Origin of the sequence: Zoogloea sp. LCSB751 (assembly GCF_002028455.1) — a bacterium.
In the GTDB taxonomy this organism is placed as follows: domain Bacteria; phylum Pseudomonadota; class Gammaproteobacteria; order Burkholderiales; family Rhodocyclaceae; genus Zoogloea.
Window position 1 is genome coordinate 1 of record NZ_MWUM01000013.1, and the last position, 57,671, is coordinate 57,671.

A 57,671-nucleotide genomic window follows, 5' to 3' on the forward strand; every position below is an offset into this window, starting at 1 on the left:
TGAAGACCGCCGCGCCTGCTCAACCATGGCTGAGCAGGTGCATGAAGCGCCTCAAACACAAAATTCCTGACACTCCCGCGCACGACAGGCGCAACCGCAAGCCCTGCTTGCCATGACTCACGGCAACGCCGGCAAAGGGTCCCTGGCGCATGGATGCCGAATACCAGGAGAACTACCTATGGGCCTGCGGAATGATCGCGGATGAAGCCAGGAAGTTGCTGGGGATCATTCAGAGGAAAAGCCGTTCACAACAGCGGTGATGGCAGCATTCGTCGACAATCGGCGAATCATCAGATGGGTGGCGGCCGTAAAGCCTTCCACAGCCCTTTACGGGACGACAAAGACAGGATGCCGCGCATTCATCAGTGATGGCGCAGAGATAAAAACAAAACCCCCAACTCCTCGTGAGAGTCGGGGGTTTCAAAGGCTTTCACCTCAAGCACCTACCCGGGGGCGGGTGCTTGTCTCCGGGGGAGATTAGGCGAAGGTGAACACGTCGCCGTTAGTCAGGTGGTTAGCAGCGGCAACACCCGAAGTAGACAGATCGCTCACACCAGCCAGCTTGACGATGACATCAGTGGTAGCCACGGTTGCACCAGCAGTACGGTCTTCAACGAGGTAGACATCGTTGCCCCAGGTGAACCACTTGGTCAGCGCAGCGGTAGCAGTACCTGCACCTGCAGCAGCCAGGTCCAATGCAGCGCCCAAGTTTTGAGCAGCGGACACATCAACCTTAGTCGTGCTGAAAGTGTTGGTGCCACCAAGGCCCGTACCCAGCAGGGAGATGGTGTCGCCCTTGGTCAGGTCAGAGATAGTGGTGATGTGAATGGAACCATCCAACACTGCAGCTTGGGTAGCGCCAGCACCAGCGGTGACGTTGGAAGTCGTAACACGTACGTCAAAGATGTCGTTGCCGCCGTTACCAGTCAGGGTCGACGAGAATGCACCGGTCGTCAGGGTATCAACAGCGGAACCACCCTTCACGGTGATGCCAGCAGCAGCGGCATTAACGTTGGCCAGGTTGATGGACAACTTGCCAGTAGCAGCGGAACCATCAATAGTGGTCACACCCGTCGTTGCGCCAGCAGTACCAAAGCCGGTAACGAAGGTCACGCCCAGAGCCTGGGCCCCATCGATGGTCAGGGTCTTGGCAGCAGCATCCGTCAATGCGATGGAGTTGTTGACAACACCAGCAGCAGCGCCGGAGTGAATGGTTACGTTCTCGATACCAGCCAGCGACAGCGTGCCTGCGCCGATTGCGGTCGGAGACGCAGCAGTACCCGTCGTATTCGCACCGAAAGTGATGGAGTACGCATCAGCGGTACCCGTCACACCGGAAAACGCCAGGGTGGTAGTACCAGCAGTGTTGGTATTGACAGCCAGCGACTGAGCTTGGGTGACGTTGTTAAACGTACCGCCACCAGCGACCAGCTCCAGACCCGTGATGGTGGAGGCAGTGATCAGGGAGGCGTCGAGAACGTTGTTACCCAGGCCAAGAATTTCAAAGTTCTTGAACTGTGCAGCGTTACCAGCGTTGAGCAGGGTCGAAGCAACCGTATCAACACCGTCACCACCGTCGATGACGGTCACATCAGTCGCAGTGGACTGAGCCGTAACGGTCGTACCGAGCAGGGAGTCGTTACCAGCCCCCAGATTCACGGTGGAGCCCGCAACCAAACCGCCAGCCAAAGTCACCTTATCGTTGCCAGCACCAGCATCGATCGTGGCCTTGGAAGTGCCGACCACAGTCGCGGAGAAGGTATCGTTGCCCGAACCGGTCTTGATGGTCGTTGCAGCAGCAGTGTTGCTCAGGGTCAAGTCACCCGTTGCAGCGGAGCCGTCGATGGTCGCCAGCTTGGTGTTGTTGGTGCTGTCCAGATTCAGAGCCAGAGCAGCAGAGCCAGTGATGGTAGCGCTGGTCAGGGTGGTGTTGCCCGCACCGGTGCTAACCGTCAGAGCACTCTTGGAGCCAGTCGCATTAACCGTCACGCTCTTCGCGGCCGCATCGCTAACGGTGGTGTTGGCAATGCCGCCAGTACCCGCAGCTTGAGCGGCGCCAGCAGAGGTATAGCCCGTACCATCGACGTTCAAGGTCAGAGCGTGACCAACCTTAGCGTTGGTGATATTCACAGCTGCTGCAGTCGCAGTAGCGCCCTTAATAGTCACGGTGGTTAGCCCTTGACCCTTGATAGCGGTGTCAGAATTCACCGTATCCAAAGTCACGGTCGTAAGAGTCGTACCCTTAGCAGTGGTCGAACCGTTAGCAACCGTGTCAATGTTGTCGATGGTCTGACCACCGGTTTGGGTCAGAGTCACGGAAGTCAGCGCCGCACCAGTAATGGTGCTAGTAGCAGCACCACCGGTCACGCTAACAACCTTGCCGCCGTTAATGGTATTCACTTGAGCGGCGGACGAAACCAGGGTCAGATCGGTCGTGTCGGCGACCTTGACAGAGGTGTCCGTAGTGCCATTACCAGCGGAGGTAATTTCAACAGAGGTGAGGCCAGCAATACCGGACAGATCAGCTTGAGCAGCCGTATCACCAAAGGAACCGTTGGTCGTTACCTTCAGAACCTCAACGTTCTTGACGGTGAAGCCAGCCGGGAAACTAAACGCAGCACCAGCAGCAGTCGCCGTATCAGCAATAGCCAGAGTATCGGTACCAGCGCCACCATCAACAGAGTCCAGACCACCCAGAACCGGCTTGGCCGTCGTGTTGGTAGCGGAAATGGTGTCGTTACCCGAGGTGCCAACGATGGTATCCACACCGTCAGTGAGCGTGAGAGTCTGACCATTGGAATTGCCGGAGTTGGCAATAGCAGCCTCAATCGCAGCGTTGCTGGAGACATCGGTGGTGTTGGTCACACCGGCGATCACGGACTGCAGGCTGGCGATGGAGGTCGCGGAACCCAGCTGATTGATGGTGTAGTACTTGGCAACGGTGACCTGGTTGTCGAAGGCCTTGGAGGCCGCACCCCAGGTAGCGTCGGTGGCAGGAACATTGTCCAGCGCGTTGATCAGGGCCAGGACCACGTTGGCGCGGGAAGCACCGCCGTTCAGCAGCGCAGCGGCGTAGGTAGCCACGTTGCCCTTGTCGGTAGCGTTGACGGTAGAGCCAACCAGCGCGTCCAGGAACTTGGTGGCGAACTGTTCGTTGCTGTAGAAGTCAGGGTAGATGGCCTTGAAACCATCGGTGTTCACCAGGGCGTTGACCAGGGCGGTCTGGTTGCTGCCGAACGGGGCCAGCAGGTTCAGGTAGGTGGCGCCGGGGGCAGCGTCGAACACGCCGACGACGGTCTTGACGATCAGGTCTTGCTGAGCGGTGTTGAGAGCCATATTAAAACTTCTCCTAGCTAGGATGAGAAACGACTTCCGGATATTCCGGGTCTATGACATGCGGCGCCCAGTTTAGCCAAGCGCGCATTTTCCGATGTGACCGCAGTCACAAAAGACGGATCCGGTACAAAAAAACCACTAGTAGCGATATCGCGCGCCGAAGTATAGCCCAAGGTTGTTGAGCTCAAACAAGCCGATATTGGACTGCTGGCGGAAGTGTTCGAGGCTCGCAACCCCCTCCCAGTGGGCGTCCACCGGGCGCACGATTTCGAGCCTCAACGCACTGCGGCGAATATGACGTTCCGCGTTGTACTGGAGCAACGGGCTATAGCCATCAGTGTCACGGACGCTGCCAAGGCTGGCCTCCAGCTTGACAACGTGCTGCGCACCGCGCCAGCTGCCATTGATTTGTAGTTCGTTCCAGCGCTGGGCGCCACCCGGACGATCGGAACTCTGGGGATGATCCCTGGCCAGGCGCAGATCGCTGTCGAGGCTCCAGCTGCCGCTGCTGCAGTTCAGCCCCAGGCGCAGGCCGAGTTGGTGGCCGTCGAGTTCGCCGAGGGTCGGATATTCCCGTTGCACGGCGTCCATGCCGAGGCGCGGACGGCAGCCCTGGGCCTTCCACAGGTACTGGGCCACCAGCCGGTTTTCGGCGAGCAGGTGAACGCCGCCGAACTGCTGGTCGACGCGGGCGATCTGCAGGGCCAGATCGCCGCCGGGCAGCCGCTTCATCACGCTGGCATCGAACTGGCCGAGGGCGTAGTCGCTCTCCCCCGCCGGGGAATCGCGCAGGCGCCCGCGGGCATGGAGCATGAGGAACCAATCGGACGTGAGCGGCCGCAAGGCCTGGCCCTGGGTATCGAAAACAGCAGCGGCGCCCTGGCGGGGGCGCGTGGCGAGGGCCAGGCGCACGGGGCCTTCCGGCAGGGTCAGCAGGGTGGTGTCGGCCGCCGGGGCACCATTGAGATTGCTTTCCCAGCCCACATGCATGCCCACTTCCAGGCCGAGCTGCCAGACCGGCGGTTTTTCGTCGGGCAGGCTTTCCCAGCTGTGCAGCCGGGCCTGGAGGTGCTGCCGCGCCGGCGGCGGCAGGGACGACAGGGCCAGCAGTCCACGGGCCAGTTCCTTGGCGGCGGGATAGTCGCCGAGGCCGGCCAGCGCGTCGGCATAGTCGATGCGCGCACCGGCATGGTCCGGCGCCAGCAGGATGGCCCGCTCCAGGCTCTCGGCCGCTTCCGCCAGCCGGCCGCTGGCGAGCAGCAACGCGCCCCGCTGGGCGAACCAGCCTGCATCGCCGGCACACAGCTCGGCGGATTCGTCCAGTTGGCGCAGCGCCACGTCGCGGGCGCCGGGCTCGTCGGGCAGACTCGTGGACACGGGCGGACAAGCCGCCACAGCAGGCAGCGCAAGGCATGCAGCCAGGCCGAACAGGCGCCTGAGGATAGGGACGAGTGCGATGATGAAACGAATGAAGGCGGGGCTCGCTTTATAGCATGGGGCCGCAGCGCGAACCAACCGCACCGCGGCCCCGGCCGTCAGGCGCTGGCCACCAGGCGGATGTGGGGATGTTGTTCGTCGCCCGCCGGGGCCAGGGCCGGCAGGAACAGGTTGCGGGGGCGTTGCAGGCCTTCGAGCAGGAAGCTGCCCACGCCGATCAGGCCGGCCTCCGGCAACTGGGCTGCCGCCCCCGGGCCGACGACGATGGGGGAGGCCAGCTCCACGCTCATGCCTTGCAGGCGCACCGCGACGGTGACCGTTTCGCCCAGCGCAGTATGGGTGCGGCGTTCGGCGGTGCCGAAGGAGCCGACCAACGCCTTGCCGGTTTCCAGGCCGACGCCCAGGGCCAGCGGCTCCAGGCCGGGAGGCGCTTCGGCGGGCAACAGGGCCGTGACTTCGCGCACAAGTTCCTGGGCGGCCTGCAGGGCCCGCTCGGGATGCTGGCTACAGGACTCGGGGGCGTTCCAGATCGCCATGATGGCGTCGCCGACGAATTCTTCGATAATGCCGCCATGGGCACGCACCACACGCTGCGCCGTGGAAAAGAAGGCGTGCAGCAGCGCGGCCGCCTCTTCGGGCGGACGGGCCTCACAGTAGGCGGAGAAGTTGCGCAGATCGGCAAACAGCACGCTGATTTCGCGGCGCTCGGCCTCGATGGTGCCGACGGGCTCGCGCAGCGCGATCTGGGCGGCGACCTGCTCAGGCAGGTAGCTAGACAGATTGCGGTACAGGCGCTCGCGTTCGAGCCGGGCCAGGACGAACTCCACGCTGGCCAGGGCGATGCCGGCCAGCGCAGCGAAGAGCGCCGGGAACAGCCAGCCGACCCACAGACCGGAAGTCAGCAGCAGCGCGGCGTGCAGCCCATAAGCCGAGGCGGCGATGCCGATGCCGAACAGCGGCAGCATGTAGCGGCGCTTTTGCCCGCCATGCGCCACCAGCAGCATCAGCGCGCCGCCCGCCAGCACGGCGAAGGCCAGCTGCAGGGCCCAGGCGGCACGCGGGGTATAGGGCAGGCGACCGTCGAGCAGGCCGGCGATGAACTGGGCATGCACCTCGACGCCGGCGGCATTGGCCGCCAGCGGCGTGGTGACCGTGTCGCCAAGGCCGAAGGCCGTTGCGCCGACCAGCGCGATGGCGCCGCCGAGGAGATCGGGCGGCACCCGGCCGTCGAGCACGTCCGCGGCCGAAACGGCAGTCAGTGCCGCGCGCGGCAGGGTGTAGCCGAGACGGGTGGTGCCATCGGCATCCAGCGGTACGCTCAATCCAAGCTCGGGCATGCGTAGCCAGCCGTGGGGGCCGAGCCAGCCCTGCCCGCCTTCGTAGCGCAGCGCGGGCGCGTCCTGGTTACCGAGCCCCAGCAGGGCCAGCGCCGGGTAGGCGCGGGATTGATGGCAGATCACCGGGGCGATGCGCCGCACGCCACCGTCGGCATCCAGAGTCGGCGTGATGTGGCCGGCGCCCGTGGCCAGCTGGGCAGTGTTGGCGACGTAACCGCCGGCCACCGGGAACGGGGAAGCCCCCGTACAGGAGAGCCCCGACAGCGCGCCCGACAGTTGTCCGACGCGGCTGGCGTCGGGATTCAGTGCAAAAATCTGCCCCACATGCAGCGGGTTGCCCGCCTGGGCCTGGGCCAGCGCCTTGTCTCCGTCACGAGCTTCGGGAAAGGCGATGTCCATCAGCTGCACCCGGGCGCCCTGTTGCGCGAGGGCGGCGGACAGTTCGGCAACGCGCTCCCGCGGCCAGGGCCAGGCGCCAACACGGGCCAGGCTGCTTTCGTCGATATCGACGAGCACGACACGACGCTCCGCGGCGCCGGGATGCCCCGCGGCCATCTGCCACAGGGGGTCGCCGCTGCGCTCTTCCGCGCTCTTGAGCAGATCGGGCGCCGTGAAGCCCAGCGATACGGCCACCACGGCGGCCACCCCGAGCGCGAGGCTCCGCAGCGAGGCGGGCTGCATCAGCCGCTGGGCGATGCGCCCCGACATCAGCGCTTCCACAATGTCACACCGGACAGGGTGCCCTGGGGCACGACCTTATTGAACAGGTAGCCGGCCTGGCTGCCATCCATCGTTACCGCGCCGGCCACTTGGGTGCCGCCTTCGGTGACGGCGAAGATGCCGTCGTCCCGCACCTTGCCCACCGACTGCAGCAGCACCGAACCGGTCTGTGCATGGGACAGGTTGAGGCCCGTCGCGAAATTGCGCTGCACGAAATCGATCTTCAGCCAGCCGCCTTCGATGCGTCCGGCACTGATGCCGCCATCGTTCTGCAACAGGCTCACCTGGCCGCTGCTCAGTGCGAAGCTGCCCTGCCCCAGCTGCGTGGACAGCACCGGGATGTCGCTCGGGGCACGGAACAGTGCGAAATAGGCGTCGCCGACGGTGACCTTGCGCCCGTCACTGGCCACGGCATAAGACCCGGTCATCGTGTCGCCGGCACGGATTGTGTTGCCCCAATGGCCCCACTGCAAGACAGCGGTGGCCGGGGAGTCCTGCGGCGTCGTCGGGATGGTCGGCACCGGGGGCGGCGGCGTGACGACCACCGGATCCTGCGGCGTGACCGGTGGCACCGGATTGCGCGACTGGTTGGTGGTGGTGTCGGCACCGGTTTTTTCCACCGCGGCCATCAGGGCCTGGCGGGAGGCGGACTCCTGGGGCACCGGCGGCGTGGAGATGTCGGGGCCTTTGCCGTTGAGCGGCACGATGCGCGCCGGCTGCACGCCGTTGAGTTCCAGCAGGACGCGGCCCATGGTGTCGGACAGCTCGCGGGAGCCCGCGGTGGCACAGGGCCCGAAGGACTGGGCGATACAGCCGCCGCCGAAAGGTGCGACGACGATGGCACCCTGGTTGACCACCGCACGCAGGTTGTCGGCGGCAGCCTGGACGACGAAATCCGTCCCGCGCACACCGATTGCCGCCAGCGGCGTATTGAGACGGAAACGGTCTTTGTGGGCCTTGGCGGCATCGCCGGTGATCGAACGCACCACGCCTTCGTCCAGGCGGAAGCGGATCGCCGTATTGGCAGCGGTCGTGTCGTATTGCTCCACGGTCAGCCGGGAGCCCGGACGCACGCTGAGGAAACCGCCATCGACAAAACGCAGGTGCACATGGCCGTTGGCAGTGGTTTCGACGCGGTCACCCGCCGCGATACGCTCCCCCGCAACGGCCGGGCGGGCAGCGCCCGCCGCATCGACGACGCGAGCCTGGCCGATGACGAAGCGGATCTCCCCCGCATCTGCGGCCAGGGCCGACACGGACGCCGTCAGCACCTGCACGGAAAGCAGGGCCTTGCAGAGCAGATTGAGGGCGCGCGCAGAAGAAACGGTCCGCATCATGGCTGGATTTACGGGGTTGATGGTTCTAATGAATAATAGGCGCCCATTGGATGCACGTATGTGCGCACAATCACATGAGGCCCGGGAGAAACCCGGTGCCGATTTCGCCCGTATCTTTTCAGCCCCCGATTTCCCGTTTCCAGCCAATGTCGATCGACCCTGCCGTTCTGCAGCAGATTCCGCTATTGCGCGACTTTCCGGAATCGGCACTGGACGGGCTGGCGGCACATGCCATCGGACGCAAGCTGGCACGCCGGGAAGTGGTGCTGAACAAGGGCGATATTCCGCAATTCCTCCCGATCCTGCTCGACGGACGATTGCAGGGCATCGACTTTACGCTGGACGGCCGCGAGGTCGGCCTGTATTTCGTCGGCCCGGGGGATTTCTTCGGCGAGCTCGCGGTGATCGACCGCCAGCCGATGTCCGAAACCATCATTGCGCTGACGCCGTCGCAGATCATGCTGCTCCCCAAGGAGCAGACCCGTTCGCTGATGTTCTCGACCCCCGGCGTGGCGGAGCAGGTCACGCTGCGCCTGGCGGCGCGGCTGCGGGCGATCGGCGGGCAGCGGCTCCTGCTCGCCATTCCCAATCCGCTGCAGCGGCTGTGTGCCCAGCTGCTGCAAATGGCCCGCGATGCCGGCAATGCGCCGGATACCGACACGCAGACGATTCCGGCGATTCCGACCCACCAGGAAATCGCCATCATGATCAACGTCAGCCGCGAAACGGTGACGCGCGCCTTTCAGCAATTGCAGAATCAGGAAATCCTGCGCCGCGACGGTTCGCAGTTGCTGATCCTCAAGGCGAACACCCTCGAAGAAATGGCGGCCGGCGATTAGGACCTGTCAGGCGCGCCTGAAAATCCAGTAGCGGCCGAGCAGAAAACCGATCACCGAAATGACCGGCAGGGAAACGATCTTGCCGGCCAGTACGTTTCCCAGCCAATGATGGGAGGCCGTCACGAAGGCCATCGTGATGCCGTAATTGACCGACACCACGATGCCGTATTTGACGGCACTCGAAACCGAGCTCGATGTGCCGAAGGTCACCTTGGCGTGGCAGAGATAATTGAACACCAGCCCGGCGACGAAACCGGCCGACACCGCCGTGCCGTAGAACACCCCGCTGCGGATCAGCCCTTCCATCACGGCGATGTCGAGCAGGGCGCTGAGGACGCCGATGCTCAGATAGATGAGGAACTGGCGCTGGATCATTGCCCGGCCGGCTTGCGCGCCTTGACGCTGCCCCGCCGGTGCAGCACGCGGCGCGGCACGGAGGCCATGTCGCCGGCGACGAAGGCCAGGATGAACTGCAACCCCATCAGCAACGGGATGGCCGCCAGCATGACGGTGCCGGCCGGCGTGGTCAGGCCGCGGCTCGCCGATTGAATCCAGTGGTAGGCGCCGAAGATCCCACCCGCCAGCATCATCAGTACCCCGAGCGGCAGCTCGATCGACCCCACCGACATGTCGCGGAGATAGTAGTTGTAGAAGATGCGCTTGCCGAAATTGCGGATGTTCTTCAGCAGGAACTCGCCGGCGACCTTGGAAATCTTCAGGTTGCTGACTTCGTCGCCGTAGTGGGCATCCATCGGCACATCGACGACCACCGCCCTCAGGGTGTTGAGCCGGAACAGGAGGTCGGTCTCGAAGAAGTAGCGACGGCTGATCTTGCCGAAAGGCAGGTGGCGGGCCACGTCCCGGTGGATCGCCGTATAGCCGTTGGTAGGGTCGAACAGGTCCCAGTAGCCCGACGACAGCTTGGTGATGAAGGACAGGGCCGCGTTGCCAAACAGGCGCACCTTCGGCATCGCATGGATTTCTTCCAGATCGAAGAAGCGGTTGCCCTTCGTGTAGTCGGCTTCGCCGGCGACGATGGGCTCGATGAAATCGGGGATCAGTGCCGGATCCATCTGACCGTCGCCGTCGATCTTGACGAAGATGTCCATGCCGTCGCGGATCGCCACCTGGTAGCCGTGCATGACGGCGCCGCCGACGCCCTGGTTGACCTCGTTCTGCAACACGACGACGCGCGGATCGCCGCAATTCTGCCGCACGAATTCGCCGCTCCCGTCCGGACAGCAGTCATCCACGACGTAGATGCGGCTGCATTCCGGGCCGATGCGCCCGATCACGTCGAGAATGTGCCGCTTCACCTTGTAGCTGGGTATGACTACCGCAACGCGTACGTGATCACTCACGAGCATCCTTTCAATTCGTTTCGATCTCGAGATGCGAGACCTGGGCCTTGATGTCGCCATTCATGCCCAGATAGACCTCGCCGGTCGACGCCCCCACCGGGACCGGCACGGCCTCGACGAAATCGACCGGATCGGACGAGCACACGACCTGCCGGTAATAGGGTGCGCCCACATCCCAGTTGATTTGCGCAATGAAACTGCCGGCCCCTGCGTCGCAGCGGAAGCGGACGCGGTAACGGGCCACACTGGCGCCCTCCAGCCGGAAACCGGAAATCACCCGGGACTGGGGTGCCGCCAGCAGCGGTTCGCCCGCCGAGGCGAGCTGCAGCACGCTACGGTAGAGGGTCTCACGCTCCGCCAGACGATACAGGATCGTGGAGCCAACCCGCCGCTCGGGCACGCCGAAACGGGCCAGATGGTCGCGCAGCAGGCGGCGCGCGCCGACCGCCTGGGCCGGTGCGGCCAGATCCCAGACGACGAAGCGGATCTTCTCCGTGCGCATGAATTCGCCCACGTCGGCGATGCCTTGCCAGCCGTTGAAGCGGTCCGCCCGGCCCGGCGCATACCAGGTCACATAGTAAGGTGTGCCGTGCAGGGCCGCCCCATAGGGCACATCGACGTCGTACAACACCCGCTCGCCCGGGAAATCCCGGCTCACGTATTCGGTGAGCAGCTTCGCCGGAGCCAGGCGTTCGGTGAGCACCTGGCGACCGGCCGCGGTGAAGGCCTGCTGGGGCGCTTCGTCGAAGAACCACGACACGCCGGGCAGAAAATACAGGTTGATCGCCACAAAGGCACACAACACGGATTTCACCAGCCACTGCCGCCCCTCCTCCGCGCCGACCGTGGCCAGGCTGCCGAGCACGACCGCCGCCAGCGGGAGCACCGGAAACAGGTAACGCCAGTACTGGGTGGCGGCAAACATCGCCAGGCCAAAGCCGGCCAGCGGCAGCAACACGCCCCAGGCGACCCGGCGCGACACTGTCAGGCACAGGCTGACGATGGCTAGCGGAAGGGGCAGCAGGTACTGGAAGCCGGCAACGAAATCCTTCGACTCGAAGAACTCTCCGGTGCGGAAGAAGATCCGCCAGTAGTTCTCCAGGTTCATGCCCTTGATGTAGCGGGCGTCCGAGAAATTGACCGGCGGAAAATAGGGCGACTTGAAGATGCCGTTGTACAGCGGGAACAGAGGATTGCCGGTCAGCCGCCAGGCCGCCAGATAGGAATGCAGCGCGACGCCTGCCAGCAGCAGGACCAGCACCGCCAGCCAGCCGATGCGCAGATCGCTGAACGGTGCCCGGCGCAGGCCGTTGAAGCCATAGGCCGCCAGCAGGCTCACCCCCAGCACGGCCCCCGGCAGCTTGGTCGCGCAGCACATCGCCGCAATGGCCAGCACGGCCAGCAACTGCGCCCCCGGCGGCACATCGTCCCGGCCGAGCAGCACCCGGACTCCGGCCGCCGCCAGCAGGCCCAGGAACAGTTCGGTCTGCAAGGTAGTGAGCAGGTTGGCGACGATCGGCGTACTGGCAAACAGGACCAGCCCGAGCAGACGAGCCCCTTCTCCGTTGCCGCCATTCAGCAGCCCGCCCAGCACCCACAACTGGCGCAGCAACAGGAGCAGCAACGCGATATTCAGGGCGCTGCGCGCATCCTCGGCGGCCACCAGCGACACGATGCCGTGCAGGAGATCCACCGCGAACGGGGCAATGGCCCAGATCTGCCCGGTCACGTCGAAGCTGTAGCGATGCTGGTGACTCAGTTCGGCCCACATCCGCAGATGGAGGGCGTTGTCGTCGAAGCCGACGGAAGGGAACAGGGCGAAACGCGCCACATACCCCATAACCAGGACCGCGGCGACCGCCGGCCGGAAAGGCAACTGCGCCAGCCCCTCGCGCGCGTCGCGCCAGGCCTCCGCCCACAGGACGCCGTAGCGCGCCCTGAAAGCCGGCCGCAGGGCCGCCAGCAACGGCAAGGCAAGAACGCCGCAATACAGCGGACGGTCATTGACCGGAAAATGGATCAGCCCGCCGAAGAACGCCAGATTGAGCCCCAGCCCGACGAACAACGCCGCATCCGGCAACAGCCCGGCCGACGCTTGCCGACTGGCCCGCTCCAGCACGATGCGGCCCAGCACCCAGGACGCGACCAGAAACAGGCCGACCGCCAGGCTCTGTGCCAGCCCGGCCCCCAGCACCAGATAAAGCAGCACGCAGCCCACCAGGCCGGGCAGCGCGAAGCGGCCAGCCAGCCGGCGCAACAGGGCCGCCAGCACGACGCCACCGAGCGACCACAGGGCGAAATCGACCAGCACCCGCGGCCGCCAGTAAAAAGGCAGCGCCGACGAATAGTGCACCACGCCGGCCAGCGTCAGGCACAGGGAGAGCAGCAGCAGCCCGGGCAGCAGCCGGCCCCAGGCCGCGCCGGGCGCCCCCGGCGCACGGATCCCCATCACACCATCCAGACGGCCGTCAGTCGTCATGTGCTTTTCTTCCGCCTTGCCCGATACGCATCGATCGCCAGCCCGTCAAACACTGGACGTCGTCTCGGGCTGCTCGGAAAGCAGCGCCTTGACGCGATCCCGCGGCATGCCGAACAGGCCGTTCTCGCGCCAGATGTACTCGTCCTGGATGATCAGGCCGTTTTCCCGGTAGAAGGAGGCCACGCTGATCAGCATTTTCTTCGGATCGTAGCGGCTCTGCAGATAGCGCTCCTTCATGTCCACGTCTTTGCGGAAGATGTAATGCTCGTGCCAGACCCATGAGCCCGGGCTGTTGAGCAGACACTTGCCCTGGCGGCGCAGGGCCATCGAGACCCCGGCATCTTCGAACACGTTGGGATAGCCGGCGTGGAGCAGCGGCGCGGGGTTGTCGAGGAACAGCGTCGCGCCGATCGGCGACCAGTCGAGATCGCGGAATTCGGCGGTGGCCAGATCGTCGATGCTGGCCTCCTGATCGTACAGCTTGAGGTCGATGAGTTCGTCGTCGAGGTGGGCGATGTAGCCGCCGGAGAACTGCAGCTTGCGGTTCGGGAACACCACCCGGCAGCACACCGCCCCCACGTTTTCATGGGCACGGGCGCGCACCAGCAGTTCCTCCAGCCAGCCCGGCTCGGCGATCTCGTCGTTGTCGAAGACGATGAACCAGTCACCCTTGGCCAGCTTCAGCGCCTCCCGTCGCCCGGCCGCCGGGCCGAGGTTGCTGTCGTTGTAGAAGACCTTCAGGGTCGGGAACCTGCCTTCGATCTCGGTCTTGATGAAGTCCACCGTCGCCGCGTCGGAGCCGTTGTCGAAGAGGATGATCTCGTGCGGTACGCGCACGGTCTCACGCAGGCTTTCAAGGGCTTCCAGCGTCTGGCGCTGCTTGCCGAAGGACAGCATGATGATCGACAGGAAACGGTCGAATTCACCGTTGCGGATGCCCTGGCGGGTACGCGCCTCGTTCTGGATGGTGGTGGTCGACCATTGCTGGTGGGAGTTCATCCGTTCCGTCGCCTGGCGTGCATGCAGGCGGTGGTGATAGACGAACTCGGGCAGATGCAGGAAAGCACCGCTCGGGTAATGGAAGGCGATGCGCATCAGCATGTCGTAATCCTGCGCCGAGTCGAAGCGCGGATCGAACAGGCCGACTTTCGTAAAGGCATCCCGCCGGATGACCTTGAAATGGGTCGCAAACATCCGCTCGAGGTTCTCCGCGAAGTAATCCTGGCGCGGCAGGTGCTCAAAGGAGATGCGGTTTACTTCCTTGTCGTTCTCGTCGATGTTGATGCGGCCGGTATGCAGATAAACGATGCCCGGATGCCAGGCGGCCACGCAGCGTTCGACGGCGTCCGGCGTCAGGTAGTCGTCGCAATCGAGGAAGCCGATCAGCAAGCCGGAGGACGCCACCAGTGCGCGGTTCTGCGCCCGGGATATGCCCCCGTTGGATTCGTTGTAGATCACCTTCAGGCGCGGATGCCCCTCCAGGCGCTGGAGGATCTCGCGCACGCGGCCATCCGGCGAAGCGTCATCGACGACAATGACCTCGACGTGGGGATAGGTCTGATCGAGGGCGCTGGCGATGCAGCGCTCGATGTAATCGGCGTGGTTGTACACCGGGATGACGATGCTGACCACCAGCTCACCCGACGGCGGCGTGGCCGGCAGCGCGGCCCGTGGTGCTTCATGGCGCAGGAAGCCGCGCATGCGCTGCTTGAGGCCAAAGGGAATGCGTGCGATCACCGGCTTCAACGCGTTCTGGCGATACACCCACAGGGCGGAATGCCACAGTGTTTCCTTGACCTGGCCACGCAGCCGGCCGAGCCGCTCGTTGCCACGCCGCAACGGAGCGGTCAGGCGCCAGGACAGGGAAGCCTCCATCCAGTCGTGGCGGCGGTGCCATTCGGCCGCATCGCGCTGGGCGTCGCCGAGCTGGCTCTCCAGCTCCGCCGACTTGCGCTGCAGGCGACCGAGTTGCTCCTGAAAGGCCGTCTGCATCGCCGATTGCTTGAGGAGGGCCGCTTCCAGTTCCTTCTGCAGTTCCAGGTCGTGGGCCTGGGCCTCCGTCAACAGGTGTGCGAGATGACGGTCGCGGGCCACCAGGCTCTGCAATTGCGCCGGCGTCCAGCGCGGCCCCCACTTGGCCAGCAGGCGCTTCAGCGCCGCAACGGCATCGCCCTCGTCGGCAACGACGCCCAGCCCTGCATTGCCATGAATACGGTAACTCGCTCCGATGGCGTCCACGTGCGCGAAGGGGCCGAACGCCGCCAGCTGCAGCCAGAAATCCCAGTCCTCGAAGAGGTCGAAGCTCTCGTCGAAACGACACCCCTCCGCCACCAGGCGACCGCGGAACAGCAGCGCATGGATGGGAATCGTGTTCTCGACCATCAGGCGGGCCGGATCGTAGGCCTCGTTGTAGACGCGGATGGTTTCCCACCCGCCATCTTCGCCGGCCCGCACGCAGCGCACGCCCGCATAGGCCGCCGCCACATCCGGCTGCGCTTCGAGTTGCGCGACCAAGCGCTCCACATGCTCGGGCTCCAGCCAGTCGTCGTCGTCGAGCAGCAGCAGGTACTCGCCCTGCGCCCGCTCCAGCCCCAGGTTGGCGGCGGCACTGCGCACCAGCCTTGCGCCCGTTCCCTCGACCCGCAGCGGAAAGCGGCCGCAGTGCTCAGCCAGCGCGCGATGCCCTTCCCCCCGGGCATTGACGACCAGCACCTCGATGTGAGGCCAGGTTTGCGCGGCGACCGACCTGAGGGCATCGTCCAGCTCGGGCCGGTCGGTACTGCGGATGATGATGGAAACAAGCTTCGAGCTTAAGGACAAAGTCATGGGAACGATCACAAGTCGGCGCACCAGCCCGCGGATCTGGAGTCGGGGGCCTGGGGATGCACGCCTCGGTTTTCATCAAAAGCGCCATCGAAAGCGCAGTGGATATAATTATACCAACATCCATGCAGCCTGATGTCGGGCGCCGTGCGGGCACCGAAACGTCCGCAGCGCCCACTCCGGGCGCCTGATACTTTGCAGCGACCATTTGGTCAAAATAAAAAAGCAAATAAGAACACGATCAAGATCCACCCTCATGAATAACAGCCTGAAAAGACTAACCACCATAACAATCCAGCCCTGGACCGCGGCATTTGTTGCAGCAATCCTGCTCATCGGACTTCTTTTTCAGGCGCTCATTCCACCATTTCAATCCCCCGACGAGTTTTCGCATGTCAAGCGCGCCTACATGCTTTCCAAAGGCCGGATATTCCTGAGCCACCCTCCCGGCCAGCAATATGCGGGAAGCGATATCGACAATGGACTCCTCGCGTATTTCGAGGTTTACAAGACTCTTCCTTATACAGCGGCCAACAAATTCTCCCAGGAAGAAAAACGGGCCGGCGAACAGATCAAATGGGCCCACGCCGGCACCTTCAGCCCGGCCCCGGGAACCGGCTATTACTTTCCGGCGGCCTACCTGCCCCAGGCGATGGGGCTCAGCATCGGAGAACAGCTGGATCTGAGCATCCACGACACCTACAAGCTGACGCGGGTCATCACTTTCGCCAGCACCCTGGCCGTACTGGTGCTGGCTTTCGCGGTATTTCCGGCCAGCCCCCTGCTACCCGCCCTGCTGGTGCTGCCGATGAATCTGCTGCAATTGCTGTCGGCAAGCCTGGACGGTTTCACGACAGCGCTGACGATACTTGCCCTCAGCCTGTTCGTGCGGCTGAGCTCCCGGGACAAGACCGACTCGCCGGCCGCATTCCTGCATGGGATGTGCGCCTGCCTGTTCATTGTCGCGACAAGCCGCATCCACATGCTGCCCTTGATCGCCCTTCCGCTCTTCATCTATTTTTCCAGCAGGAACCGCAGCGCCCTTATTTATTTCTTCGCACTTACGGCCAGCACCATTGCATGGACGGCCCTCTCGATAAAGGCCAGTTATATTGCCCTTGCCAACCCCGGGGCCAGCACCGGCAGCATCATCCACTTTTATGCCGAGCGCCCCGGGTCGGTTATCCAGCTCATTCTCACGACAATTCAGGATGAGAAACTGGCCGAGTTTTACACCCAGTCATTCATCGGCGTACTCGGCTGGCTCGACACCTATTTCACCCTGGATTTTTATGCCACCATCGTGCTTTTCATCCAGGTCATTGCCCTGCTTTCCCTATCGCTGGACAAGACGCGGCAAGGCATCGCCCGCCAGGTCTTTCTGTTATTCATTGCGGCAACATCGGCGATATTTGTATTCCTTGCGCTGCTGCTGACCTGGAACCCGTTGATGCCGAACGTGATTGCCGGAATCCAGGGCAGGTATTTCGTCGCCCCGGCCATTGTCTTCATATATGCCCTGAGTGGCAGCGCCCGTTTTTGCAGCAGCCGGGCACGAAAAATTGCCGCCATAGCGCTGGCATGCATGACGGCTTATTCGCTCGAAGCAACGGCCACCCTGATGGTTGAGCGCTATTTCCTGGTCGAGAAAAAGGATCCCGGCAGCATCATCACGCTGAAGATTCCATGAGGCGACACCCCGGCCCGGGCACCCGCTGGCCCGCTGCTCACATGCCGAACATATCAGCGAGCCCCGCTTCGAGCCCGACCTGCGCCCGCCAGCCCAGCTCATGCTCGATACGTCGCGGCGAATAGCAGGCGGAGCCCAGGAGACGGTCGACGATTTCGCTGTCGAGGGGCATGCGCCGACCGACGAGCGCACCCGCCCTGTCGCCCAGCCAGGCGGCCAGTTCCAGCATCGAGCGGGGCACCGCCCAGCCGCGCGGCGGGTAGCCCAGCGCAGCGCGCATCGCGTCGTAAAGTTGGCGCCCCGACGGCGCCTGGGCGTGGGCGACGATGTAGGTTCGGCCCCCCGCCCGCGCATCTTCCGTCACCCGACGCATGGCGTCGACCAGGTCGCTTACATGCACCAGGGAACGCCGGTTGCCAGTCTCCGGCAGGGGCGGAAACAGACCCCGCCGCACCAGCGCCCCCATCCGCTCCATGTTGCCGCGCCCACCGGCGCCATAGACCAGCGCCGGACGCAGGACGGTGACGTGCATGCTGGCCGCACCGCCGATGTCGAGCAGAGCCTCTTCGGCGGCCCGCTTGGCCTGCCCGTAGGGCGTGGTCGGCGGCAGCGGACAATCCTCATCGATGCAGGCCTCCCCGCCGTCTCCGCTGGCCTTCACGCTGGACAGGAAAACCAGCCGGCGGACGCCAGCCGCTGCGGCCACCTCGGCCAGACGCCGGCTGCCCTCGTAATTGACCTCCCGGTGCAACCGGGATTCGTCGGCGCCGCTCGCCGAAAATGCATGGGCATGGCCGGCGCAGTGGAAGACCGTGTCCACGCCCTCGCAGGCCCGCGCCAGCGCCAGCGGATCGGCCAGCGTTCCCGCCACCTCGCCAACGTCCGGGCGCGGCGTTGCACGGGTGAGCACCCGCACGGATGCGCCGTCACGCCGGAGCGCGTCGACCAGATGGCGACCGATGAAACCCCGGCCACCGGTCACCAGCACGGACGCCGGCGTCAAAACGTCTCCCGCCGCCGCAGATACGTGGCGAAACGCGGCACGCCGGCCGCCGTCAGATCCCGGTAACGATAAGTGATGACGCTGCCAACCGGTGGCGGATTGCGGCGCTCCTCGTCGGTGAAACCGCTACCGACACGGAAGCGCACACCGGTCGGCGTTTCAAGCTCCAGCGCACCCAGCAGTCCGGTCAGGCGGCCGCGTCCGGGCAGATGGGCGATGACCCGCGCCTCGGCGTCGAGCTGCGGCTTGAGCTTGAGGAGCACGTCGCTGCGCCCGGTCAGGTAGGGCGCATCGGCCCGGTGCAGCATCAGGCCCTCGCCGCCTTCCCGGACGACTGCGGCAAGCCGGGCGTCCAGTTCGGCCCGGTCGGCCACCCGGAACTGTTCCACCGCCGCCAGCCACGGGACCGCCGCACGGGCCACGATGCCGCGCAGACGCTCCAGGCGCTGCGTGAAGTCGCCGTCGCCGCCCGGCAGTTCGAAGACCATGTAGCGCACCCGTCGCCATTCCTCATCCACCGGCTGCAGGCGGCGCACGGTACCCGACAGTTGCTCGAAGCGGCCGCGGGCGATCCACAGCTCGCCGTCGAGCGGTTCGGGCGGCAGGCCGGCCAGGAACCAGGCCGGTGCGGCCACCTCCCGCCCGCTGCGGAAACGGAGCTGCCGGCCGTCCCACAGGGCGCGTGCGCCATCCAGTTTCTCGCTGACCCAGTAGCGCTCGAGGGGCACCTCGCCGCGCAGGACTTCGGCCAGCAACAGGGGCGGTGCGGGCGGCCCGTCGGCCGAGACGAGGGAATGGGCCAGCAGCGCTGCCGTGCCCACCAGGAAATTGCGGCGCGGCCGCGAAACCGCGGTCAAATCCAGCGCCAGCCGTGAAGTTGGAAGAATCGCCATGCCGAACGTACGAAGAGTTGGATGTGATGCCTCCCTTTGCGGGCGGCATGGCCACCATGATGCACGATCCGCACCGCCGGCACATATGCAATTTTCATCAACCGGGCCAGCCGCAGGCTCAGGTCGAAATCTTCGAAGTACAGGAAGTAGCGCGGGTCGAAGCCACCGATCCGGCGCAGCGCCTCGCCGCGCACGAACATGCAGCAGCCGCTGGCGATCGGCGGGTCCCACACCACCCGTTCGCCGATCACGTCGCGCATCTCGTAGCGCGCCAGGCGGCTGTCGCAGGCGCGCTTCAGCCAGCCCGGCGCAAAACCGCGCAGGAAAAGGTCCCACACTGCCGGCGGCCGTTTGCACAGATACTGGACACGGCCATCGTCCCAGCGCGCCGCTGGCGCCAGCAGGCCACACTCGGGATGGGCGTCGAGGAAGGCCAGCGCTTCGGCCAGGGCGTCCGCCGCCAGTTCCACATCCGGGTTGAGGATCAGGTGGACGTCGCCGGCCTCGTCCAGGCACAGGTTGTGGCCGGCCCCGAAGCCGGGGTTGCCATGGCCGCGATAGACCCGGCACGGCCATTCCGGCGGGATGTCCAGCGCCGCCAGCGCGGCTTCGCTGCCGCCGTTGTCGATGAGGAACAGGCTCGGCACCACCACCGCCCGGCGGGCGGCCTCAGCCAGGGAATCGACTGTCGACCGCAGCAGCTCGGCTTGCGGGTGATACAGCACGATGGCGACCGACAGGCGCCCGCCCGCGGCGCCATCGACCGGCGCCGTTGCGCCGCAGCTCAAATCAGACCTTGTAATAGGAGCGATACCACTCGATGAAGCGACCGACACCCACCGGCACCGGCGTGGCCGGAACGAAACCGGTCCAGGCGTTGAGTTCGTCGGTGTTGGCGTAGGTCGCCGGCACGTCGCCGTCCTGCAGCGGCAGGAAGTTCTTCTCGGCCTTCTTGCCCAGGGCGTCCTCGATGGCCTCGACGAAGGCCATCAGCTCTACCGGGTTGTTGTTGCCGATGTTGAAGACCCGGTAGGGCACGTTGCTGCGGCCCGGGTTCGGCTGATCGGCGTTGTAGGCCGGGTCGGCCTCGGCGGTGTGGTCAAGGGTCTTGATCACGCCCTGCACGATGTCGTCGATATAGGTGAAGTCGCGCTTCATCTTGCCGTGGTTGAACACGTCGATCGAACGCCCTTCGAGGATCGCTTTGGTGAACAGGAACAGGGCCATGTCGGGCCGGCCCCACGGGCCATACACCGTGAAGAAGCGCAGCCCGGTGGTGGGCAGGCCGTAGAGGTGGCTGTAGGTGTGGGCCATCAGCTCGTTGGCCTTCTTGGTGGCGGCGTAGATGCTGACCGGGTGATCGACGCTGTCGTGCTCGGAGAACGGCATCTTGGTGTTGCCACCGTACACGCTGGAGCTGCTGGCATACACCAGGTGCTGCACCTTGTTGTGGCGACAGCCTTCCAGAATGTTCATGAAGCCGACCAGGTTGCTCTCCACGTAGGCGTGGGGATTGACCAGCGAGTAGCGCACGCCGGCCTGGGCCGCCAGATGGATGACGCGGTCGAACTTCTCTTCGGCGAACAGCTTTGCCATGCCTTCCCGGTCGGCCACATCCAGCTTCACGAAGCGGAAGTTCTCGTGGGACGTGAGGCGGGCCAGGCGGTCGTGCTTGAGCTGGACGTCGTAGTAGTCGTTGAGGTTGTCGATGCCGACGACCTGATCGCCGCGGCCCAGCAGGACCTGGCTGGTGTGCATGCCGATGAAACCTGCGGCACCGGTGAGGAGGATTTTCATGGTTGCGGGAACGCCTGGGTAGTTGAAAGCGGGGCCGGCCTGCGCCGCCGGAAAAAGGACGCACGAATAAATCAGCCAATAGTCCGGCATTTTCGCACGCCCACATGGCAGGGTAAATCGGCGCTCTGCCCTATCCGTGCGTTCTGCTACGACTTTATACTGCCGCCTCTGCCCGACCCTTGCGTCCCTTGATTCCTCGCCTCCTCTACACCGCCGTCTGGTACCTGGCCGCACCATTGATCGTGCTGCGCCTTGCCTGGCGCGCGCGCCGCCAGCCCGAATACCTGCGTCACCTGGGCGAACGCATCGGCCGCTACCGCACGCGCACCGCCGGACCGCTGATCTGGCTGCACGCGGTATCGGTCGGCGAAACCCGCGCCTGCGCACCGCTGCTGCGCGCGCTGCTCGAGGCCTACCCAGAACACGGCGTGCTGCTGACCCACATGACGCCCACCGGCCGCGCCACCGCCGCCGAACTGTTCGGCGAACTGGCGCCGCGGGTGCAGAGCGTCTATCTGCCCTACGACTTCCCGTGGGCGGTGCGGCGCTTCCTGCGCCGCTACCACCCGGACATCGGCATCCTGATGGAAACCGAACTGTGGCCTAACCTGGTGGAAGCCTGCCGGCGCAGCGGCACGCCGCTGGCGATGGTCAATGCTCGCCTGTCGGAGCGCTCGGCCCGTGGCTACCGGCGCATCGGCCGGCTGGCCCGCGACGCCTTCGCCCACCTCACCAGGGTGGGCGCCCAGAGCGAGGGCGACCGCCATCGGCTGGCCGAACTGGGCGCCGCCAGCGCGACGGTCACCGGCAGCATCAAGTTCGACATCGAGGCTCCGGCGGCCATGCTGGAACTGGGCGCCCGCTTCCGCGCCTGCTTCGGCCAACGCCGCGTGCTGCTGGCCGCCAGCACCCGCGAGGGCGAGGAAGGGCTGCAACTCGAGGCCTTCGCCCGCCTGGCGCCGCCGGATGTGCTGCTGGTGATCGTGCCGCGCCATCCGCAACGCTTCGACGACGTCGCCCGCCTGGTCAAACGCAGCGGCCTCGCCATGCAGCGCCGCTCGGACGAAACGCCGCTGGCCACCGACACCCGCGTATGGCTCGGCGATTCGATGGGCGAGATGTATGCGTACTACGCTGCCGCCGACGTGGCGCTGATCGGCGGCTCGTGGGAAAAGCTCGGCGGGCAGAACCCCATCGAGGCCAGCGCGGTCGGCTGCCCGGTGATCGTCGGCCCGCACACCTTCAACTTCACGGCGGTCTGCGAGCAGGCCATCGAGGCAGGTGCCGCGCTGCGCGCCAGCGACATCGAAGCCGGCCTGCACAGCGCACTTGCACTGCTCGATGACCCGGTTCGCCGCCAGGCCATCGGCGAAGCCGGGCACCGCTTTGCCCGCGCTCACCGGGGCGCCACCGCACGCACCGTGGAACTGCTGGCGCCCCTCATCGCGGCACGCCAGCGCCGCTGAGTTTTACTGAACGGACGCCAACAGGTAGTCCAGCACCCAACCGGCGAAAATCGCCCCACCGACCCAGTTGTTGTGCAGGAAGGCCTTGAAGCACTTGGGCCGGTCGCGCTCGCGGATCAGCGTGTAGTGATAGACCATGATGCCCGCGGCCACCGCCAGCCCGGCCAGGAACAGCGCACCGCGGCCGGTGTGCAGGCCGGACCAGCCGATCAGCGCCAGCGTCACCGCGTAGCAGGTCATCACGGCAGCCACATCGTAGCGACCGAAAGTAATCGCCGAGGTCTTGATGCCGATCTTGAGGTCGTCCGGACGATCGACCATCGCATACTCGGTGTCGTAGGCCACCGCCCAGAACACGTTGGCGACCAGCATCACCCACGCCACCGCCGGCACCTCGCCCTGCAACGCGGCAAAGCTCATCGGAATGCCGAAGCCGAAGGCGATGCCCAGGTAGGCCTGAGGGATCGCCAGGAAACGCTTGGTGTAGGGATAGCTGCCGGCCAGGAACACCGCCGGCACGCTGAGGGCGATGGTCAGCCCATTGAGCGGCAGGATCAGCAGAAGAGACACCAGCGACAGGCCAGCAGCCAGCAACAGCGCCTCTTTGGGGGCGACCCGCCGGGCAGCCAATGGCCGGTTGCGGGTGCGCTCCACGTGGCCATCGAAGTCCTTGTCGGCGTAGTCGTTGATCACGCAGCCCGCCGAGCGCATCAGCAAGGTTCCAATTGCAAAGATCGCCACCACCAGCGGCGACGGCCGCCCTTCTCCAGCCACCCACAGTGCCCACAACGTTGGCCACAGCAGCAGCAAAGTGCCAATGGGCTTGTCGAGCCGCATCAGCTTGCCGTATTCGGAGACTCGTTCGGAAAAGGTCAGACTCATCATGGCGCCAGGTTCCCGATTGCGGGTAGAAAGACTTCCGTGATCAACAGCGGCGAGCCGCTACGGTGAAAGACCGAACGGCGCGCCCACAGCGGCGGCAATGCCGGCCGGCCAGTGGCATGCCGCGCGTCGTGCCAGCGCGGATCGCGGGCATCCAGGCGGGCCGCCTCCAGCGGCGAACGGCGCACCCGAGGGTCGTCGAACAACACCGCCGCCAGCGGCCGCCCGCCCAGCTGGCGCAGCAGATGCCAGGCGGCGGGGATCGCCGTACCGGCCACCAGCGAACGGGCGAACACCACCGGTTCACCGTCGGCCAGCAACAAGACCTCCCGCTGCCACAGGTTGCCGTGGCGATGCACGCCCAGCGCCGCCATCTCGTCGGGCAGCACGACGCCCTTGCCCTGGCTCACCACCTTGAGGGAAAACCGCCCGCAGCGGGCACGGATGCGGGCCGTCAGCGAACTGTCGTCGGTCAGCCAGCCGCGCATGCCGCGCGGTGCGCGCCAGGCAGCCATACGAAAGGGGTCACGGCCCGGGAAATGGGCGAGGGTCATCGGAAAGCAGCAATACGATTGAAAGCGGGCCGTATTGTAGTGGGCGAGCCGCGCGGGGGCTATTGCCATTCACCCCAACGGCCTGGCGCTGGGGCAACCTGTGGGGGCGAATTCATTCGCCCGCGGTGGTCAATCCACCAGCAGAGGGCGAATGAATTCGCCCCCACAAAGATCCCACAAAGATCCCACAAAGATCCCACAAAGATCCCTTAGAGGCATCCCACAGAGGCCCCAACGGATCGGGCCTGGATTGGGACTCACGCCTTCAACAGCGCCGCCCGGCCGCCGAACCAGCGGGCGGTGACGGCATCGGCGACGCGCGGGGCGTCGCGCAGGATCTCCTCGGCCAGCTCACGGGCGATGTCCACCAGCACCGCGTCCTCTTCCAGGTCGGCATAGCGCAGCAGCGGCACGCCGCTCTGGCGGGCGCCGATGAACTCGCCGGGGCCGCGGATGCGCAGATCCTCGCGGGCGATCACGAAGCCGTCGGTGTTCTCGTAGATCGCCTTCAGGCGCTCGCGGCCGGTCTGCGACAGGGGCTGGGCGAACAGCAGGATGCACACCGACTCATGCACGCCGCGGCCGACCCGCCCGCGCAGCTGGTGCAGCTGGGCGAGGCCGAAGCGCTCGGCATGCTCGATGACCATCAAACTGGCGTTGGGCACATCGACGCCGACCTCGATGACCGTCGTCGCCACCAGCACCTTGATGTCGCCGGCCACGAAGGCGGCCATCGTCGCCGACTTCTCGTCGTTCTTCAGGCGTCCATGGACCAGGCCCACCGGCAGATCGGGCAAAGCTTCCGACAGCATCTCGTAGGTTTCCTGGGCGGTCTTCAGCTGCAGCGCCTCGGACTCCTCGATCAGCGGGCACACCCAGTAGGCCTGGCGCCCGGCCACACAGGCGTGGCGGACCCGCGCGATCACCTCGTCGCGGCGCTCGTCCTTGATCAGCTTGGTGATGATCGGCGTACGGCCGGGCGGCAATTCGTCCAGCACCGAAACGTCGAGGTCGGCGTAGTAGCTCATCGCCAGCGTGCGCGGGATCGGCGTGGCCGACATCATCAGCATGTGCGGCGATTCGCCGGCCTGCCCCTTCTCACGCAGGGCCAGACGCTGGCGCACGCCGAAGCGGTGCTGCTCGTCCACCACCGCCAGCGCGAGCAGCGGCAGCGCCACCGGGTCTTCGATCAGCGCATGGGTGCCGACGGCGAGCAGGATCTCGCCGCTGGCGAGGCGGGCCATCGTCGCCTCGCGCTCTTTTTTCTTGCGGCTGCCGGACAGCCACGCCACCTCGATGCCCAGCGGCGCCAACCAGGCGGCGAGCTTGCGGAAATGCTGCTCGGCGAGAATCTCGGTCGGCGCCATCAGCACCGCCTGCCGGCCGCTCTCGGCGGCCTGCAGCATGGCCAGCGCAGCCACGCAGGTCTTGCCGGAGCCCACGTCGCCCTGCAACAGGCGCTGCATCGGATGGTCGGAAGCCAGGTCACGGGCGATCTCGGCAAAGGCACGGGCCTGGGCGCCGGTCAGCGCGAAGGGCAGCTGCCCCAGCAGATCGCGGGTCAGGGTGTCGAGCAGCGGCAGGCTGGGCGCGTTCTTGGCGCGCCGGGCGGCATAGGCGCGGCGCAGGGAGATCTGCTGGGCCAGCAGCTCGTCCAGCTTGACCCGTTGCCAGGCCGGGTGGCCGCGGTCCTCGATGTCGAGGATCGACACCGACGGCGGCGGCGCGTGCAGCAGGCTCAGCGCGTCGGGCAGGGACGGCAGATTGAGGCGGCGACGCAGTTCGTCCGGCAGCTCGTCGCGGATCCCGTTGTGGCGCAGCGCCCCGGCCACCAGCTTGCGCAGCGCCGACTGGGCCAGCCCGGCGGTGGTCGGGTAGACCGGCGTCAGGCTTTCCGGCAGCGGCTCGCCGGCGGCCACCGGCTTGATGCGCGGGTGAATCATCTCGGCGCCGAAGAAGCCGTCGCGCAGTTCGCCGAAGACGCGCAGGCGGGCGCCGACCGCCAGCTGCTTCTGCTGGCTCGGATAGAAATGCACGAAGCGCAGCATCACCTCGCCGCTGGCGTCGGTCGCGTGCGCCACCAACTGGCGGCGCGGCGGCGGCGTGACCTCGCAGGAGCGCACCTCCACCTCGCACTGCACCGGCACGCCGGGGCGCGCATCGGCCAGCAGGGTCAGGCGGGTTTCGTCCTCGTAGCGCAGCGGCAGGTGGAAGATCAGGTCGGCCGGCGAAAAGATGTCGATCTTCGCCAGCCTTTCGGCCAGTTGCGGGCCAACGCCCGGCCAGCCGCGCACCGCCGGCTTCTTCGCCGGAGCGGCAGAAGATGGTGGCGTGGCGGCGGCGGACTCCACGGGCAAGCTCGAACTCAGCCGAGCACCAGCACCGCATCGGCCTCGACGACCGCGCCGCGGGGCAGTTCCTTCACGCCGACGGCTGCGCGAGCCGGGTAGGGCTCGGCAAAGTAACGGGACATGACTTCGTTCACTTTGGCGAAATTGGCCAGGTCGGTCAGGTAGATGTTCAGCTTGACCGCGTCGGCCAGGGAACCGCCGGCCGCCTCGGCCACCGCCTTGAGGTTCTCGAAGACGCGTACGGTCTGGGCTTCGAAGCCGTCCACCAGTTGCATGGAAACCGGGTCGAGGCCGATCTGGCCGGACAGGTAAACCGTGTTGCCGGCCTTCACGGCCTGGGAATACGTGCCGATGGCGGCGGGGGCGTTGGAGGTGGCGATGATCTGCTTGGACATGGGCGTGCTCCGAAAAAGTGCCGGCAAGCCGGCGAAAAGTCGCGTGGCGCAGAGTTTACCCTGCCGCGGCGCCGCACATGCCTCCACGCGATGCGGAACACCAGGCCCCCACGACACGAGCTATAACAAATCAAGATTCGCCAAAAGGTAAAAATTTGAGCCAGGTCTATAACTTTTGTCATAGCCAGCCGTAAAGTCGGCCTCCCACTGCACATCGCCGGCACTCCACGCCGGCCTACTTCATGCACGCTTCGTCCCTCCGCGCCGACGACATCGCCACTCTCTCGGGCATCGCCCTGTCCGTCGCCAGCATGGTTTCCGTCGCCCTCGGCGGCCCGTCGGAGCTCAACTACGCGCTGGGTTGCGGCACCGTGGCCGTGCTGGTGGTCGCCATCGCGATCAGCCATCGGGCGAGAGGCCACGCCCGCGCCAACAAACTGGCCCAGACCCGGCGCATCGACGACAGCGTGCGTGAATACGACGCCCTCTGCGCCAACATCGCCGGCAGCAGCGAAGCCCAGTACCAGCGCCTGCGGGAATCCCTGGCGCAGATGCAGGACGTTTTCAGCAGCGCGGTCGGCGACCTCCATCGCAGCCTGACCGGCGACGGCGGCAAACACCAGGACTCCCTGCGCAACCTGGCCGATGAACTGGTGGCCCTCGCCGCCACCCAGGATGAAGCCACCCACAACGGCGGCATCGAACGCTTCACCGCCGAAACCCACACCGCGATCAGCGACTTCGTCGCCACCGTCCAGCAGCTCCAGGCCAGCGGCACCGACATCGCCCGCCGCTTTACCGACATGCGCGCCAAGGTGGATGCGGTGACCCGCCTGATGACCGAAGTGAACCAGATCAACAGCCAGACCGAGCTGCTGGCCCTCAACGCCGCCATCGAGGCGGCCCGCGCCGGCGAGGCCGGGCGCGGCTTCGCGGTGGTCGCCGACGAAGTGCGCAAGCTGGCCCAACGTACCGAGAACTTCAGCGACCAGATCGACGGCTTGCTGCGGGAGATCCACGCCGCCATCGACGACGTGGGCGCTGCGGTGGACGTCACCACATCCACCGACATCAGCCAGGCGGAATCGTCCCAGGCCAACGTGGAAGCACTGGGCCAGGAGATGCGCGAACTCACCGCCCGCGCCGCCGAACAGTCACGCCGCATCAACGAGGTGTCCGAGGCAATCCACCGGCTGGTCATGCAGGGCGTGCTGTCGATGCAGTTCGAGGACATCGTCAGCCAGGTGCTCGACAAGCTGCGCCAACACACCGACTTCATGAGCCGCTACGCCCATGGCTTCTTCGACGCCCACCGGGACGTGGAGGAGCGGGACGGCGTGGCGCGCATCCAGCGCCGCAACGCGACCCTCAACCTGCTGCTGGAGGACTCGACCCGCTCCGCCCAGGAGATCCGCTTCGAGGCGGTGAGCCAGACCGCCGTCAGCGCCGGCGCAGTGGATCTGTTCTGAGCTTGCGCCGGATGTCACGCCGGAACCCCTCGCCGCGCGGATAATCCAACCGTCAAGTCGCGCCCATCAGCGCGCCCCGACTTGCCTGCAGCACCTCGGCGGCACGGCCCACAAGGCCCGCGCCGCGAGCGGATCAAGAACACGATTTTTGCGAGGAAACCACCATGGCCGAGCAAGATCCCGTCCGCGTGCTATCCACCTCCGGCGCCTCCGCGGCGCAGCTGGACGACAAATACACCGCCACCTCCGGGCGGGTCTATCTCAGCGGCTACCAGGCGCTGGTGCGCCTGCTGCTGATCCAGCGTGACCGCGACCGGGCGGCCGGGCTCAAGACCGCCGGCTTCGTATCCGGCTACCGGGGCTCGCCGCTGGGCGGCCTCGACCTGACCCTGTGGAAGGCCAAGGACCACCTGGCCAGCCACGACATCGTCTTCCAGCCCGGCGTCAATGAAGACCTGGCCGCCACCGCACTGTGGGGCACCCAGCAGGTAGCCCTGTCGCCGAAGGCCCGCGTGCAGGGCGTGTTCGGCATGTGGTACGGCAAGGGACCGGGGGTGGACCGCTGCGGCGACGTGTTCCGCCACGCCAACGCAGCCGGCAGCTCGAAGTACGGCGGCGTGCTGGTGATCGCCGGCGACGACCACGCCGCCAAGTCGTCCACGCTACCGCACCAGACCGACCACTTCTTCAAGTCGATGATGATGCCGGTGCTGGCCCCGGCCGGCGTGCAGGAATATCTCGACTTCGGCGTGCACGGCTGGGCCATGTCGCGCTACTCGGGCTGCTGGGTGGCCTTCAAGGCGCTGGCCGACACGGTGGAGACCTCCGCCTCGGTGGACGTGGATCCGCTACGCGTCGTCACGCGGGAGCCGTCCGACTTCGCGCTGCCACCGGACGGCCTCAACATCCGCTGGCCGGACCCGCCGCTGGTGCAGGAGAAGCGCCTGCTCCACGCCAAGCTGTACGCCGCGCTGGCCTATTGCCGCGCCAACGGACTCAACCGGGTGGTCATCGACTCGCCGCAGCCGCGGCTCGGCATCATCACCGCCGGCAAGAGCTACCTCGACGTGCGCCAGGCCTTCGACGACCTGGGCATCGACGAGGCCCTCGCCGCCCAGATCGGCATCCGCCTCTACAAGGTCGGCATGGTGTGGCCGCTGGAAGCCGAGGGCGTGCGCCACTTCGCCGAGGGACTGGAAGAGATCCTGGTCGTCGAGGAGAAGCGCCAGCTGATCGAATACCAGCTCAAGGAAGAGCTCTACAACTGGCGCGAGGACGTGCGCCCGCGGGTCATCGGCAAGTTCGACGAGAAGGGCGAATGGGCGATCCTCACCACCCTCGGCGCGGACGGCCGGGCCACCGTGGACCACGGCGAATGGCTGCTGCCGGCAGCCGGCGAACTGACGCCGGCGATGATCGCCCAAGTGATCGCCAGCCGTATCGAACGCTTCTTCACGTCCGAACGCATCCGCGCCCGCCTGGCCTTCCTGCACGCCAAGGAGGCGACGCTGTCCCAGCGGGTCTTCGCCATCGACCGGGTACCGACCTTCTGCCCCGGCTGTCCGCACAATACCTCCACCGTGCTGCCCGAAGGCAGCCGCGCGCTGGCCGGCATCGGCTGCCACTACATGGCCACCTTCATGCCGGACCGCAAGACCGGAGCCTTCACCCACATGGGCGGCGAAGGCGTGCCGTGGGTCGGCCAGGCGCCCTTCACCGACGAGCCGCACATCTTCGCCAACCTCGGTGACGGCACCTACTTCCACTCCGGCCTGCTGGCGATCCGCCAGGCGGTGGCGGCCTTCAACAAGCCTGGAGTGACCAGCGGCATCACCTACAAGATCCTTTATAACGACGCGGTGGCGATGACCGGCGGCCAACCCGTGGACGGCGAACTCACCGTACCCAAGCTGATCCGCCAGCTGCAGGCCGAAGGGGTGAGCACCATCGTCCTCGTCACCGACGGCACCGACCGGCCCTGGCACGTGGCCGACATCCCCCACGGCGTGCCGATCCGCCACCGGGACGAACTGGACGTGATTCAGCGCGAGCTGCGCACGCTGGCCGGCGTGTCGGCCCTGGTCTTCGACCAGACCTGTGCCGCCGAGAAGCGCCGGCGCAGGAAGCGCGGCCGCTACCCCGACCCGCAGACCCGCGTGTTCATCAACGAAGCGGTGTGCGAAGGTTGCGGCGACTGCGGGCGCGAATCCAACTGCATGGCCATCCTGCCGGTGGAGACCGACTTCGGCCGCAAGCGCCAGATCGACCAGTCGGCCTGCAACAAGGACTACTCGTGCATGAACGGCTTCTGCCCGAGCTTCGTCACCATCGAGGGCGGGCAGCTGCGCAAGGGCAAGGCCATGCAGACCGACGACAGCCGCTTCGGCCCGCTGCCGGCCCCGACGCTGCCGGCCCCGACGCTGCCGGCCACCCGCGAGCCGTGGGGCATCCTGGTCACCGGCGTCGGCGGCACCGGCGTCATCACCATCGGCGCCCTGATCGGCATGGCCGCCCACCTGGACGGCAAAGGCGTCACCGTGCTCGACATGACCGGCCTGGCCCAGAAGGGCGGCTCGGTGTTCAGCCACGTACGCATCGCCGACCGGCCGGACGACCTGCACGCGGTGCGCATCGCCGCCGGCGAGGCCAACGCGGTGATCGGCGGCGACCTGGTAGTCACCGCCAGCGTGGATGCGCTGTCCAAGATGGCGGTCGGGCGCACCCGCGGCGTGGTGAACTGCACCGAGACGCCGACTTCCGAATTCACCCGCAACCCCAACTGGCAATTCCCCCTCGACAAGATGGAAGCCGCCATCGCCGAGGCCGTCGGGCGCGACGGCTGCGACTTCCTCGACGCCCAGCAACTGGCCATCCGCCTGCTCGGCGACGCCATCGCCACCAACCTGTTCCTGCTCGGTTACGCCTGGCAGAAGGGCTGGGTGCCGGTCAGCGAGGCCAGCCTCGACAAGGCCATCGAACTCAACGGCGCCGCGGTGGCGATGAACCGCCGGGCCTTGCTGTGGGGTCGCCGCGCCGCGGTGGACCTGGCTGCCGTGCAGCGCGAGGTGATCCCGGCGCCGGTCATCCCGATCCGCCCGGAAACCCTCGACGAACGCATCGCCCGCCGGGCGGCGATCCTCACCGACTACCAGGACGCCGCCTACGCGCGCCGCTACACCGAGCTGCTGGCCCGCGTACGCGCCGCCGAAGGTCTGCTGGGTGGCGAACGGCTCGCCCGCGCCGTGACCGACAACTACTTCAAGCTGCTGGCCTACAAGGACGAGTACGAAGTGGCCCGCCTGTATGGCGATCCGGCCTTCTGGGATGCCATCGGCGCCGCCTTCGACGGCGACTTCGCGGTGCGCTTCCACCTCGCCCCGACCTTCCTGGCCCACCCCGACCCGGCTTCCGGGCGCATCGCCAAGCGGGTCTTCGGGCCGTGGATGCGCAGCGGCTTCAAGTGGCTGGCCAAGCTGCGCCGCCTGCGCGGCACGCCCTTCGACGTCTTCGGCTACCACCCGGACCGCAAGGCCGAGCGGGCGCTGATCGTGGAGTACGAACAGGACGTGGCGCGCCTGCTGGGCGGCCTGTCCACCGACAGGCTGACGCTGGCCGCGCAGATCGCCGCATGGCCCGACCACGTGCGCGGCTATGGCCACATCAAGGCGGCCTCGCTGGGCTGGGCGGAGAAGCAGCGCAGCAGTCTGTGGGCTCAGTGGGAGGGCAAGGCCGGCAGCGGGTCGCGGGCAGCCTGAGCGGCAACCCGAAATCCCCGCCGGAAGCCATGCCGGACGGAGAGGCGCCGCCGCTGTTATGCTTTCGGCGTGTTCCTCTCCGCAAACCCTGTCGATGCTGACCCTGCGCCCCCTGCTTCCCGCCGATGCCGATGCGCTGTCGGCCGCCGCCCTCGAATCCCTCGCCACCGTCGGGCGCTGGATGCCCTGGTGCACGGCGGACTACTCCCCGGCCCGCGCGGCGGAATGGATAGACCAGTGCACGCGGGCGCGTGCCGACCGCAGCGCCTACGAATTCGGGATTTTCAGTGCCGACGGCATCGACCTGCTCGGGGTTGCCGGCCTCAACCAGTTCAACCGCCTGTACAACTTCTGCAACCTGGGCTATTGGGTGCGGGAGTCCCGCCAGCGCCAGGGCGTTGCAGTGACGACGGTGCAGCGCCTGGCCGAATTCGGCTTCGAGGAACTGGGGCTGACCCGCATCGAGATCGTCATCGCGGAAGGCAACGACCGCAGCAAGGCAGTGGCCCGCAAGGCCGGCGCCCATTTCGAGGGGGTCGCCCGCAACCGCCTGGCGCTTGCCGACGGCCCGCTGGCCGCCTCCATCTACTCGCTGATCCCGTAAGCCGATGATCGACTACCGCCTGCACACGCCGCTCCCCGCCGCGGACATCGCCCGCCTCTTCGACGCCTCCGGCATCAAGCGGCCGACCGGCGACCTGTCGCGCATCGCCCGCATGTTCGCCAACGCCAATCTGGTCGTCTCGGCCTGGTCCGGCGAGCAGCTGGTCGGCGTATGCCGGGCACTGACCGACTTCAGCTACTGCTGCTACCTGTCCGACCTGGCCGTGGACCGGGCTTTCCAGCACCGGGGCATCGGCCGCGAGCTGGTGGCCCGCGTGCAGGCCGCCGTCGGCGACGAGGTCTCCATCGTGCTGCTGTCCGCCCCTGGCGCAATGGACTACTACCCCAGGCTCGGCTTCGAGAAGCTGGACAACGGCTTCGTCCTCCGCCGCCAACGCTGACAGCGGCCTGTGGGGGCGACTTCATTCGCCCGCGGAAGATCCTGGACCTGCGGAGAGCGAATGAATTCGCCCCCACGGATTCGTCCGCAGCCACTTCCTACCATCACGTGCGACACCCGCCACGAGCTGGTGGGCCTTCCGTCGGCTAAACTCCGGCCTGTTGCGCCCGCCGCCCCCGCGCCTGCCATGCCTCCGTTCCTGAAAGCCCTCCTCGCCCAACTCGCCGGAACCGCCATCGCCTACGGCAGCGCCCAGGCGGGCCTCTTGCCGACCGGCCTGGCGCCGGTGCTGGCGGTGCAGGCCGTGGCTGCCGCCGGTACGGCGAGCCTGCTGCGCAGCGCCCCGTGGTGGCGCTGGATCCACCTGGGCTTCGCGCCGCTGGTAGTAGGCGCCCTCAGCCTGGGCATCGCCCCGGCGTGGTATCTGGCGGCCTTCGTCTTCTGCGCGCTGGTCTATTGGAGCAGCTTCCGCACCCAGGTGCCGCTCTACCTGTCCAACCGCCACACTGCCGAGGCGGTGGCCGCACTGCTGCCCCAAGGCCGCCCGGCCATGCTGCTCGACCTGGGCAGCGGCACCGGCGCGCTGCTGCGCCCGCTGGCCCGCCTGCGCCCCGATTGTCGTTTCGAAGGGCTCGAGTCGGCCCCTGCCACCTATGCCCTGTCGCGCCTGCTGTCCCGCCGCCAACCCAACGTGAGCCTGGCCCGCGGCGACTTCTGGAAAATCCCGTGGGCGGACTACGATGTGGTGTACGCTTTCCTGTCTCCCGTACCGATGGCCGCCGTCTGGAAGAAGGCCTGCGCGGAAATGCGCCCCGGCAGCCTGCTGATCAGCAACAGCTTCCCGGTACCCGGCGTCGAACCCGAAACGGTCGTCGAAGTGGACGACCGCCGGCGCACGCGGCTGTACTGCTACCTGCCGGCCGGCCCCGGTCTTGGCGGAAAAATGCGAAATACCGGCCGATGAGCCCTCAATTCCGGCCGCATCTTTCCCGTTAATGCGCGAATAATGGCGCCATTGCGCCTTGCACCATTGCGAGAGGTTTCAACCATGTCCCCGATCATCTGCATCATTGGCAACAAGGGCGGTACTGGCAAGACCACCTTGTCCCATCTTCTGTGCCAGGGCTTCGGCCTGCTCGGCCAGCGTTCCGCCTGCGTGCTGACCGACACGTCGCGCGAGCCGCTGGCGCCGGAAGGACGTCGCTACGCGATTGCCGATGCGCGCACCCCCGAGGCCCTCAACCGGGTGGTCGGCAAGCTGCGGGCGATGGAGCACTGGGTCGGCGTGGTCGATGGCGGCGGCAACCGGGCCGACGTGGACCGCATGCTCGACAGCCTCGCCGACATCGTGCTGCTGCCCTTCCGCGACTCCCACGAAGACCTGCGCACCGTGCTGCGCGACCTGGAGACTTTCCCGCGCGCCTACGCGCTGCCGTCCCAGTGGCCCACCAACGCCTGGCAGCGCGACGCCGCCGACCGCAACGTGGCGCAGATCCTCGGCGCCCACAAGCACCGCATCCTCAACCCGGTGATCAGCCTGTCGGCGTCCAAGCTGCTGCTGCAGAAGAACGTCCCGGACGGCCTGCCGACCAACCTGGGCAACGCCTGCCGCGCGCTGGCCCGCCAGGTGAGCGAGATCCTCGAGATCGGCGAGGCCGACGGTACGCCCCCCACCGAACCTGCAGCCACCGGGGAAACGGCGGCGGCATCGTCCACGCTGGTGCCAGAGGGCTACGCCAGCACCGCCCGCCACTGATTCGGTCGCCGCAGCCTGTGCGGCGCCAGCACTTCTGCTTGATGTAACCGGTTTACCCACTTCGGGGGGTCGGGCAGAATGCGCCGACTCGATTTCCCGGTTTCGCCCTTCCGATGCTTCAAGCCCACGGCCTCGCCTGTGTCCGCGGTGACCGCCGCCTGTTTTCCGGTGTGGATCTCGCCGTCGCGCCCGGCCAATGGCTGCAGGTGGAGGGCGCCAACGGGGCCGGCAAGACCAGCCTGCTGCGCATCCTCGCCGGCCTGTCGCCGGCCGCCGAAGGGCACATCGAATGGGAAGGCCGGCCCGTTGCCGAGGTGCGCGACGACTTCCATGCCCGCCTGCTCTACCTGGGCCATGCGCCGGCCATCAAGGACGACCTGTCGGCCCTCGAAAACCTGCAGACCGCCGCAGCCGTGGGCGGCCGCCCCCTTGACGAGGCAACAGCCCTGGCCGCGTTGCGCCGCATCGGCCTGAAGGGCCGCGAGGACCTGCCCAGCCGCGTACTGTCCCAGGGCCAGAAGCGCCGCGTGGCGCTGGCCCGCCTGCTGTGCGGCCAGGCCCGCCTGTGGATCCTCGACGAGCCCTTCGTGGCCCTCGACGTCGGCGCCGTGGACATGCTGTGCGGCATTCTCGACGAACACATCGGCCGCGGCGGCATGCTGATCTTCACCAGCCACCAGGCGGTGCAACTGCAGGGCAACGGCGCCCGCCTGGAGCTCACCCGATGAAATCCGTCACCGTTGGGGCGAACGTGCTCGCTCAAGGCCAGTTGATCGACTTCTGTGGGCGAATGAATTCGCCCCTACAGGGAGAGGCGCGATGAATGCCTTCGTCGCCATCCTGCGCCGCGACCTGCTGCTGGCCATGCGGCGCAAGAGCGAGATGCTCACCGCGCTGTTCTTCTTCATGATCGTGGTCAGCCTGTTCCCCCTCGGCATCGGGCCGGAAACCGCACTGCTCAGACGCATCGCCCCCGGCGTGCTGTGGGTGGCGGCCCTGCTCGCCGCGATGCTGTCCCTCAACCGCCTGTTCGCCGCCGACCACCAGGACGGCACCCTCGAACAGATGGCCCTGTCGCCCACGCCACTGACCCTGCTGGTCGGTGGCAAGGTACTGGCCCACTGGCTGACCGCCGGCCTGCCGCTGGTGCTGCTGGCGCCGGTGCTGGGCCTGCAGTTCGATCTGTCGTCACGGGCGCTGGGTATCCTGATGCTGTCGCTGCTGCTCGGTACCCCGCTGCTGTCGCTGATCGGCGCCATCGGCGCGGCGCTGACCCTCGGCGTGCGCGGCGGCGGCGTGCTGCTGTCGCTGCTGGTGCTGCCCCTGTATATTCCGGCGCTGATTTTCGGTGCCGGCGCCGTCGAGGCCGACATGGCCGGCCTGGGTGCCGGCGGCCACCTGTCCCTGCTCGGCGCCCTCCTCGCCCTGGCTGCGTTCTTCGCCCCGTGGGCAGCCACCGCGGCGCTGCGCATCACCCTCGAATAACACCCCGCAACCTTCCTCTACCGGATCCGTCCCATGAGTCAGCCCCTGATCAACTGGTTCAAGTTCGCCTCGCCGGCCAGCTTCTACCCCCTCGCCGGCAAGCTGTGGCCATGGTTCGCCGCACTGGCCGCCGCGCTGACGGCCGCTGGCCTGTGGATCAGCTTCTTCGTCGCCCCCACCGACTTCCAGCAGGGCGAGGGCTACCGGATCATCTTCATCCACGTGCCAGCCTCGTGGATGTCCATGTTCATCTACTGCGTGATGGCCTTCTGGTCGGCCATCGGTATCGGCTTCAACACCCGCCTGTCGGGCATGATGAGCGCCGCACTGGCCCCCACCGGCGCGCTGTTCGCCTTCCTGTCCCTGTGGACCGGCGCCCTGTGGGGCAAGCCCATGTGGGGTGCCTGGTGGGTGTGGGACGCACGCCTGACCTCCGAGCTGATCCTGCTGTTCCTCTACCTCGGCTACATCGCCCTCACCGCCGCCATCGACGACCCGCGCCGGGCCGACAAGGCCGGGGCCATCGTGTCGCTGGTCGGCGTGGTCAACGTGCCGATCATCTATTTCTCGGTGAAGTGGTGGAACACCCTGCACCAGGGCGCCTCGGTCTCGATGACCAAGGCCCCGACGATGGCCGCCACCATGTTGTGGGGCATGCTGCTGATGGCGCTGGCCTTCTGGATGTACAGCATCGCCGTCGCCCTGTACCGGGTACGGTCCATCATCCTCGAACGGGAACGCCACGCCACCTGGGTGGCCGAACTGCCGGAGATGCAACGATGAACTGGGGCAGCGCGAGCGAATTCTTCGCGATGGGAGGCTACGGCCTCTACGTATGGGGCAGCTTCGGCGTCACCGCCGCAGCCCTGCTGATCGAAACCCTGCTGGTCAGGAAGCGCTTCGGCGACACCCGCCGGCTACTGCGCCGGGAACTGGCGGCCGACAGAGAGAGTCAGGACTAACCATGAAAGCACGACACAAACGTTTCGCCATCATCCTTGGTGGCCTGGCCGCCCTCGGCATCGCCGCGGCGCTGATCCTCAATGCCTTCCAGAGCAACCTGGTGTTCTTCTTCACCCCGACCCAGGTGGCCAACGGCGAGGCACCCAAGGACCGGGCCTTCCGCATCGGCGGCCTGGTGAAGGAAGGCAGCCTGCAGCGCACCGACATCACCGCCCGCTTCGTCGTCACCGACACGGCCAAGGAGATCCCGGTGGCCTACACCGGCATCCTTCCGGACCTGTTCAGCGAGGGCAAGGGCGTCGTTGCCCAGGGTGCCCTCGGCGCAGACGGCAAGTTCACCGCCACCGAAGTGCTCGCCAAGCACGACGAGAACTACATGCCGCCGGAAGCCAAGCACGCCGTCGATCAGGCCCACGAGGCCTCCAAGACCCTCAAGCAGTAAGCTCAACCGGGCACCCCAGCCATGATCCCTGAAATCGGTACATTCGCCCTCATCCTCGCCCTGCTGGTCGCCCTGGTACAGGGCAGCCTGCCACTGATCGGCGCCCAGCGCGGCATCCCGGCCTGGGTCGGGCTGGCGCGGCCGGCCTCGGCAACCCTGTTCCTGCTGATCGCGGTGGCCTTCGGCTGCCTCACGGCGAGCTTCATCAACAACGACTTCTCGGTGCTCTACGTCGTCCAGCACTCCAACTCCAAGCTGCCGCTGCAGTACCGGGTGGCCGGCGTGTGGGGCGGCCATGAAGGCTCCCTGTTGCTGTGGGTGCAGATGCTGTCCCTGTGGGCGCTGGCGGTGGCGGCCTTCTCCCGCAGCCTGCCGGACGACATGGTGGCGCGGGTGCAGGGCGTGCTGGGGCTGGTCGCCGCCGGCTTCATCCTGTTCATCCTGGCCACCTCCAATCCCTTCGAACGCCTGCTTCCGGGCGCCGACGACGGCCGCGACCTCAATCCGCTGCTGCAGGACCCGGGCCTGATCTTCCACCCGCCAATGCTCTACATGGGCTACGTGGGCTTCTCGGTGGCCTTCGCCTTCGCCATCGCCGCGCTGCTGTCGGGCCGCCTCGATGCCGCCTGGGCACGCTGGTCGCGGCCCTGGACCACCGCCGCGTGGATCTTCCTGACCCTCGGCATCGGCCTCGGCTCGATCTGGGCCTACTACGAGCTGGGCTGGGGCGGCTGGTGGTTCTGGGACCCGGTGGAAAACGCCTCCTTCATGCCCTGGCTGGTCGGCACCGCGCTGATCCACTCGCTGGCGGTCACCGAGAAGCGCGGCAGCTTCAAGAACTGGACCGTGCTGCTGGCCATCGGCGCCTTCTCCCTGTCGCTGCTCGGCACCTTCCTGGTCCGCTCCGGCGTACTGAGTTCGGTGCATGCCTTCGCGTCCGATCCGAAGCGCGGCATCTTCATTCTGCTGTTCCTGGCGGTGGTGATCGGCGCGTCCCTGACCCTGTTCGCCTGGCGTGCGCCGAAGGTCAGCCTGGGCGGAGCCTTCGCGCTGGTGTCGCGGGAGACCCTGCTGCTGGTCAACAACGTGCTGCTGCTGTCCGCCGCCGGCGCGGTGCTGCTCGGCACCCTCTATCCGCTGGTGATCGACGCCCTCAACCTGGGCAAGCTGTCGGTCGGCCCCCCGTACTTCAACGCGGTGTTCGCGCCGCTGATGGTGCCGGTGCTGTTCCTGATGGCCGTCGGCCCGGTGGCCCGCTGGAAGCAGGCTGAACTGGCCGACATCGCCCGCCCGCTGCGCGGCGCCTTCGCGGTTGCCGTGCTCATCGGGGTCGGCGCACCCTTCCTGGCCGGCGCCTGGTCGGCCGGCGTGGCCCTCGGCATCGGGCTGGCGATCTGGATCATCGGCTCTTCGGTGGTACAGATCCTCGCCCGTCGCAAGTCCGGTACGCCGCCGCGAGCCTTCTGGGGCATGCACCTGGCTCACATGGGGATCGCCGTGACGGTGATCGGCATCGTGATGGTCAAGCACTACGAGACCGAGCGCGATGTGCGCATGGCGCCCGGCGACACGGTGAAGATCGGCGGCTACGAGATCCGCTTCCAGGGCGTCAGCAACGTGCCCGGCCCCAACTACGTGGCCGCCCGCGGCGACCTGGAGCTGCTGAAGGACGGCCAGGTGGTGATGCCGCTGCACCCGGAGAAGCGCAAATACCTTTCTTCCGCGATGCCGATGACCGAAGCCTTCATCGACCCCGGCCTGACCCGCGACATCTACGTATCCCTCGGCGACCCGCTGGAAGGCGGCGACGGAGCCTGGAGCGTCCGCGTGTATTACAAGCCCTTCGTCGACTGGATCTGGGCCGGCGCCGTGTTCATGGCCCTCGGCGGCCTGCTCGCCGCCAGCGACCGTCGTTACCGCATCACATCCAAGGCGGCCAAGGCCGCGCGCCTGGCCAGCGAAGGAGCCGCATCTTGAAACGTTTCCTGATTCCCCTCGGACTGTTCCTGGTCCTCGTCGTCTTCCTGGCCATCGGCCTCAACCGGGATCCGCACGAAGTCCCTTCGCCGCTGGTCGGCAAGCCGGCCCCCGACTTCAAGCTGCAGCAACTCGCCGAGCCCGACAAGAGCTTCTCGCCGGCCGACATGCGCGGCCAGGTCTGGCTGCTCAACGTGTGGGCCTCCTGGTGCGTCTCCTGCCGCGCCGAGCACCCGCTGCTGGTGGCCTTCGCCCGCCAGGGCGGCCTGCCCATCGTCGGCCTCAACTACAAGGAAGTACGCGGCGACGGCGAGACCGATGTGAAGAAGCTGGCAGCCGACGAAGAGACCACGCTGACCCGCCAGCGCGCCGCTGCCTGGCTGTCCCAGCACGGCAACCCCTACCTGCTGTCGGCCCTCGACATGGACGGCCGGGTCGGCATCGACTACGGCGTGTACGGCGTGCCGGAAACCTACCTGATCGACAAGAAAGGCGTGATCCGCTACAAGCAGATCGGCCCGATCACCCCCGAGGCGCTGGAGAAGAAGATCCTGCCGCTGGCCAAGCAACTGGCCGGGGAGTCCTGAGATGCTGCGTCTTTCCCGCTCATTGCATGCGCTCCCCGCCAGGGTTGATACGAGCGTGAACAAAACGCTCGCCACCCTCGCCACCGCCGCGTTGCTCGGCATGACACCCGTCGCCCACGCCGGCGAGGCCGCCCCGCTGGCCGCCGACCCGGTCGTCGAGGCGCGCATGATCGCCATCTCGGAAGAACTGCGCTGCCTGGTGTGCCAGAACGAGAGCCTGGCCGCCTCCCATGCCGAACTGGCCGAAGACCTGCGCCGCGAAGTGCGCAGCCTGATCCGCGACGGCAAGAGCGATGCGGAGGTCCGTGACTACCTCGTCAGCCGCTACGGCGACTTCGTGCTGTACCGCCCGCCGGTCAAGCCGACCACCTGGCTGCTGTGGTTCGGTCCCTTCCTCATTCTCGCCGCGGCGATCATCGGCCTGATCGCCTACCTGCGCCGCCGCGCCAGCCTGCTCAAGCCCGCGGCCCTGTCTGCCGCCGACCGGGCCGCCGCCGAAGCCCTGCTCTCCGGCGACTCGCAACCCACCCAACCGAAAGACCAGGCATGACCGCCTTCTGGATCGCCGCCGGGCTGCTCACCGCCCTCGTACTCGCCCTGATCAGCCGCCCGCTGCTGCGCCAGCGCCAGGCCAGCCACGCCTCCCGCAAGGCCCTCAACACCGCCATCTACCGCGACCAGATGGCCGAACTGGAGCGCGACCTGGCCAGCGGCGCGCTGTCTGCCGCCGACCACGCCAGCGCCCGCGACGAACTCGAGCGGCGCATTCTCGAAGACCTGGCCGACGACGGCGCCGAAGCCACCGCGGAACCGCGCCGCCTGCCCCGCACCGCCATCGCTGTCGGCCTCGCGCTGCCCGCCGCCGCCGTCCTCCTCTACCTCGTGCTCGGCACGCCGGCCGCCCTCGACCCGGCAGCCGTGCAGGCCAGCAACAGCGAGCAGATACCGACCCAGGCCGAAGTCGAGAAGATGGTCGCCTCCCTCGCCGCCAAGCTCGAGAAGGAGCCGGACAATCCCAAGGGCTGGGTGATGCTCGGGCGCAGCTACAAGGTCATGGGCCGTCTCGACGAGGCCGCCCGCGCCTTCGAGAAGGCCGGCCCGGTGATGGAGACCGAGCCGGAACTGATGCTGGAAATGGCCGAACTGTCCGCCGCGCAGAATGAAGGCAAGGTGGAAGGCAAGGGCCAGGAGCTCCTCAAGCGCGTACTGGCCGACCAGCCGGACAACCCACAGGCCCTCGTACTGGCCGGCACCGATGCCTATTTCCGCAAGAACTACACGGATGCGGCGCGCCACTGGGAACGCGTGCTGGCCCAGGTGCCGCCGGACTCGGAAGATGCCCGCAACCTGTCCGCCGGCCTCGAAAAGGTCCGCCAGCTGATGGGCGACAGCCAAGGGGTCAAGCCGGTTTCCCGGGAGCCGGCACGCCAGCCGGCCGCTGCCGGCGCCACCTCGGTCAGCGGCCGGGTCAGCCTGGCGCCGGCCCTGAAGGACAAGGCCAGCCCCGACGACACCCTGTTCATCTTCGCCCGCCACGCCAACGGGCCGCGCATGCCGCTGGCCATCCTGCGCCTCAAGGCTGCCGAGCTGCCCAAGGAGTTCACCCTCGACGACAGCATGGCGATGAGCCCGGAGATGAAGCTGTCCTCCGCCGCCGAACTGCGCATCGAGGCACGCATCTCCAAGTCCGGCGATGCGATTCCCAAGTCTGGCGATCTGGCCGGTGAGATCACCCCGGTCAAGCCCGGCGCCAAGGGCCTGAAGCTGGTCATCGACAAGCTCGTCCCCTGAATTCCCTCGGGGTCGGGCGTCCGCCCGACCCCACTCAAGCCACCGTCACCCCACCTTCAGCGGCACCGGCAGGCGCCGCGGGTCGAAGAAGCGCACCGCGTTGCGGCCGGCTGCCTTGGCCCGGTACATCGCGATATCCGCCCGCTTGATCAGTTCGTCCCGGCTTTCGTCATGGCCGAGGAACATGCATACGCCGATGCTGGCCGTGCACTGGTGGATCACGCTGTCCCCGCCGCCCGGCAGGCTGAGCCGGTAGGGCTGCGCCAGTTCCTCGCGCAGCTTCTCGGCGACGCGCCCGGCATGGGACTCGGCGTCGCGCTCCTCCTCGTCGAGGTTTTCCAGGATCACCACGAACTCGTCGCCCCCCAGGCGCGCCACCGTATCCGACTCGCGCAGGCTACCCACCAGGCGCCGGGCCACTTCCACCAACAGGGCATCGCCCATCACGTGGCCGTGGGTATCGTTGAGCCCCTTGAAGCTGTCCAGGTCGAGGAACAGCAAAGCCCCGCCGTGGCGGCTGCGGGCGCTGGCGGCCAGCGCCTGTTCGAGACGGTCGTGGAACAGGCGGCGGTTCGGCAGCTGAGTCAGCGGGTCGTAAAAAGCCAGCTGGTGAACCTGTTCCTCGGCCTTCTTGTGTTCGGTGATGTCGGAGAAGGCCGCCACGTAGTGGGTGATCTGCCCGGCATCGTCACGCACCGCCGAAATCGTCACCCATTCGACGAACACTTCGCCGTTCTTGCGACGGTTCCAGATTTCGCCCTGCCAGAAGCCGTCCCGCTCAAGGCCGGCATGGAGGCGCCGGTAGAACTCCTGCCCATGGCGCCCGGAGCGCAGCAGGCTGGGCCGCTGGCCGATTGCCTCCCGCGCCGAGTAGCCGGTCATTGCAGTGAAGGCCTGATTCACCTGCACGATGCGCTCGTCCGCATCGGTGATGAAAACCCCCTCCTGACCTTCGAAGGTGGCGGCGGCGATACGCAGCTTGATCTCGGTTTCCTTGGCCTCGGTGACATCGGTGGCGAAACCGTGCCAGCTCACCCCGCCGCCCTCCCCTGCCTCGGGCAGCGCGTCGATGCGCATCCAGCGCACCCCGCGCGCCGGATGCGCAATGCGGAATTCCCGGTGCAGGCGGGTCAGGCCCCGGGACGACTCGGCCACGGCAGCCAGCAACCCCGGCAGATCTTCGGGCAACACCCGCTCATGCAGGGGCGCCGCCGACTCCAGCAGGCTCTCCGGCTCGACGCCGAACAGGTCGCGCAGCGCATCGCTGGCAAAGGGCACGCTGTGATGCCCGTCGGCATCCAGGCGGTACTGGAAGACCAGGCCGGGGATCTGCGACACGATGCTGCGCAGGCGGCGATTGAGCGCATGTTCGGCGGCCCGCGCCTCGCCTTCCAGAATGGTCGCAAGCAGTCCGTTGAAGGCGCCGGTCAGCGCGCCGATTTCGTCGTCCCGCCGTACCGGCAGCGCCTGACGGGGGATCAGGCCGTCGCGCATCCTGCCGAGCTGCTCCGCGGCCTCGCCGAGGGGCTGCAGCTGCCGGCGCAGCCACCACCAGGTGAGCGCACTGGCCAGCACGGTCAGTGCCGCCGCCGACGCCAGCAGGCGCCACTGCATCGCGTACAGGGGCGCAAAGGCCTCCTCCACCGGCAGCACCGACTGCATCAACCAGCCGGTGCTCTTCACGAGGCGACTGGACGACAGCTCCACCACACCGCGGGAACTACGCGCCAAGCCCGAACCCTCGTGCCCGGCGAGGTAACGGTCATAGACCGGATTGAGGCCCGGCGGCGGCCCCGGCGTCATCACCCGGCTCTTGTCGGTGGCGGCGATGAACAGGCGCTGCCCCGGATCGGTGATCAGGTAGCCCCCCTGACGGCCGAAACGGTTGGCACTGATATCGTCGAGAAAATTGGAAAGCGCCAGATTGGTGAGGCCGATCACCGCCCCCAGCACCTCGCCGCCAGGACCGCGGATCGGCACGATCATCGGCACCACCGGCTGATGGGTCGTCTTGCCGATCTGCGCCGGCCCGACCCGTGCCTCACCACTCTCCAGTGTTTTGCGGACCGCCGGCACATCCATGTAATTGACGCCGCCGCGGCCGAGTTCGTCCGGCAGGCTGACCAGCGTGGTGCCCTGGCGGTCGGTGACCAGCACGCCCCAGTTGAACAGGGTCAGCAGCACGTGCTGGTCGCGCAGCTCCATTTCCAGCGCGGCAGAAGACACCATCTTGCTGGCATCGAAGTCATCGGCCACAGCCTGCAGGGCCCGCATCCGCTCCGACACGGAGCGATCGATCTCGTCCGCCAGCAGGGTCACCACCGAGAACTGCTGGGCAGCCAGCGTGGCCTGCATTTCCTGACGCAACACATAGCCCACCAGCAGCGTGGTCCCCCACAAGGCCAGCAAGAGACCCAGCAGAACCCCTGCCGCGATGCGTGTCCGCAAGGAGCGAAGTGGTGATCCCCAATGGCCCAGCCTGCTCATCCGCCGGCCCTCCCGCACTCGTTCGGCAATGCGCTGCCGTTGTTCTGGATTGTTCTAATATCAATGCAAGCTTATGCCTGCGTTCATCGCCAGCATAGTCCGCATTACCCATCGAAGTGCACAGTGCTGTGCAGTAATAGGCAAGCACTATTCAATTCATGCCCACATTCAATTGGCTGCATCGCGGTGGGCGGCGTAGCATTCAACCCGAATCAGGTCGACAAGCACCCGATCATTCAATCGTTTCAATGGCACGCCGGGGCACACAAGACCCCCAAGACCCCAACAGAGACTTCCTCCCGGCGCTGCCCCTTTATTCCAGCTCTGCCGTCTGCAACCGAGGGCCGGCACGGGCACTGAGGCATACTGGCAAACCTGTATTCCAGGCTTGCCAGTATGCCTCCTCGCAATCTGCTCAAGAATCTCCCCCCGCCGGGCCCCGACGAGGACTTCGAAACCCTGTTCGAAGCCGGCGCCATGCGCATCGAGCGCATCGTCTCCCACCGCAATGCCAGCCCGCCAGGCTTCTGGTACGACCAGGCCGGCGACGAATGGGTCATGCTCGTCCAGGGCACCGCGGAGCTGGAGTTCGACGATGGCCGCCGCATCGCGCTGGCGCCCGGCGACTGGCTGGTGATTCCCGCCGGCCGCCGCCACCGGGTCGCGTCCACCGGTCCGGACACCGTCTGGCTGGCCGTTCATGGCACGAAGGCCTGATTGGCATTATCCTTTTGTCCTTTTCAGCCTCTGGAGATGCATCCATGATCCGCCGCAGTCTCAGTGCCCTTGCCTTTGCCGTCAGTGCCAGCCTGCTCCCCGTCGCCCCGGTCTTCGCCGAAGCGCCAGCCGTCAAGACCCAGGTGCCCGGCTACTACCGCCTGAACATCGGCGACTACGAGGTCACCGCCCTCTACGACGGCTACGTGGATCTGGACGCCAAGATCCTGCTCAATGCCAGCCAGGCCGAGATCCAGCGCCTGCTGGCACGCCTGTTCATTGCCGGCGAAAAGGTGCAGACCGCCGTCAATACCTACCTGATCAATGCCGGCGGCAAGCTGATCCTGGTTGATACCGGTACCGCCAAGGCCTTCGGCCCGACCCTCGGCTATGTCGCCGAGCACATCCGCGCGGCCGGCTACACGCCGGAACAGGTGGACCTGGTGCTGCTGACCCATCTGCATGCCGACCACGTCGCCGGCCTGCTCGACGCCGACGGCAAGCCCCTGTTCCCGAATGCCGAGGTGCGCGTGGCCCAGACCGAGAGCGACTTCTGGCTGTCCGAAGCAAATTCGGCGAAAGCCCCGAAGGATTTCCAGGCCTTCTTCGCCATCGCCCGCCAGGCCGCCGCCCCTTATCAGGCCGCCGGCAAGTGGAAGCCCTTCAGCGGCGACGCCGAACTGGCACCGGGCATCAAGCCGGTGTCGGCCATCGGCCACACGCCGGGCCACAGCGCCTATCTGGTCGAGTCCAAGGGCCAGCGCCTGCTGATTCTCGGCGACGCGGTACACAGCTACGCGGTGCAGTTCGCCCGTCCGGACGTCGCCATCGAGTTCGACAGCGACAAGAAGCAGGCCGTGGCCACCCGCAAAAAGCTGTTCGCCTGGGCCGCCAAGGAAAAACTGGCCGTCGCCGGCATGCACCTGCCCTTCCCTGGCCTCGGCCACATCCGCGCCGACGGCAAGGCCTTCGGCTGGGTACCGGTGGAGTACAGCCCGCTGCGCAGCAAGTAAGGACGCGGTCGGCCGGGAGAGCAGGCCCCCTGACCAGGTACCGCCTGGAGGGAGCTTCACCTGTGGGGGCGAATTCATTCGCCCCCACAGCACCCCACAGGAAATTGCATGGGCATGAAGCAGAAAGGGCGCCCCGCGGGGCGCCCTTTCTGCGATCAACAGCTGGGAATTACAGACCGGCAGCGGCGCGCAGCGCGGCGGCCTTGTCGGTGTTCTCCCACGTGAAGTCGGCCTCGTCGCGGCCGAAGTGGCCGTAGGCGGCGGTGCGCGAGTAGATCGGGCGCAGCAGGTCGAGCGCCGCGATGATGCCCTTCGGACGCAGGTCGAAGTGGGCCTGGATCAGCTCGACGATCTTCTCGTCGGCGATCTTGCCGGTGCCGAAGGTTTCCACCATCAGGCTCACCGGCTTGGCGACACCGATCGCGTAGGCGACCTGCACTTCGCAACGGTCGGCCAGGCCGGCGGCAACCACGTTCTTTGCCACGTAGCGGCCCGCATAGGCGCCGGAACGATCCACCTTGGACGGGTCCTTGCCGGAGAACGCGCCGCCACCGTGGTGGGCCGCGCCGCCGTAGGTGTCGACGATGATCTTGCGGCCGGTCAGGCCGCAGTCGCCGTTCGGGCCGCCGATGACGAAGCGGCCGGTGGGGTTGATCAGGTAGCGGGTGTTGCCGCTCAGGAACTCCTTCGGCAGCACCGGCTTGATGACCTCCTCGATGACCGCCTCGGTAAGATCGGCATGGGAGATGTCCGGGTGATGCTGGGTGGACACCACCACGGTGTCGATCGCCACCGGCTTGCCGTCCACGTACTTGACGGTCAGCTGGCTCTTGGCGTCCGGGCGCAACCACGGCAGGCGGCCGTCCTTACGCACTTCCGCCTGGCGCTGCATGATGCGGTGGGCGTAGTAGATCGGGAAAGGCATCAGGCTCGGCGTTTCGTTGGTCGCGTAGCCGAACATCAGGCCCTGGTCGCCGGCGCCCTGATCGAGGTCGAGGCCCTCGCCTTCGTTCACGCCCTGGGCGATGTCGGAGGACTGGCGGTTGATCGCGGTCAGCACCGCGCAGCTCTTGTAGTCGAAGCCGATCTCGGAATCGTCGTAACCAATGCGCTTGACGGTGTTACGGGCGATGTCCATGTAGTTGATGTCGGCGCGCGTCGTGATTTCGCCGGAAATCACGACCAGACCGGTGGACACCAGGGTTTCGCAGGCAACGCGGCCGTGCGGGTCCTGCGCGAGGATCGCGTCGAGGACGGCATCGGAAATCTGGTCGGCGACCTTGTCGGGGTGGCCTTCGGAGACGGACTCCGAAGTAAAAAGGTATTCTCTGGCCATGGAGGCGCTCCTGAAAAACAAAAATCCCCTTGACTGACGGCGTTGCCGTCTCGGGGGATTCTCGGAGCGGCGACGCTTTAGCAGTATTTTTGCCGGCCTATCCGCAGCTGAACCACGGACCGCCACCGCCCTGCAAGTTGTCGGATTAACTCGGCGGAATCACAATTATAGCTTTGCCTTCCGGGCCGTCAATTCGGCCACCCCACAGCCCCCGATGGCGTCACTCATTTTTTCCCTTCTCGCCCGCCTGCCCCTCGGGCTCCTACAGCGTCTCGGCTGCGTTGCCGGATGGCTGACCTACGCCGGCTCCCCCACCTACCGGCGGCGCCTGCGCGACAATCTGGCCCACGCTCTCGGACCGGAGGAAGCCGCCCGGACCTGGCGCCGCGCGGTCGGCGAGACCGGCAAGCAGGCGCTGGAACTGCCGTGGCTGCTGCTGCGCCCCCAGGCCGAGATCGTCACCAAGGTCGTCCGCGTCAGCGGGTGGGAACACGTGGAAGCCGCCGAGGCCAGCGGCGGCGGCCTTCTCTTCATCACGCCGCACCTGGGGTGCTTCGAGATCTCCGCCCAGTATTTCTCCACCCACAAGCCGATCACGGTGCTCTACCGGGCGCCGCGCAAGGCGGTGCTGCAGCCGGTCATCAACGCCGGGCGCAGCCGCGGCAACATGCGCCTGGCACCGGCCGACGTGGGTGGCGTAAGGCGACTGATCAAGGCCCTGCGCGCCGGCGAAGCGGTTGGCATGCTGCCGGACCAGGTGCCCGGCGCGGGCGAAGGTGCCTGGCTGCCCTTTTTCGGCCGCCCGGCCTACACGATGACGCTGGCCGCCCGCCTGTCCGAGGTGTCCGGCGTCAGCACGATCTTCGCGTGGGCCGAACGCCTGCCCGGCGGCACGGGCTTCCACCTGCGCCTGCGGCCGGCCCTCGAGCCGCTCACCGGCGACACCGAAACCCGCGCTGCCGCCATCAATCGCGAGATGGAAGCCCTGATCCGCGAGAATCCGTCCCAGTACCTGTGGGGCTACAACCGCTACAAGCGCCCCCGGGGCGCCGCCGCCCCCACTCCTCCCGCCTCCCGAGAAAACCAACAATGAGTCGTATCGTCGTCGCCCTGCTGTGGCTGCTCCACTGGCTGCCCCTGTCCATGCAGGCCCCCATCGGCCGCGGCCTTGGCCGGCTGCTGTACTGGATCATTGCCCCGCGCCGCAAGGTGGTGCTGACCAACCTGCGCCTGTGCTTTCCCGACCAGTCCGAAGCCGAGCGCCGCACGCTGGCCAAAGAACACTTCGCACTGGCTGGCCGCAGCCTGATCGAACGTGGCATTGCCTGGTTCGCGCCGGAAGAGCGGGTGCGCCGGATCGTCCGCATTCGAGGAGAAGAGACGCTCGCCAAGCTGATCGAAGCCCGCCAGCCGGTGATCCTGCTGACACCGCACTTCCTCGGTCTCGACCTGGGCGGCACGCGAATCGCGTCATCGTTCGACTGCGTCAGCATCTACGCCCGCCAGAAGGATCAGGTCATCGACCGCTGGCTCTACCACGGCCGCAGCCGCTTCGGCAGCCAGGTGCTGCTGCGCCGGGACGAGAGCGTGCGGGCATCGATCAAGGCGATGAAGGAGATCCGGCCCTTCTACTACCTGCCGGACATGGACAACGGCCCCGAAGACTCGGTCTTCGTGCCCTTCTTCGGCGTGCAGGCCGCCACGCTGTCGGCGCTACCTCGCCTGGCCCGGCTCGGCGGCGCGGTGGTGGTGCCCTGCGTGACGCGCATGCTGCCCGGCGGCGAAGGTTATGTGGTGGAGTTCGGCGAACCGTGGACGGACTTCCCGACCAGCGACGTGGAAGCCGACACCCGCCGCATGAACGCCTGCATCGAAGACCTGGTCCGCACGATGCCCGCCCAGTACTACTGGGTGCACCGCCGCTTCAAGACCCGCCCACCCGGCGAGGCGAAGATCTACTGAGCTTCGTCCTTCGCCGCCAATTCCGCCAGCACCAGCGGAAAGGCGGCGCTGCCGACCAGGGCCACGCCGGACACTAGCAACACCAGCCCGGCGCCGGACTCCTGCAGCAGTGGATGCAGCTCGGCGCCGAAACCGGCCAACAGCACCCCACCGGCGAGCAGGCACAGCAGGCCGGGAACACCCATCAGCCAGGCTCCGGCGGGCAGACTCTTGAGGGCCATCTCAGACCCGCTTGAAGACCACGTCCCAGACGCCGTGGCCGAGCTTGAGGCCGCGGTTCTCGAACTTGGTCAGCGGCCGGTAATCCGGCTTCGGCGCGAAGCCGTCGGCGGTGTTGGCGAGCAGCGGCTCGGCGGACAACACCTCCAGCATCTGGTGGGCGTATTCCTCCCAGTCGGTGGCGCAGTGCAGGTAGCCACCGGGCACCAGCCGCGAGGCGATGAGCTTGACGAAGGGCCCCTGCACCAGGCGGCGCTTGTGGTGACGCTTCTTCGGCCACGGATCCGGGAAGTAGATATGCACACCGGCCAGCGAGCCTTCCGGGATCATGTCGCGCAGCACTTCCACCGCGTCATGCTGGACGATGCGCAGATTGGTGAGGCCGCCCTCGTCGATCAGCTTGCACAGCCCGCCGACGCCCGGCGCGTGCACCTCGATGCCGACGAAGTCGTCGCCCGGACGTACCCGGGCGATCTCGGCGGTAGCCTGACCCATGCCGAAGCCGATCTCGACGATGTGCGGCGCCTTGCGCCCGAAGACCGCGTCGAGATCCACCGGCTCCGGCCGGTACTCCAGGCCGACCCTGGGCATCATCTCTTCCAGGAAACGATGCTGGGCCTCCGACATGCGCCCCTGGCGAAGCACGAAGCTGCGGATGGACTGGGACGTAAGACGGCCGCCCGGCGTGGACGACTGTGCGTCGGATGCATCGGACGGGGGCGTTTGCTGTTCTTCGCTCATGGCGGATTCCGGAATTCAGAACATGTAGGGGCGCATCCATTCACCCGCAGTCAGTGCATGAAGCACCGCGGGCGAATGAATTCGCCCCTACAAAAAATACAAAAAAACTCAGCTGCCGATCAGGCCGCTGGTCGGCGAGCTCGGGCTGGCGGTGTAGTACTTCTTGGGCATGCGCCCGGCCAGGAAGGCCTCGCGGCCGGCCTCGATGCCCTTCTTCATGGCCCCGGCCATCTTGACCGGATCCCTGGCCAGCGCGATCGCGGTGTTCATCAGCACCCCGTCGCAGCCCAGCTCCATCGCGATGGCCGCGTCGGATGCAGTCCCAACACCGGCATCCACCAGCACCGGCACCTTCACCGCGTCACGCACCAGCTGCACGTTCCACGGGTTGAGGATACCCATGCCTGAACCGATCAACGAGGCCAGCGGCATCACCGCCACACAGCCGATGTCTTCGAGCATCTTGGCCTGGATCGGATCGTCGGCGCAGTAGACCATCACCTCGAAGCCCTCCTTCACCAGCACCTGGGCGGCCTTCAGGGTTTCGGGCATGTTGGGGAACAGGGTGTGCGGATCGCCAAGCACTTCCAGCTTGACCAGCTTGTGATCGTCCAGCAGCTCGCGGGCCAGACGCAGCGTGCGCACCGCATCCTCGGCGGTGTAACAGCCGGCCGTGTTGGGCAGGTAGGTGAACTCGGACGGCGGCAGCGCATCCAGCAGGCTGGGCGCCTTCGGGTCCTGGCCGATGTTGGTGCGGCGGATCGCCACCGTGACGATCTGCGCACCGCTCGCCACGATGGCCTCGCGGGTCTCGGTGAAGTCCTTGTACTTGCCGGTTCCCACCAGCAGCCGGGAGGAATAGCTCTTGCCAGCAATCGTCAGCAAATCGTCCATGGGGAAGCCAACCTGAAAAATGAGTTGAACGTATGAAGCGGAGAGGCCCCGCGGCCCGAAAATACGGCGCAGCCGCCGATCAGCCGCCGCCCACCGCGACGACGATCTCGAGCCGGTCGCCATCGGCCAGCTGGGCCTCGGCATGCAGACCCTTCGGCACGATCTCGCCGTTGCGCTCCACCGCCAGACGCTTGCCGGTCAGGCCCATGCTGTCGAGCAGGGACGCCACGCTGAGGGGCGCCGCGAAGCTGCGCGCTTCGCCGTTGACGGTCAGGACCAGGGGATGAAATGGGGCTTGGGAAGACATGGCCGCAGTTTACCACGCCTCGCCGGTTGCCCTCCGCCCTCACCATAAGTACAATCACTGTCCTTCGAGCGGGCGTCGTATAATGGTAATACCCTAGCTTCCCAAGCTAGAGCCGTGGGTTCGATTCCCATCGCCCGCTCCACTGCATCGTTCCAGGGAATTCTGAGGAAGTCCAAGAGGCATCGTAAGTCGTTGATTCTGGTTGAGTTTTCGACACCTCGATGTTCCAGTGGGCTCCACGGAAATCCACCTGAAGCCACGACGTTTATGTCCATTTTTGTGTCCATTTTTGCGGGCACGACGGCTTCCGGATTGTTGCTAGGGCGCTGAGGTCGATGGGTTAAGCATCTGGTTCCTGACTCATGTTCAGGAGCTAGAGCATGGCACTCTCAGACTTGGTGGTCCGCCAAGCCAAAGCCACCGGCAAGGCCTACACACTTCCAGACATCGATGGTCTCTCCCTGGCCGTGACGGCCACGGGCAGCAAGAGCTGGCACTTCCGTTACTACTGGATGAAGGAGCCCAAGCGCATGTCGCTGGGCACCTATCCCGAGGTGTCCCTTCGTGAGGCACGCGCCCTGCGTGACGAGGCGCGCGCCTTGGTGGCCAAGGACATCAACCCGCGCCTTCACCGCAAGCAAAAGCGCGCCGCGGTCAAACTCGCCGGTGAAAACACCTTCGAGGCGATCTACAAGAAGTGGCTTGCCCACCGCGAACGCGGCCTCAAGAAGGGCCGGCAGACCACCCTCTCGATCCTCCCTCGCGTCTTCGCCAAGGATGTGCTGCCCTTGCTGGGCAAGCGCTCGATCTACGACATCAAACGCCCTGACCTGCTGGAAGTGATCGCCAGGATCGAGCGGCGCAAGGCGCTCTCCGTCGCCGAGAAAGTCAGGACGTGGTTCAACCAGATGTTCCGCTACGCGCTGGTGGTCGTGCCGGGCCTGGAGCAGAACCCGGCTTCCGACCTCGACGTGGTGGCGCTGCCGCTGCCCCCGGTGAACCACAACCCGTTCCTGCGCATGGCCGAGTTGCCGAAGCTGTTGCAGCGCCTGCGCAAGTATCGTGGCCGGCTGCAGACCCAGCTCGGTCTGCGGCTGCTGCTATTCACCGGCGTGCGCACGGGCGAGCTGCGCCTGGCGACGCCGGATCAGTTCGACCTCGATCGGGGCCTCTGGATCATCCCGCCCGAGGTCGTGAAGCAGCTCCAGGTGGACATGCGCAGGAAGCGCCAGTTGCCCAAGGACATTCCACCCTACATCGTGCCGCTGTCGGTGCAGGCCATCGAGATCGTCCGGCACCTGCTCGAACAGCTCAAACCGGCCCAGCACTATCTGTTCCGCCACGACAGCGAGTTGAAGAAGCGCATGAGCGAGAACACGCTCAACGGCGCGCTCAAGCGCATGGGCTATCGCGACCTGCTGACCGGGCACGGCATCCGGGGCACGATGTCCACCGCGCTCAACGAGATCGGCTACCCGAAGGTGTGGGTGGACGCGCAACTCTCGCACGTCGATCCCAACAAGGTCAGTGCCACCTACAACCACGCCGAGTACGTCGAGCAGCGGCGGCGGATGATGCAGGATTGGGCCGACCGGCTCGATCTCTTCGAGCAGAACATGGTCGAGGCAGCGAGCATGCCGCTCACCATTCATTTGGAGGGCGTGCCCGTCCTCTCGGATGAGGAAGCCGCGAGTGCGCCACCCAAACCAGCGGCCGCGTCGGCGCCGCTCCTGATCGTGACCAGGCCGGGAGACGCGATGCCACTGGTGTCAGCCGAGACGCATCGGCTGCCCGCAGTGCCGTTGCCGCGTTCCGTCATGGAGGAACCGCTGTCCGACATACAGCGCCAGCGGATGGAACTGGTCGATGTCTTCGAGGCACCACACAACCTGCCAGTCGCCGAGTACGCGAAGATGGCGGGCAAGTCCCGCCGGTGGATCAGCTACGAGATCAAGGCCGGCAACCTGCTGGCGCTGAACCTGGGCAACCGTGGTCAGCGCGTGCCGGATTGGCATCTCGATCCGGTCAAGCACGCGCTGATCCAGGCGGTCCTCAAGCTGACCAGGGGCGCCGACCCTTGGCAGATCTACAACGCGCTCCTGCAGCCGCGCGCGAAGCTGCGCGGCGGCTCGGCTCTGGAAAGCGTCAGTGCCACAAATCTCGACAAGATCATCATGGCGGTGAGCACGACGGTGAAGGAAAGCGAGTGGTCCCCGCAGCAGGTGGCGTTTGCGTAGCGCGCCAGCGCCCAGCAGTGCGCGCCCCTGTCTCAGGACACGGAGCGCGCGCGGCGGGCGAATCTTTCCTGGGGCTCGGTCAAGGACGAGGACGGGCGAAGCAGGTAGGCCATCACGATGATGGGTGCGCCAGCCAATGGCCGCGCGGCGATGCCGCGACGCAGGTAGCAGGTCAGTCTCGCGGCGGGTGCGACGGCAATGCCGTAGCCCGCGGAGACGAGCGTCATCGCCATGTCGAAGGTGCTGACGGTCTGCTCATGGCCCTGCGGTGCATCCTCGACCAGGCCATGCGCCACCGCGCGCCACGGCTCGTCGGCCGTTGACTGCGCGCAGATCAACGGCTGCTTGAGCAGCTCTTGGCGAGGCACTTCACGGTAGGACAGCAGGTGCGAGCGCTTGGCGACGGCGACTGCCAGCGTGTCATGCCACAACGGCTCGCACACCCAGCCTGGCCACTCCCAGGCGGCTGTGGACAGGGCCAAGTCAAAGTTATCGTGCGGCAGTTCCTGCGCCTGCGCTGTGGAACTGCATCCGATCAAGGCGGTGGCGGTCTCTGGCTCTTCGGCGCGCTGCAACGCCAGCAAGTCGGCAAGCGGTGAAGGCACCCACTCGCCGAGCACAGCCACCCGGATTTCAGTGGAGGCATCGCTCGATTTCACGTCCAGTTCCTCCAGGCAGTGAACTCGCGGCGACCGATGAAGTCGCTTCTATTGAGTTAAGTTTAACGTGGTTTATATCGTGTCAATCCTCGACGCTTTTGGCAATGCAAAAGCGTTCGATTCAAAGAGGCCGGCCCACCGGGACAACAACCTACGAAGCGGAACCAGCCATCGCGTTTGGGGCCTCCGTGCGCGAAGAAAGAACCAGTCAAGGCATCGCCCAGGAAACGCTGGCTCATCTGTCAGGAATCGAGCGTTCGCACATGGGAAAGATCGAGCGTGGCGAGCATGTCCCCACGCTCCCCCTCATTCTCAAAATCGCCCGTGCGCTGAAATGCAGTTCTGCCCACTTGATGGCGCTGACTGAAGCCAAGCTGGCAGAGACGGCTCCGCCTAAATCAGCGGACTGAAGCCGGCCCGCGCCGTGGCTCCTTGTCTACCCCTGTTCGTTGTCGTTCTTATTACCGGCGGCTGAATTTTCGCGCTTTACGGCCTCGGTGAGGAGGCGCAGGTATGGATTGTCCGGAGGCATTTCCTGGAACAGCGCTTCGGGAGCGCTCAGCAGGTAGCCGTGCAGTCGCCTGGATTTGCGCGGCCCCGTGACTTCGCAGGTCCAGATATTCAGCCCGCTGGCTTGCTTGCGGTGCAGGCCTAGCTTCTCGAAACGCTTCTGCACCCACTGCCATCCCTCCAGGTTCTCCGGTTTCGCCAGTGCGGCGATTTGCAGATGTTCCTGCGCATAGCGCTGGAAGACGCCGGGGCTCACCAGGTAGGCCGTTCCGGCGACGCTGTGCACCAAGGCTTTGGCGTCGTTGATGATGAGCTTGTGCGTCTGGATGCCCTGACGCAGCCAGGCCATGAAATGCTCGCCGGATGGCTCCGGCCGATCCTGAAATGGCGCGAGGCTTATCTGCGGCAGCACCGTAGGCGCCGGTGGCGAGGCAGGCTCGGGTTCGCTCGGGGCCTCCGGCGCTACGGGTGGGGCCGTGTCACTCAGCAGATCGAGCAGCGCAGCCACGCCGTTGTCGGTGGGCATAGGGACGGTCGGCGCGATGCTTGGTGGCGCCGTATCGGCGCTTTCCAAGCCTGGCGCTTCGGATGCCGGTGCCTGCGGTGTCGGCGCCCCTTGTTCCTCGTCGGCCTGCACGCGACCCGCGAACGGCGCCGGCCGGTCGGCCGCATCCCAGACCATGGCCGGAGACAGTTTCAGGAAGGTGAAGCTGTGCGACCAGCCGGCATCGCTGGTGACGGTGGCCTTCCAGATCGCCTTGCCGTCCGGTGTGGCCAAGGCGATGCCGTGATCCTGCAGCACGTTGAACACCGCCGTGTTGCTGGCCGGGATGCCGTCGATGCCCTGCGACAGCAGATGCGCGCGCAGCTTGTCCGAGACGGTCTTGCTCACCAGCCAGAGCGCGTCCTGGGTCAGCCAGCCATCCGAGGCCTGGGGCTGGTTCAGCTTGAATTCTTCCTTCAGGAGGTAGCGCAGGCCATCGAGCAGCTTGCGCTGCAGTGCGTGCCGGGGCGCTGCCAGGGCCTTGCTCGGATCGCCGCCGAGTTCCTGGGCGACGGATGCCTGGTCCGCCTGCACGACCAGTTCGCCGAGCATGCCGGCGTGCTCGTACTGGCCGGCCAGGACGTACAGCAGCGCGGCCCACAGGTCCGGGTAGTCGGCGAGCCAGTCGAAGATGCCCGGATCGAGCAGCCGGGCGTAGAGCAGCCCGGTGGCGGCGCTGTGCAGCCGGTATTCGCGCTCCCTGCGGTAGCGGAAGCGGTACGGCCGCCGCAGCGGGCCGTGCCAGGGATGCCAGACCGTGCCGTCCGCGTACTCGACGTGCAGGTCGACCGCGATCTTGCCGATGTCGTGCAGCAGCGCAGCATAGGCGGTGCCTGCGGTCCAGGCCTCGGCCTGGGCGGCTTGCGCCTCCGGCGTGGCGCCGGCGGGCAGCAGATGCGACTGCCGCAGCTTGAGCGCGTAGGCGACGATCTCCAGGCCGTGGTCCAGCATGCCGCCCGGATAGGCGTGGTGATGGGCCTCCGACGCGGGGAATTGCTGGACCAGCTCGGCGTAGCGTTCCAGCGGGGCGAGGTACAGCGTGGCGAACTGCCGGCGCGACAGCGAGGTGCGCTGCCAGATGTGTTCCAGCAGCTTCTGCCGGCGCGGCGTCGCCAGCAGCGATGCGGCCGGCTCCGGCCGCATCAGCCCTTTGCCGGGCTCGGCGGGAGGTTTGGGCGGTGGCGCACTGGCGGCAGGTGGCACCCGTTTGCGTTGGAACAGCGAGAGCATGGCGAACCCCAGACGGCGGGCCGGTCGGGAGAGCCTTTTGGCCTTTTCGGGTAGGGCCTTTCCCCTTGGCCCCATTCCCTTGCCCCTTCCCCAGCCCTTTGGCCTTTACGGAAACCTTTGGATATAGGGCAACGACGCCTGCCGAACCACAACCAATGCGGGTTTGGCCCAAGTCGGATTGATGCGGGAAGGCTGGCTGTGCCGCCCCTACGATGGAGCCGTTTCATCGACCGGACGGAGCACCATGCACACCCAGATTGACAAGGTAAGGAAATTTCCTTACCATCCAGGCATTGCCATCAGGAGTGCCGCCATGCCCGAAATCCACGAAGTCGCGACGCTGACCTCCAAGGGTCAGATCACGCTGCCCAAGTCCATCCGGCAAGCGCTGGGCGTGGACACCGGCGGCAAGGTGGCGTTCGACCTGCGCGGCGGCGAAGTCGTCGTGACCCGCGCCGACGCCGACCATGAAGACCCGGCCATCGGCGCCTTCCTGGGGCTGCTGGAAGCGGACATCCGGGCCGGGCGGCACGTCCAGTCCCTGCCGGACGATCTGGCGCGGGCCATGCTGGCCAACGCGCACCACGCGGTGAACCTCGATGAAGACATCGAAGGCGAAGTGGCGCTCTGATGCAGCGGCACGGTTGGACGCTCCTGTTCCACGAGGGCGTGATCGAGCAGTTGCGCAAGCTGCACGCGGCCGCGGAACGGGCCGAACAGAACGACCCGCAGGGGTTCGAGAGCAACGCCAACGTCAAGCTGTTCCGGGCGTTGAGCCAGTTGATCATGGATGTCGTGCCGAGCGATCCTGCGCGCGACGAATTCCGCCAGGGCAACACCTTGGGGCCGGCCTACCGGCACTGGCGGCGCGCAAAGATCGGGAGGCG

Annotated in this window: 50 protein-coding genes and 1 tRNA gene (1 of these 51 running past the window's edge); 27 read left to right on the forward strand and 24 right to left on the reverse strand. The window is 66.5% G+C overall.

The genetic code is table 11. The annotated features are described in order from the left end of the window. Positions 1-477 precede the first annotated feature (477 nt). The 4 genes from B4920_RS15055 to B4920_RS15070 form a co-directional block, all read right to left on the reverse strand. Positions 478-3,336 carry a hypothetical protein gene (locus B4920_RS15055; protein WP_079435526.1) on the reverse strand — a complete coding sequence of 953 codons (2,859 nt, stop codon included), beginning with the start codon at positions 3,334-3,336 and terminating at the stop codon, positions 478-480. Positions 3,337-3,474: 138 nt separating this feature from the next. Then, positions 3,475-4,713 carry a M48 family metallopeptidase gene (locus tag B4920_RS15060; RefSeq protein WP_161493309.1) on the reverse strand — a complete coding sequence of 413 codons (1,239 nt, stop codon included), beginning with the start codon at positions 4,711-4,713 and terminating at the stop codon, positions 3,475-3,477. 158 nt (positions 4,714-4,871) lie between these two features. Beyond that, a complete protein-coding gene (locus B4920_RS15065; RefSeq protein WP_079435528.1) occupies positions 4,872-6,818 on the reverse strand; it encodes a CHASE2 domain-containing protein in 1,947 nt (648 codons plus the stop codon). Continuing rightward, a complete protein-coding gene (locus B4920_RS15070; protein WP_079435529.1) occupies positions 6,818-8,167 on the reverse strand; it encodes a FecR domain-containing protein in 1,350 nt (449 codons plus the stop codon). The genes B4920_RS15065 and B4920_RS15070 overlap by 1 nt, the downstream gene beginning before the upstream one ends. 146 nt (positions 8,168-8,313) lie before the next feature. On the opposite strand from B4920_RS15070, the gene B4920_RS15075 reads away from it, so the two are divergent. Beyond that, complete coding sequence (locus tag B4920_RS15075) at positions 8,314-9,006, forward strand: Crp/Fnr family transcriptional regulator (protein ID WP_161493310.1); 693 nt, start codon at positions 8,314-8,316, stop codon at positions 9,004-9,006. A 6-nt stretch (positions 9,007-9,012) separates the two neighbouring features. Here the strand turns inward: B4920_RS15075 and B4920_RS15080 are convergent, their stop codons facing one another. From B4920_RS15080 to B4920_RS15095, 4 genes are read right to left on the reverse strand one after another with little or no spacing between them, the layout of a single operon-like run. Continuing rightward, complete coding sequence (locus B4920_RS15080; RefSeq protein WP_079435531.1) at positions 9,013-9,381, reverse strand: GtrA family protein; 369 nt, start codon at positions 9,379-9,381, stop codon at positions 9,013-9,015. Continuing rightward, positions 9,378-10,367 carry a glycosyltransferase family 2 protein gene (locus tag B4920_RS15085; RefSeq protein WP_254050953.1) on the reverse strand — a complete coding sequence of 330 codons (990 nt, stop codon included), beginning with the start codon at positions 10,365-10,367 and terminating at the stop codon, positions 9,378-9,380. The genes B4920_RS15080 and B4920_RS15085 overlap by 4 nt, the downstream gene beginning before the upstream one ends. A 10-nt stretch (positions 10,368-10,377) precedes the next feature. Further along, positions 10,378-12,846: a hypothetical protein gene (locus B4920_RS15090; RefSeq protein WP_079435533.1), complete on the reverse strand. Its 2,469-nt coding sequence runs from the start codon at positions 12,844-12,846 to the stop codon at positions 10,378-10,380. A 45-nt stretch (positions 12,847-12,891) separates the two neighbouring features. Next, positions 12,892-15,672: a glycosyltransferase gene (locus B4920_RS15095; protein ID WP_079435534.1), complete on the reverse strand. Its 2,781-nt coding sequence runs from the start codon at positions 15,670-15,672 to the stop codon at positions 12,892-12,894. Between the two features lie 253 nt (positions 15,673-15,925). On the opposite strand from B4920_RS15095, the gene B4920_RS15100 reads away from it, so the two are divergent. Continuing rightward, positions 15,926-17,359, forward strand: a complete 1,434-nt coding sequence (locus B4920_RS15100; RefSeq protein WP_079435535.1) for a DUF2142 domain-containing protein — start codon at positions 15,926-15,928, stop codon at positions 17,357-17,359. 37 nt (positions 17,360-17,396) lie between these two features. Here the strand turns inward: B4920_RS15100 and B4920_RS15105 are convergent, their stop codons facing one another. Genes B4920_RS15105 through B4920_RS15120 form a run of 4 tightly spaced genes read right to left on the reverse strand, consistent with a single transcriptional unit; the run spans position 17,397 to position 21,052 of the window. Further along, on the reverse strand, positions 17,397-18,362 hold the full coding sequence (locus tag B4920_RS15105; protein WP_079435536.1) for an NAD-dependent epimerase/dehydratase family protein: 966 nt from the start codon (positions 18,360-18,362) through the stop codon (positions 17,397-17,399). Then, positions 18,359-19,219, reverse strand: coding sequence for a DNA ligase (locus tag B4920_RS15110; protein WP_254050954.1), 861 nt, complete (start codon positions 19,217-19,219; stop codon positions 18,359-18,361). Before B4920_RS15110 ends, B4920_RS15105 begins: the two co-directional genes overlap by 4 nt. After that, a complete protein-coding gene (locus B4920_RS15115; protein ID WP_079435538.1) occupies positions 19,216-20,043 on the reverse strand; it encodes a glycosyltransferase in 828 nt (275 codons plus the stop codon). Before B4920_RS15115 ends, B4920_RS15110 begins: the two co-directional genes overlap by 4 nt. Before the next feature lies 1 nt (position 20,044). Beyond that, on the reverse strand, positions 20,045-21,052 hold the full coding sequence (locus tag B4920_RS15120) for an NAD-dependent epimerase (protein ID WP_079435579.1): 1,008 nt from the start codon (positions 21,050-21,052) through the stop codon (positions 20,045-20,047). Positions 21,053-21,240: 188 nt separating this feature from the next. Between B4920_RS15120 and waaA the strand changes: the two genes are divergently transcribed. Continuing rightward, entirely contained in the window at positions 21,241-22,518 is a 1,278-nt protein-coding gene (waaA, locus tag B4920_RS15125) for a lipid IV(A) 3-deoxy-D-manno-octulosonic acid transferase (RefSeq protein ID WP_079435539.1), read from the forward strand. Between the two features lie 3 nt (positions 22,519-22,521). Here waaA and ubiA read toward each other — a convergent pair whose 3' ends face one another. The 4 genes from ubiA to B4920_RS15145 form a co-directional block, all read right to left on the reverse strand. Beyond that, the gene (gene ubiA, locus B4920_RS15130) at positions 22,522-23,403 is read right to left on the reverse strand and encodes a 4-hydroxybenzoate octaprenyltransferase (protein ID WP_079435540.1); all 882 of its coding nucleotides are present in this window, start codon (positions 23,401-23,403) and stop codon (positions 22,522-22,524) included. Next, complete coding sequence (locus B4920_RS15135) at positions 23,400-23,915, reverse strand: chorismate lyase (RefSeq protein ID WP_088179479.1); 516 nt, start codon at positions 23,913-23,915, stop codon at positions 23,400-23,402. Before B4920_RS15135 ends, ubiA begins: the two co-directional genes overlap by 4 nt. Before the next feature lie 296 nt (positions 23,916-24,211). Then, complete coding sequence (gene recG / locus B4920_RS15140; RefSeq protein ID WP_088179482.1) at positions 24,212-26,305, reverse strand: ATP-dependent DNA helicase RecG; 2,094 nt, start codon at positions 26,303-26,305, stop codon at positions 24,212-24,214. Between the two features lie 14 nt (positions 26,306-26,319). Continuing rightward, on the reverse strand, positions 26,320-26,700 hold the full coding sequence (locus tag B4920_RS15145) for a RidA family protein (RefSeq protein ID WP_079435543.1): 381 nt from the start codon (positions 26,698-26,700) through the stop codon (positions 26,320-26,322). A 242-nt stretch (positions 26,701-26,942) separates the two neighbouring features. Between B4920_RS15145 and B4920_RS15150 the strand changes: the two genes are divergently transcribed. The 15 genes from B4920_RS15150 to ccmI all read left to right on the forward strand — a co-directional run bounded on the left by B4920_RS15150 (position 26,943) and on the right by ccmI (position 41,928). Beyond that, a complete protein-coding gene (locus tag B4920_RS15150) occupies positions 26,943-28,169 on the forward strand; it encodes a methyl-accepting chemotaxis protein (protein WP_079435544.1) in 1,227 nt (408 codons plus the stop codon). A gap of 164 nt (positions 28,170-28,333) precedes the next feature. Continuing rightward, positions 28,334-31,924 carry an indolepyruvate ferredoxin oxidoreductase family protein gene (locus B4920_RS15155; RefSeq protein WP_079435545.1) on the forward strand — a complete coding sequence of 1,197 codons (3,591 nt, stop codon included), beginning with the start codon at positions 28,334-28,336 and terminating at the stop codon, positions 31,922-31,924. A gap of 94 nt (positions 31,925-32,018) precedes the next feature. Further along, complete coding sequence (locus B4920_RS15160; protein WP_088179480.1) at positions 32,019-32,528, forward strand: GNAT family N-acetyltransferase; 510 nt, start codon at positions 32,019-32,021, stop codon at positions 32,526-32,528. A gap of 4 nt (positions 32,529-32,532) precedes the next feature. Continuing rightward, entirely contained in the window at positions 32,533-32,928 is a 396-nt protein-coding gene (locus tag B4920_RS15165; RefSeq protein ID WP_079435547.1) for a GNAT family N-acetyltransferase, read from the forward strand. 186 nt (positions 32,929-33,114) lie between these two features. Beyond that, complete coding sequence (locus B4920_RS15170; RefSeq protein WP_079435548.1) at positions 33,115-33,891, forward strand: trans-aconitate 2-methyltransferase; 777 nt, start codon at positions 33,115-33,117, stop codon at positions 33,889-33,891. 84 nt (positions 33,892-33,975) lie between these two features. After that, positions 33,976-34,683 carry a hypothetical protein gene (locus B4920_RS15175; RefSeq protein ID WP_139379521.1) on the forward strand — a complete coding sequence of 236 codons (708 nt, stop codon included), beginning with the start codon at positions 33,976-33,978 and terminating at the stop codon, positions 34,681-34,683. A 113-nt stretch (positions 34,684-34,796) separates the two neighbouring features. After that, positions 34,797-35,411: a cytochrome c biogenesis heme-transporting ATPase CcmA gene (ccmA, locus tag B4920_RS15180; RefSeq protein WP_079435549.1), complete on the forward strand. Its 615-nt coding sequence runs from the start codon at positions 34,797-34,799 to the stop codon at positions 35,409-35,411. 91 nt (positions 35,412-35,502) lie between these two features. Further along, the gene (ccmB, locus tag B4920_RS15185; RefSeq protein ID WP_079435550.1) at positions 35,503-36,168 is read left to right on the forward strand and encodes a heme exporter protein CcmB; all 666 of its coding nucleotides are present in this window, start codon (positions 35,503-35,505) and stop codon (positions 36,166-36,168) included. Positions 36,169-36,201: 33 nt separating this feature from the next. Further along, positions 36,202-36,951 (forward strand): heme ABC transporter permease CcmC, encoded by a 750-nt coding sequence (ccmC, locus tag B4920_RS15190; protein WP_079435551.1) that lies wholly within the window; start codon positions 36,202-36,204, stop codon positions 36,949-36,951. Beyond that, a complete protein-coding gene (gene ccmD, locus B4920_RS15195) occupies positions 36,948-37,130 on the forward strand; it encodes a heme exporter protein CcmD (protein WP_079435552.1) in 183 nt (60 codons plus the stop codon). Before ccmC ends, ccmD begins: the two co-directional genes overlap by 4 nt. A 2-nt stretch (positions 37,131-37,132) precedes the next feature. After that, on the forward strand, positions 37,133-37,573 hold the full coding sequence (gene ccmE, locus B4920_RS15200; protein WP_079435553.1) for a cytochrome c maturation protein CcmE: 441 nt from the start codon (positions 37,133-37,135) through the stop codon (positions 37,571-37,573). A 21-nt stretch (positions 37,574-37,594) separates the two neighbouring features. Continuing rightward, the gene (locus tag B4920_RS15205) at positions 37,595-39,550 is read left to right on the forward strand and encodes a heme lyase CcmF/NrfE family subunit (protein ID WP_079435554.1); all 1,956 of its coding nucleotides are present in this window, start codon (positions 37,595-37,597) and stop codon (positions 39,548-39,550) included. Then, positions 39,544-40,137 carry a DsbE family thiol:disulfide interchange protein gene (locus B4920_RS15210; protein WP_088179481.1) on the forward strand — a complete coding sequence of 198 codons (594 nt, stop codon included), beginning with the start codon at positions 39,544-39,546 and terminating at the stop codon, positions 40,135-40,137. Before B4920_RS15205 ends, B4920_RS15210 begins: the two co-directional genes overlap by 7 nt. Before the next feature lie 55 nt (positions 40,138-40,192). Next, a complete protein-coding gene (locus B4920_RS15215; protein WP_368664724.1) occupies positions 40,193-40,687 on the forward strand; it encodes a cytochrome c-type biogenesis protein in 495 nt (164 codons plus the stop codon). Next, positions 40,684-41,928, forward strand: coding sequence for a c-type cytochrome biogenesis protein CcmI (gene ccmI, locus B4920_RS15220; protein WP_079435556.1), 1,245 nt, complete (start codon positions 40,684-40,686; stop codon positions 41,926-41,928). The genes B4920_RS15215 and ccmI overlap by 4 nt, the downstream gene beginning before the upstream one ends. Before the next feature lie 45 nt (positions 41,929-41,973). Here ccmI and B4920_RS15225 read toward each other — a convergent pair whose 3' ends face one another. Continuing rightward, on the reverse strand, positions 41,974-44,376 hold the full coding sequence (locus B4920_RS15225) for a diguanylate cyclase (protein ID WP_161493311.1): 2,403 nt from the start codon (positions 44,374-44,376) through the stop codon (positions 41,974-41,976). A gap of 435 nt (positions 44,377-44,811) precedes the next feature. On the opposite strand from B4920_RS15225, the gene B4920_RS15230 reads away from it, so the two are divergent. Together B4920_RS15230 and B4920_RS15235 are read left to right on the forward strand one after the other, a co-directional pair. Next, complete coding sequence (locus B4920_RS15230; protein WP_079435558.1) at positions 44,812-45,132, forward strand: cupin domain-containing protein; 321 nt, start codon at positions 44,812-44,814, stop codon at positions 45,130-45,132. A 44-nt stretch (positions 45,133-45,176) separates the two neighbouring features. Beyond that, on the forward strand, positions 45,177-46,145 hold the full coding sequence (locus B4920_RS15235; RefSeq protein WP_079435559.1) for an MBL fold metallo-hydrolase: 969 nt from the start codon (positions 45,177-45,179) through the stop codon (positions 46,143-46,145). 169 nt (positions 46,146-46,314) lie between these two features. Here the strand turns inward: B4920_RS15235 and metK are convergent, their stop codons facing one another. Continuing rightward, complete coding sequence (gene metK / locus B4920_RS15240) at positions 46,315-47,481, reverse strand: methionine adenosyltransferase (RefSeq protein ID WP_079435560.1); 1,167 nt, start codon at positions 47,479-47,481, stop codon at positions 46,315-46,317. A gap of 214 nt (positions 47,482-47,695) precedes the next feature. Between metK and B4920_RS15245 the strand changes: the two genes are divergently transcribed. Together B4920_RS15245 and B4920_RS15250 are read left to right on the forward strand one after the other, a co-directional pair. Continuing rightward, complete coding sequence (locus tag B4920_RS15245) at positions 47,696-48,574, forward strand: lysophospholipid acyltransferase family protein (RefSeq protein WP_079435561.1); 879 nt, start codon at positions 47,696-47,698, stop codon at positions 48,572-48,574. Beyond that, the gene (locus B4920_RS15250; RefSeq protein WP_079435562.1) at positions 48,571-49,443 is read left to right on the forward strand and encodes a lipid A biosynthesis acyltransferase; all 873 of its coding nucleotides are present in this window, start codon (positions 48,571-48,573) and stop codon (positions 49,441-49,443) included. The genes B4920_RS15245 and B4920_RS15250 overlap by 4 nt, the downstream gene beginning before the upstream one ends. On the opposite strand, the gene B4920_RS15255 is transcribed toward B4920_RS15250, so the two are convergent. From B4920_RS15255 to thiS, 4 genes are all read right to left on the reverse strand, one after another. Next, on the reverse strand, positions 49,437-49,664 hold the full coding sequence (locus tag B4920_RS15255; RefSeq protein ID WP_079435563.1) for a hypothetical protein: 228 nt from the start codon (positions 49,662-49,664) through the stop codon (positions 49,437-49,439). The two genes, B4920_RS15250 and B4920_RS15255, sit on opposite strands and share 7 nt — an antisense overlap. Before the next feature lies 1 nt (position 49,665). Next, the gene (gene trmB, locus B4920_RS15260; RefSeq protein WP_079435564.1) at positions 49,666-50,403 is read right to left on the reverse strand and encodes a tRNA (guanosine(46)-N7)-methyltransferase TrmB; all 738 of its coding nucleotides are present in this window, start codon (positions 50,401-50,403) and stop codon (positions 49,666-49,668) included. 108 nt (positions 50,404-50,511) lie between these two features. Beyond that, positions 50,512-51,297, reverse strand: a complete 786-nt coding sequence (locus B4920_RS15265) for a thiazole synthase (RefSeq protein WP_079435565.1) — start codon at positions 51,295-51,297, stop codon at positions 50,512-50,514. 79 nt (positions 51,298-51,376) lie between these two features. After that, positions 51,377-51,604 carry a sulfur carrier protein ThiS gene (gene thiS, locus B4920_RS15270; RefSeq protein WP_079435566.1) on the reverse strand — a complete coding sequence of 76 codons (228 nt, stop codon included), beginning with the start codon at positions 51,602-51,604 and terminating at the stop codon, positions 51,377-51,379. A 68-nt stretch (positions 51,605-51,672) separates the two neighbouring features. Here thiS and B4920_RS15275 point away from each other — a divergent pair. Together B4920_RS15275 and B4920_RS15280 are read left to right on the forward strand one after the other, a co-directional pair. Continuing rightward, positions 51,673-51,746 (forward strand) — tRNA-Gly (locus B4920_RS15275). A 238-nt stretch (positions 51,747-51,984) separates the two neighbouring features. Beyond that, positions 51,985-53,841 (forward strand): integrase arm-type DNA-binding domain-containing protein, encoded by a 1,857-nt coding sequence (locus B4920_RS15280; protein WP_004265627.1) that lies wholly within the window; start codon positions 51,985-51,987, stop codon positions 53,839-53,841. Positions 53,842-53,873: 32 nt separating this feature from the next. Here the strand turns inward: B4920_RS15280 and B4920_RS15285 are convergent, their stop codons facing one another. Then, positions 53,874-54,500, reverse strand: coding sequence for a LysR substrate-binding domain-containing protein (locus B4920_RS15285; RefSeq protein WP_003454711.1), 627 nt, complete (start codon positions 54,498-54,500; stop codon positions 53,874-53,876). Between the two features lie 104 nt (positions 54,501-54,604). On the opposite strand from B4920_RS15285, the gene B4920_RS15290 reads away from it, so the two are divergent. After that, a complete protein-coding gene (locus B4920_RS15290) occupies positions 54,605-54,910 on the forward strand; it encodes a helix-turn-helix domain-containing protein (RefSeq protein WP_003454714.1) in 306 nt (101 codons plus the stop codon). 26 nt (positions 54,911-54,936) lie between these two features. Here the strand turns inward: B4920_RS15290 and mobH are convergent, their stop codons facing one another. After that, positions 54,937-56,784, reverse strand: coding sequence for a MobH family relaxase (mobH, locus tag B4920_RS15295; protein WP_031329115.1), 1,848 nt, complete (start codon positions 56,782-56,784; stop codon positions 54,937-54,939). A 313-nt stretch (positions 56,785-57,097) separates the two neighbouring features. Between mobH and B4920_RS15300 the strand changes: the two genes are divergently transcribed. After that, positions 57,098-57,415, forward strand: coding sequence for a type II toxin-antitoxin system PrlF family antitoxin (locus B4920_RS15300; protein WP_003454724.1), 318 nt, complete (start codon positions 57,098-57,100; stop codon positions 57,413-57,415). Continuing rightward, positions 57,415-57,671, forward strand: the 5' portion of a protein-coding gene (locus B4920_RS15305) for a type II toxin-antitoxin system YhaV family toxin (protein ID WP_003454727.1). The gene runs 208 nt beyond the window's last position; 257 of the gene's 465 nt are visible here — the first part of the coding sequence; its start codon is at positions 57,415-57,417; the stop codon falls past the right edge of the window. Before B4920_RS15300 ends, B4920_RS15305 begins: the two co-directional genes overlap by 1 nt.

Coding starts and splice junctions, on each gene's coding strand:
- B4920_RS15070 (WP_079435529.1), bottom strand. CDS start 8,167: ATGATGCGGACCGTTTCTTCTGCGCGCGCCCTCAATCTGCTCTGCAAG.
- ccmA (WP_079435549.1), top strand. CDS start 34,797: ATGCTTCAAGCCCACGGCCTCGCCTGTGTCCGCGGTGACCGCCGCCTG.
- B4920_RS15250 (WP_079435562.1), top strand. CDS start 48,571: ATGAGTCGTATCGTCGTCGCCCTGCTGTGGCTGCTCCACTGGCTGCCC.
- thiS (WP_079435566.1), bottom strand. CDS start 51,604: ATGTCTTCCCAAGCCCCATTTCATCCCCTGGTCCTGACCGTCAACGGC.
- B4920_RS15135 (WP_088179479.1), bottom strand. CDS start 23,915: ATGGCTGCCTGGCGCGCACCGCGCGGCATGCGCGGCTGGCTGACCGAC.
- B4920_RS15165 (WP_079435547.1), top strand. CDS start 32,533: ATGATCGACTACCGCCTGCACACGCCGCTCCCCGCCGCGGACATCGCC.
- ubiA (WP_079435540.1), bottom strand. CDS start 23,403: ATGATGAGTCTGACCTTTTCCGAACGAGTCTCCGAATACGGCAAGCTG.
- B4920_RS15155 (WP_079435545.1), top strand. CDS start 28,334: ATGGCCGAGCAAGATCCCGTCCGCGTGCTATCCACCTCCGGCGCCTCC.
- mobH (WP_031329115.1), bottom strand. CDS start 56,784: ATGCTCTCGCTGTTCCAACGCAAACGGGTGCCACCTGCCGCCAGTGCG.
- metK (WP_079435560.1), bottom strand. CDS start 47,481: ATGGCCAGAGAATACCTTTTTACTTCGGAGTCCGTCTCCGAAGGCCAC.
- B4920_RS15055 (WP_079435526.1), bottom strand. CDS start 3,336: ATGGCTCTCAACACCGCTCAGCAAGACCTGATCGTCAAGACCGTCGTC.
- B4920_RS15065 (WP_079435528.1), bottom strand. CDS start 6,818: ATGTCGGGGCGCATCGCCCAGCGGCTGATGCAGCCCGCCTCGCTGCGG.
- B4920_RS15265 (WP_079435565.1), bottom strand. CDS start 51,297: ATGGACGATTTGCTGACGATTGCTGGCAAGAGCTATTCCTCCCGGCTG.
- B4920_RS15205 (WP_079435554.1), top strand. CDS start 37,595: ATGATCCCTGAAATCGGTACATTCGCCCTCATCCTCGCCCTGCTGGTC.
- B4920_RS15170 (WP_079435548.1), top strand. CDS start 33,115: ATGCCTCCGTTCCTGAAAGCCCTCCTCGCCCAACTCGCCGGAACCGCC.
- B4920_RS15280 (WP_004265627.1), top strand. CDS start 51,985: ATGGCACTCTCAGACTTGGTGGTCCGCCAAGCCAAAGCCACCGGCAAG.
- ccmE (WP_079435553.1), top strand. CDS start 37,133: ATGAAAGCACGACACAAACGTTTCGCCATCATCCTTGGTGGCCTGGCC.
- ccmB (WP_079435550.1), top strand. CDS start 35,503: ATGAATGCCTTCGTCGCCATCCTGCGCCGCGACCTGCTGCTGGCCATG.
- B4920_RS15160 (WP_088179480.1), top strand. CDS start 32,019: ATGCTGACCCTGCGCCCCCTGCTTCCCGCCGATGCCGATGCGCTGTCG.
- ccmI (WP_079435556.1), top strand. CDS start 40,684: ATGACCGCCTTCTGGATCGCCGCCGGGCTGCTCACCGCCCTCGTACTC.
- ccmD (WP_079435552.1), top strand. CDS start 36,948: ATGAACTGGGGCAGCGCGAGCGAATTCTTCGCGATGGGAGGCTACGGC.
- B4920_RS15145 (WP_079435543.1), bottom strand. CDS start 26,700: ATGTCCAAGCAGATCATCGCCACCTCCAACGCCCCCGCCGCCATCGGC.
- B4920_RS15300 (WP_003454724.1), top strand. CDS start 57,098: ATGCCCGAAATCCACGAAGTCGCGACGCTGACCTCCAAGGGTCAGATC.
- B4920_RS15255 (WP_079435563.1), bottom strand. CDS start 49,664: ATGGCCCTCAAGAGTCTGCCCGCCGGAGCCTGGCTGATGGGTGTTCCC.
- B4920_RS15100 (WP_079435535.1), top strand. CDS start 15,926: ATGAATAACAGCCTGAAAAGACTAACCACCATAACAATCCAGCCCTGG.
- B4920_RS15150 (WP_079435544.1), top strand. CDS start 26,943: ATGCACGCTTCGTCCCTCCGCGCCGACGACATCGCCACTCTCTCGGGC.
- ccmC (WP_079435551.1), top strand. CDS start 36,202: ATGAGTCAGCCCCTGATCAACTGGTTCAAGTTCGCCTCGCCGGCCAGC.
- B4920_RS15175 (WP_139379521.1), top strand. CDS start 33,976: ATGTCCCCGATCATCTGCATCATTGGCAACAAGGGCGGTACTGGCAAG.
- B4920_RS15080 (WP_079435531.1), bottom strand. CDS start 9,381: ATGATCCAGCGCCAGTTCCTCATCTATCTGAGCATCGGCGTCCTCAGC.
- B4920_RS15245 (WP_079435561.1), top strand. CDS start 47,696: ATGGCGTCACTCATTTTTTCCCTTCTCGCCCGCCTGCCCCTCGGGCTC.
- B4920_RS15095 (WP_079435534.1), bottom strand. CDS start 15,672: ATGACTTTGTCCTTAAGCTCGAAGCTTGTTTCCATCATCATCCGCAGT.
- B4920_RS15230 (WP_079435558.1), top strand. CDS start 44,812: ATGCCTCCTCGCAATCTGCTCAAGAATCTCCCCCCGCCGGGCCCCGAC.
- B4920_RS15075 (WP_161493310.1), top strand. CDS start 8,314: ATGTCGATCGACCCTGCCGTTCTGCAGCAGATTCCGCTATTGCGCGAC.
- B4920_RS15090 (WP_079435533.1), bottom strand. CDS start 12,846: ATGACGACTGACGGCCGTCTGGATGGTGTGATGGGGATCCGTGCGCCG.
- B4920_RS15120 (WP_079435579.1), bottom strand. CDS start 21,052: ATGAAAATCCTCCTCACCGGTGCCGCAGGTTTCATCGGCATGCACACC.
- B4920_RS15235 (WP_079435559.1), top strand. CDS start 45,177: ATGATCCGCCGCAGTCTCAGTGCCCTTGCCTTTGCCGTCAGTGCCAGC.
- trmB (WP_079435564.1), bottom strand. CDS start 50,403: ATGAGCGAAGAACAGCAAACGCCCCCGTCCGATGCATCCGACGCACAG.
- B4920_RS15290 (WP_003454714.1), top strand. CDS start 54,605: ATGCAAAAGCGTTCGATTCAAAGAGGCCGGCCCACCGGGACAACAACC.